The 57671-nt window shown below is 53.8% G+C and carries 49 protein-coding genes (2 of these 49 running past the window's edge); 19 read left to right on the forward strand and 30 right to left on the reverse strand.

Going from position 1 to position 57671, the window contains the following annotated elements; all coding sequences use genetic code 11:
- Both P2W74_RS06390 and P2W74_RS06395 read left to right on the forward strand, forming a co-directional pair.
- Positions 1 to 388, forward strand: partial view of a NapC/NirT family cytochrome c gene (locus tag P2W74_RS06390; protein ID WP_276294359.1) — the 3' portion only. Its footprint begins 707 nt before the window's first position; the window shows 388 of its 1095 coding nt (coding positions 708–1095); the start codon falls outside the window, past its left edge; its stop codon occupies positions 386 to 388.
- 21 nt (positions 389 to 409) lie between these two features.
- Positions 410 to 2854: a trimethylamine-N-oxide reductase 2 gene (locus P2W74_RS06395; protein WP_276294360.1), complete on the forward strand. Its 2445-nt coding sequence runs from the start codon at positions 410 to 412 to the stop codon at positions 2852 to 2854.
- 129 nt (positions 2855 to 2983) lie between these two features.
- Here P2W74_RS06395 and P2W74_RS06400 read toward each other — a convergent pair whose 3' ends face one another.
- Positions 2984 to 3175: a YfgG family protein gene (locus P2W74_RS06400; RefSeq protein WP_192613055.1), complete on the reverse strand. Its 192-nt coding sequence runs from the start codon at positions 3173 to 3175 to the stop codon at positions 2984 to 2986.
- Positions 3176 to 3528: 353 nt separating this feature from the next.
- Between P2W74_RS06400 and P2W74_RS06410 the strand changes: the two genes are divergently transcribed.
- Complete coding sequence (locus tag P2W74_RS06410; protein WP_276294361.1) at positions 3529 to 5769, forward strand: bifunctional diguanylate cyclase/phosphodiesterase; 2241 nt, start codon at positions 3529 to 3531, stop codon at positions 5767 to 5769.
- Positions 5770 to 5776: 7 nt separating this feature from the next.
- Here the strand turns inward: P2W74_RS06410 and ppx are convergent, their stop codons facing one another.
- From ppx to purM, 4 genes are all read right to left on the reverse strand, one after another.
- Positions 5777 to 7321 (reverse strand): exopolyphosphatase, encoded by a 1545-nt coding sequence (gene ppx / locus P2W74_RS06415; protein ID WP_276294362.1) that lies wholly within the window; start codon positions 7319 to 7321, stop codon positions 5777 to 5779.
- A 4-nt stretch (positions 7322 to 7325) separates the two neighbouring features.
- Positions 7326 to 9392, reverse strand: a complete 2067-nt coding sequence (gene ppk1, locus P2W74_RS06420; protein ID WP_276294363.1) for a polyphosphate kinase 1 — start codon at positions 9390 to 9392, stop codon at positions 7326 to 7328.
- 211 nt (positions 9393 to 9603) lie between these two features.
- Positions 9604 to 10242 (reverse strand): phosphoribosylglycinamide formyltransferase, encoded by a 639-nt coding sequence (gene purN, locus P2W74_RS06425; RefSeq protein ID WP_276295135.1) that lies wholly within the window; start codon positions 10240 to 10242, stop codon positions 9604 to 9606.
- Complete coding sequence (gene purM, locus P2W74_RS06430; protein ID WP_276294364.1) at positions 10242 to 11279, reverse strand: phosphoribosylformylglycinamidine cyclo-ligase; 1038 nt, start codon at positions 11277 to 11279, stop codon at positions 10242 to 10244. The genes purN and purM overlap by 1 nt, the downstream gene beginning before the upstream one ends.
- A gap of 286 nt (positions 11280 to 11565) precedes the next feature.
- Here purM and P2W74_RS06435 point away from each other — a divergent pair, with 286 nt between their 5' ends.
- The 4 genes from P2W74_RS06435 to P2W74_RS06450 all read left to right on the forward strand — a co-directional run bounded on the left by P2W74_RS06435 (position 11566) and on the right by P2W74_RS06450 (position 16008).
- On the forward strand, positions 11566 to 12996 hold the full coding sequence (locus P2W74_RS06435; protein WP_276294365.1) for a 6-phospho-beta-glucosidase: 1431 nt from the start codon (positions 11566 to 11568) through the stop codon (positions 12994 to 12996).
- 212 nt (positions 12997 to 13208) lie between these two features.
- Positions 13209 to 13835, forward strand: coding sequence for a uracil phosphoribosyltransferase (upp, locus tag P2W74_RS06440; RefSeq protein WP_162379081.1), 627 nt, complete (start codon positions 13209 to 13211; stop codon positions 13833 to 13835).
- Positions 13836 to 13921: 86 nt separating this feature from the next.
- Positions 13922 to 15211 carry a uracil permease gene (uraA, locus tag P2W74_RS06445; protein WP_276294366.1) on the forward strand — a complete coding sequence of 430 codons (1290 nt, stop codon included), beginning with the start codon at positions 13922 to 13924 and terminating at the stop codon, positions 15209 to 15211.
- Positions 15212 to 15306: 95 nt separating this feature from the next.
- Positions 15307 to 16008, forward strand: coding sequence for a DnaA inactivator Hda (locus P2W74_RS06450; protein ID WP_276295136.1), 702 nt, complete (start codon positions 15307 to 15309; stop codon positions 16006 to 16008).
- A 43-nt stretch (positions 16009 to 16051) separates the two neighbouring features.
- On the opposite strand, the gene P2W74_RS06455 is transcribed toward P2W74_RS06450, so the two are convergent.
- The 3 genes from P2W74_RS06455 to celB are packed head-to-tail and all read right to left on the reverse strand — an operon-like array spanning position 16052 to position 19761.
- Positions 16052 to 17482 carry a leucyl aminopeptidase family protein gene (locus P2W74_RS06455; protein ID WP_276294367.1) on the reverse strand — a complete coding sequence of 477 codons (1431 nt, stop codon included), beginning with the start codon at positions 17480 to 17482 and terminating at the stop codon, positions 16052 to 16054.
- Positions 17482 to 18438: a N(4)-(beta-N-acetylglucosaminyl)-L-asparaginase gene (locus P2W74_RS06460; RefSeq protein ID WP_276294368.1), complete on the reverse strand. Its 957-nt coding sequence runs from the start codon at positions 18436 to 18438 to the stop codon at positions 17482 to 17484. Before P2W74_RS06460 ends, P2W74_RS06455 begins: the two co-directional genes overlap by 1 nt.
- A 3-nt stretch (positions 18439 to 18441) precedes the next feature.
- Positions 18442 to 19761, reverse strand: a complete 1320-nt coding sequence (gene celB, locus P2W74_RS06465; RefSeq protein WP_276294369.1) for a PTS cellobiose transporter subunit IIC — start codon at positions 19759 to 19761, stop codon at positions 18442 to 18444.
- A gap of 155 nt (positions 19762 to 19916) precedes the next feature.
- On the opposite strand from celB, the gene P2W74_RS06470 reads away from it, so the two are divergent.
- Positions 19917 to 20762: an XRE family transcriptional regulator gene (locus P2W74_RS06470; protein WP_276294370.1), complete on the forward strand. Its 846-nt coding sequence runs from the start codon at positions 19917 to 19919 to the stop codon at positions 20760 to 20762.
- Here P2W74_RS06470 and arsC read toward each other — a convergent pair.
- Together arsC and bepA are read right to left on the reverse strand one after the other, a co-directional pair.
- On the reverse strand, positions 20759 to 21118 hold the full coding sequence (gene arsC / locus P2W74_RS06475; RefSeq protein WP_276294371.1) for an arsenate reductase (glutaredoxin): 360 nt from the start codon (positions 21116 to 21118) through the stop codon (positions 20759 to 20761). The two genes, P2W74_RS06470 and arsC, sit on opposite strands and share 4 nt — an antisense overlap.
- An 11-nt stretch (positions 21119 to 21129) precedes the next feature.
- Positions 21130 to 22593: a beta-barrel assembly-enhancing protease gene (bepA, locus tag P2W74_RS06480; RefSeq protein ID WP_276294372.1), complete on the reverse strand. Its 1464-nt coding sequence runs from the start codon at positions 22591 to 22593 to the stop codon at positions 21130 to 21132.
- 224 nt (positions 22594 to 22817) lie between these two features.
- Here bepA and P2W74_RS06485 point away from each other — a divergent pair, with 224 nt between their 5' ends.
- Positions 22818 to 23882: an AI-2E family transporter gene (locus P2W74_RS06485; RefSeq protein WP_276294373.1), complete on the forward strand. Its 1065-nt coding sequence runs from the start codon at positions 22818 to 22820 to the stop codon at positions 23880 to 23882.
- Between the two features lie 71 nt (positions 23883 to 23953).
- Here P2W74_RS06485 and focA read toward each other — a convergent pair whose 3' ends face one another.
- From focA to P2W74_RS06555, 14 genes are all read right to left on the reverse strand, one after another.
- Positions 23954 to 24805 (reverse strand): formate transporter FocA, encoded by an 852-nt coding sequence (gene focA / locus P2W74_RS06490; protein ID WP_276294374.1) that lies wholly within the window; start codon positions 24803 to 24805, stop codon positions 23954 to 23956.
- A 117-nt stretch (positions 24806 to 24922) separates the two neighbouring features.
- Positions 24923 to 26938: a sigma-54-dependent Fis family transcriptional regulator gene (locus tag P2W74_RS06495; protein WP_276294375.1), complete on the reverse strand. Its 2016-nt coding sequence runs from the start codon at positions 26936 to 26938 to the stop codon at positions 24923 to 24925.
- A 109-nt stretch (positions 26939 to 27047) separates the two neighbouring features.
- Positions 27048 to 27461, reverse strand: coding sequence for a formate hydrogenlyase maturation HycH family protein (locus tag P2W74_RS06500; RefSeq protein ID WP_276294376.1), 414 nt, complete (start codon positions 27459 to 27461; stop codon positions 27048 to 27050).
- Positions 27454 to 28221, reverse strand: coding sequence for an NADH-quinone oxidoreductase subunit B family protein (locus tag P2W74_RS06505; protein WP_276294377.1), 768 nt, complete (start codon positions 28219 to 28221; stop codon positions 27454 to 27456). Before P2W74_RS06505 ends, P2W74_RS06500 begins: the two co-directional genes overlap by 8 nt.
- Entirely contained in the window at positions 28218 to 28766 is a 549-nt protein-coding gene (gene hyfH / locus P2W74_RS06510; protein WP_276294378.1) for a hydrogenase 4 subunit H, read from the reverse strand. The genes P2W74_RS06505 and hyfH overlap by 4 nt, the downstream gene beginning before the upstream one ends.
- Before the next feature lie 10 nt (positions 28767 to 28776).
- Positions 28777 to 30504 carry a hydrogenase large subunit gene (locus P2W74_RS06515; RefSeq protein WP_276294379.1) on the reverse strand — a complete coding sequence of 576 codons (1728 nt, stop codon included), beginning with the start codon at positions 30502 to 30504 and terminating at the stop codon, positions 28777 to 28779.
- On the reverse strand, positions 30482 to 32074 hold the full coding sequence (hyfF, locus tag P2W74_RS06520; protein ID WP_276294380.1) for a hydrogenase 4 subunit F: 1593 nt from the start codon (positions 32072 to 32074) through the stop codon (positions 30482 to 30484). The genes P2W74_RS06515 and hyfF overlap by 23 nt, the downstream gene beginning before the upstream one ends.
- A 4-nt stretch (positions 32075 to 32078) precedes the next feature.
- Positions 32079 to 32729 carry a hydrogenase 4 membrane subunit gene (gene hyfE, locus P2W74_RS06525; protein WP_276294381.1) on the reverse strand — a complete coding sequence of 217 codons (651 nt, stop codon included), beginning with the start codon at positions 32727 to 32729 and terminating at the stop codon, positions 32079 to 32081.
- 11 nt (positions 32730 to 32740) lie between these two features.
- The gene (locus tag P2W74_RS06530) at positions 32741 to 34180 is read right to left on the reverse strand and encodes a hydrogenase 4 subunit D (RefSeq protein ID WP_276294382.1); all 1440 of its coding nucleotides are present in this window, start codon (positions 34178 to 34180) and stop codon (positions 32741 to 32743) included.
- 16 nt (positions 34181 to 34196) lie between these two features.
- Positions 34197 to 35144 (reverse strand): respiratory chain complex I subunit 1 family protein, encoded by a 948-nt coding sequence (locus tag P2W74_RS06535; protein ID WP_203360451.1) that lies wholly within the window; start codon positions 35142 to 35144, stop codon positions 34197 to 34199.
- A gap of 10 nt (positions 35145 to 35154) precedes the next feature.
- The gene (hyfB, locus tag P2W74_RS06540) at positions 35155 to 37176 is read right to left on the reverse strand and encodes a hydrogenase 4 subunit B (protein ID WP_276294383.1); all 2022 of its coding nucleotides are present in this window, start codon (positions 37174 to 37176) and stop codon (positions 35155 to 35157) included.
- A complete protein-coding gene (locus tag P2W74_RS06545; RefSeq protein ID WP_203360453.1) occupies positions 37176 to 37793 on the reverse strand; it encodes a 4Fe-4S dicluster domain-containing protein in 618 nt (205 codons plus the stop codon). The genes hyfB and P2W74_RS06545 overlap by 1 nt, the downstream gene beginning before the upstream one ends.
- 261 nt (positions 37794 to 38054) lie before the next feature.
- On the reverse strand, positions 38055 to 38525 hold the full coding sequence (gene bcp / locus P2W74_RS06550) for a thioredoxin-dependent thiol peroxidase (protein WP_192613031.1): 471 nt from the start codon (positions 38523 to 38525) through the stop codon (positions 38055 to 38057).
- The gene (locus P2W74_RS06555; protein ID WP_276294384.1) at positions 38525 to 39097 is read right to left on the reverse strand and encodes a glycine cleavage system transcriptional repressor; all 573 of its coding nucleotides are present in this window, start codon (positions 39095 to 39097) and stop codon (positions 38525 to 38527) included. Before P2W74_RS06555 ends, bcp begins: the two co-directional genes overlap by 1 nt.
- A 145-nt stretch (positions 39098 to 39242) precedes the next feature.
- Here P2W74_RS06555 and dapA point away from each other — a divergent pair, with 145 nt between their 5' ends.
- From dapA to ypfH, 6 genes are all read left to right on the forward strand, one after another.
- Entirely contained in the window at positions 39243 to 40121 is an 879-nt protein-coding gene (dapA, locus tag P2W74_RS06560; protein WP_276294385.1) for a 4-hydroxy-tetrahydrodipicolinate synthase, read from the forward strand.
- 16 nt (positions 40122 to 40137) lie between these two features.
- On the forward strand, positions 40138 to 41172 hold the full coding sequence (gene bamC / locus P2W74_RS06565) for an outer membrane protein assembly factor BamC (RefSeq protein ID WP_276294386.1): 1035 nt from the start codon (positions 40138 to 40140) through the stop codon (positions 41170 to 41172).
- Between the two features lie 110 nt (positions 41173 to 41282).
- The gene (gene purC / locus P2W74_RS06570) at positions 41283 to 41996 is read left to right on the forward strand and encodes a phosphoribosylaminoimidazolesuccinocarboxamide synthase (protein WP_276294387.1); all 714 of its coding nucleotides are present in this window, start codon (positions 41283 to 41285) and stop codon (positions 41994 to 41996) included.
- Between the two features lie 138 nt (positions 41997 to 42134).
- Positions 42135 to 43001 carry a KPN_02809 family neutral zinc metallopeptidase gene (gene ypfJ, locus P2W74_RS06575; RefSeq protein ID WP_276294388.1) on the forward strand — a complete coding sequence of 289 codons (867 nt, stop codon included), beginning with the start codon at positions 42135 to 42137 and terminating at the stop codon, positions 42999 to 43001.
- A gap of 15 nt (positions 43002 to 43016) precedes the next feature.
- Positions 43017 to 45032, forward strand: a complete 2016-nt coding sequence (locus tag P2W74_RS06580) for a tRNA(Met) cytidine acetyltransferase TmcA (protein ID WP_276294389.1) — start codon at positions 43017 to 43019, stop codon at positions 45030 to 45032.
- A 72-nt stretch (positions 45033 to 45104) separates the two neighbouring features.
- Complete coding sequence (gene ypfH / locus P2W74_RS06585) at positions 45105 to 45803, forward strand: esterase (protein ID WP_276294390.1); 699 nt, start codon at positions 45105 to 45107, stop codon at positions 45801 to 45803.
- A 79-nt stretch (positions 45804 to 45882) separates the two neighbouring features.
- Here ypfH and P2W74_RS06590 read toward each other — a convergent pair whose 3' ends face one another.
- From P2W74_RS06590 to P2W74_RS06600, 3 genes are read right to left on the reverse strand one after another with little or no spacing between them, the layout of a single operon-like run.
- On the reverse strand, positions 45883 to 46083 hold the full coding sequence (locus tag P2W74_RS06590; RefSeq protein ID WP_203360460.1) for a YpfN family protein: 201 nt from the start codon (positions 46081 to 46083) through the stop codon (positions 45883 to 45885).
- Between the two features lie 27 nt (positions 46084 to 46110).
- On the reverse strand, positions 46111 to 47238 hold the full coding sequence (gene dapE / locus P2W74_RS06595) for a succinyl-diaminopimelate desuccinylase (protein ID WP_276294391.1): 1128 nt from the start codon (positions 47236 to 47238) through the stop codon (positions 46111 to 46113).
- A gap of 3 nt (positions 47239 to 47241) precedes the next feature.
- Positions 47242 to 47598 (reverse strand): ArsC family reductase, encoded by a 357-nt coding sequence (locus P2W74_RS06600; RefSeq protein ID WP_203360462.1) that lies wholly within the window; start codon positions 47596 to 47598, stop codon positions 47242 to 47244.
- Between the two features lie 413 nt (positions 47599 to 48011).
- Here P2W74_RS06600 and ypfM point away from each other — a divergent pair, with 413 nt between their 5' ends.
- On the forward strand, positions 48012 to 48071 hold the full coding sequence (gene ypfM / locus P2W74_RS06605) for a protein YpfM (RefSeq protein ID WP_001386977.1): 60 nt from the start codon (positions 48012 to 48014) through the stop codon (positions 48069 to 48071).
- A gap of 94 nt (positions 48072 to 48165) precedes the next feature.
- Here the strand turns inward: ypfM and acrD are convergent, their stop codons facing one another.
- On the reverse strand, positions 48166 to 51279 hold the full coding sequence (gene acrD, locus P2W74_RS06610) for a multidrug efflux RND transporter permease AcrD (protein WP_276294392.1): 3114 nt from the start codon (positions 51277 to 51279) through the stop codon (positions 48166 to 48168).
- Positions 51280 to 51463: 184 nt separating this feature from the next.
- On the reverse strand, positions 51464 to 53164 hold the full coding sequence (narQ, locus tag P2W74_RS06615) for a nitrate/nitrite two-component system sensor histidine kinase NarQ (RefSeq protein WP_276294393.1): 1701 nt from the start codon (positions 53162 to 53164) through the stop codon (positions 51464 to 51466).
- A gap of 236 nt (positions 53165 to 53400) precedes the next feature.
- Here narQ and aegA point away from each other — a divergent pair, with 236 nt between their 5' ends.
- From aegA to P2W74_RS06630, 3 genes are all read left to right on the forward strand, one after another.
- On the forward strand, positions 53401 to 55380 hold the full coding sequence (gene aegA / locus P2W74_RS06620; protein ID WP_276294394.1) for a formate-dependent uric acid utilization protein AegA: 1980 nt from the start codon (positions 53401 to 53403) through the stop codon (positions 55378 to 55380).
- A gap of 67 nt (positions 55381 to 55447) precedes the next feature.
- Positions 55448 to 56023, forward strand: coding sequence for a GDP-mannose pyrophosphatase NudK (gene nudK / locus P2W74_RS06625; protein WP_276294395.1), 576 nt, complete (start codon positions 55448 to 55450; stop codon positions 56021 to 56023).
- A gap of 124 nt (positions 56024 to 56147) precedes the next feature.
- The gene (locus P2W74_RS06630; RefSeq protein WP_276294396.1) at positions 56148 to 57191 is read left to right on the forward strand and encodes a DUF1176 domain-containing protein; all 1044 of its coding nucleotides are present in this window, start codon (positions 56148 to 56150) and stop codon (positions 57189 to 57191) included.
- A 43-nt stretch (positions 57192 to 57234) separates the two neighbouring features.
- On the opposite strand, the gene tkt is transcribed toward P2W74_RS06630, so the two are convergent.
- Positions 57235 to 57671 carry the end of a transketolase gene (tkt, locus tag P2W74_RS06635; protein WP_276294397.1) on the reverse strand. 1558 nt of this gene lie beyond the right edge of the window, so 437 of the gene's 1995 nt are visible here — the last part of the coding sequence; the start codon falls outside the window, past its right edge; it ends in the stop codon at positions 57235 to 57237.

A 57671-nucleotide genomic window follows, 5' to 3' on the forward strand; every position in this document is an offset into this window, starting at 1 on the left:
TCAGATGCAGGGCAGTGAACAGGTTATTTATTACGCGGCAGGTCAGCGACTTGTTCTTGCCAGTCTGAGTGAAAAAGGGCAGCAGGCGCTGAACGTGCTCTCTGACTGGAAGAAAGATGAGTATGGCAATGCGTGGCGGGACGTTGCGCTGCAAGGGGACTGGAGTACTTCTGCCCTGGCCAGCCGTGAACCGATGTGGGATTACGCGCGTAAGCTCGACAACGTGTATTGCGCAGGTTGCCATGCGCCGATCCCCGCGAAGCACTTTACCCTGAATGCCTGGCCTTCAGTGGCGAAAGGGATGGGAGCACGAACCAACATCAGTGAAAACGAGCTGGATATTCTGAGCCGTTATTTCCAGTACAACGCAAAAGACATGAATAAATAAGCGACAACACCAGGAGAAATCATGAAACTCACAAGACGTGACTTTATCAAAACGGCCGGGGCGGCAACCGGGACTATGGCGATTTCTTCGATGATCCCGATGCCTGCCTGGGCCGAAGGCCCGGGGGGCGGCGCTGTTCTGACAGCGGCGCGCTGGGGGGCTGTTTATGTCGAAGTCAAAGACGGGAAGGTTGTCTCTTCGAAGGGGGCATTACAAAAAACGATTCCTAACTCATTGCAACAGACCGCCCCTGATCAGGTTCATACCAGCGCGCGTATAAAATACCCGATGGTGCGTAAAAGCTATCTGGAAAATCCAGGAAAGGCAGATGGCAAACGGGGAAGCGATCCTTTTGTCCGTGTGAGTTGGGAACAGGCGCTTAAACTTATCCACGAGCAGCACAGTCGGATCCGTAGCAGCTATGGCCCAGCCTCGGTATTTGCGGGTTCTTATGGCTGGCGTTCCAGCGGTGTGTTGCACAAAGCACAAACCCTGTTGCAGCGTTACATGAGTATGGCGGGCGGTTACGCAGGCCATACCGGTGATTATTCTACCGGTGCGGCGCAAGTGATCCTGCCTTATGTCGTTGGGTCGGTAGAAGTCTACGAACAGCAGACTACATGGCCGATGATTCTTGAACACAGCCAGGTTGTGGTGCTGTGGGGGATGAACCCGCTCAACACATTAAAAATTGCCTGGAGTAGCACTGACGAGCAGGGACTTGAATACATCAACTTGCTCAAAAAATCAGGGAAGAGCGTGATTGCTATCGACCCAATGCGGTCTGAAACCATTGCGTTCTTTGGTGATAATGCCACCTGGATTGCGCCGCACATGGGGACGGATGTTGCGATGATGCTGGGCATTGCACATACGCTGGTGAAAAAGGGTCTGCATGATAAGGCCTTCCTGGAAAAATACACGACCGGTTATCCGCAGTTTGAAGAGTACCTGCTGGGTAAAAGCGATAAAACAGAGAAAACCGCGGAGTGGGCCGCAGGCGTGTGCGGTGTACCTGCAGAGCAGATCGAAAAACTGGCGGAAATCTTCTCCGGCAATAAAACCATGCTCATGGCGGGTTGGGGCATTCAGCGTCAGCAGTATGGCGAGCAAAAACACTGGATGCTGGTCACCCTGGCAGCGATGCTGGGACAAATCGGCACGGAAGGGGGGGGCTTTGGTTTCTCCTACCATTATTCTAATGGCGGTAACCCGACGCGCACGGGCGGGGTGTTGCCCGCAATTTCCTCGAAGATTGAAGGTGGCTCCTCTGCAGGCAATGACTGGGCTGTCTCCGACGCTGTGACGAGCCTTCCTGTCGCGCGAATTGTCGAAGCGCTCGAAAACCCGGGTGGAAAATATCAGCATAATGGTAAAGAACAAACCTTCCCGGATATCAAAATGATCTGGTGGGCAGGTGGTGGGAACTTTACGCACCACCAGGATACGAACCGCTTAATTAAAGCGTGGCAGAAACCGGAGCTGGTCGTCATTTCTGAGTGCTACTGGACGGCGGCAGCCAAACATGCCGATATTGTTCTGCCGATTACCACATCGTTTGAACGTAACGATCTCACCATGACCGGGGATTACAGTAACCAACATCTGGTGCCGATGAAGCAGGTTATTGCGCCGCAGTTTGAGGCGCGCAATGACTTTGATGTATTTGCCGATTTGGCGGAGATGCTCAAAGTGGGCGGCAAAGCTGTCTATACAGAAGGCAAAGATGAAATGGCGTGGCTGAAGCAATTCTACGACGCCGCGCAAAAGGCCGCGCGTACGCAGCGTGTGGCGATGCCTCAGTTCAATACCTTCTGGCAACAGAATAAATTGATCGAGATGCGTGAGAACGAGAAGAATAACAAGTATGTTCGCTACGCTGATTTCCGCAGCGATCCGGTGATGAATGCACTTGGCACGCCAAGCGGGAAGATTGAACTCTACTCGAAAACGATTGAAGGATATCACTACAAAGATTGCCCGCCGCATGCTTCATGGCTAGAACCGGATGAGTGGAAAGGTTCCGCGGATAAAGATCAGCTGCAGTTGCTGACCGCACACCCTGCGCATCGTCTGCACAGTCAGCTGAATTACGCTTCGCTGCGCAAAGAGTACGCCATAGCCAATCGTGAGCCAGTGACCATTCACCCGGAGGATGCAAAGGCTCGCGGTATTTCCGATGGTGATTTGGTTCGGGTATGGAACGCTCGCGGACAAGTGCTGGTGGGGGCGCATGTCAGTGATGGAATTAAACCCGGGATTATCTGCATTCACGAAGGTGCCTGGCCGGATCTGGAGAATGGGATCTGTAAAAATGGCGGCGCTAACGTACTGACCGCGGATATTCCGACATCCCGACTGGCGAACGGCTGTGCAGGTAATACGTCACTGGTCTACGCAGAAAAATTCACTGGCGAAGCGCCAAAACTGACAGCGTTTGACGAGCCCGCGATTGTCACCCTGTAGAACGGTGCGCAGACTGTTTGTCTGAACAAAACGGGAGTCTGTGTACTCCCGTTTTTACTGCCCAATGCCAGGGTTGAATAAAAAATATATTATATTACAACGATGTGGGGTTTTTTAGTCGCAAACAGATTATGACTGTGATGGCGTTTCAGTCGTCAGGGTTGATTGTTGTGATTCTTTTTTATCCTGATGATGATGCCAGGCGCCAATGGAAGAGTAGACGAAGCGTCCAAAAAAGAAGAGAAAACTGATAAGCAATACGATACGGGTCATGCGAGTGTTAAATCGATGTCGTTTTCGCATACTGGTAGCCTGACTCACAAAAGGTTCCTTAGGGTGGGCCCAACGCGTGGGCGATAATGACATTAAGGCACACTGTGAGGAGATGGTCAATTCTTCATTATGTAAAATTACGTCAGTCAATTCATCCTTTAATGTTATGAGAAATAAATTTAATATTTAAATAAATAATAACTTAATGATAAAACAGCAGAAATAAAGTAATAATTAATTAATGATAAGTGAGTTATTTGACATAAGTCAAATGTTACGCGCCGACGATAACTAAAATCTATGCTCCACAATTGTGATGAGTTTTTCATCATTGTTCTGACGTCAGGTGGGATGCCTGTCTGAATAAAGCCTTCAGGAAACGGAGGTTCTGCTGAGCATCTATGAGCCTTAAGAAATTATATATTCGTATCAGAGATAAATGGTGGGCACTGCCTCTCATCTTACCCTCTTTGTTATTACCCTTATTGAGCAACACCAATACCTTCGCAAGTACTGCTACAGGTAATGTCGTGCTGTTTTATCTGCCTCTGGCATTAATGTTAAGCCTGATGCTATTTTTCGGCTGGGCGGCGTTACCAGGAATTGTCATTGCCATCTTCTGGCATAAATTTTCGCAGGTAGGATGGTACGAGACGTTTCCTGTTATCGTTCACTTTGTGGTGACGATTGTGCTCAGTTGGGGGGGGTATCATGTGTTTGCCCCACGGCGTGGGCATGTCTATCATGGCGATGTGCGATTAATATTTCAGCGCATGTTCTGGCAGGTATTTTTCCCTGCCACACTGTTTTTAGTCATATTTCAATTTGCAGCCTTTATTGGAATGTATGACAGCAAATCCCATCTGATGGGGGTCATGCCTTTCAATATCAATACATTGATTGATTACCAGGCGTTACTGGTCGGAAATCTTGTGGGTGTTCCGCTGTGCTATTTGATCATTCGTATTATCCGTAATCCTTGTTATTTGAAGGGTTATTTTTCGCAACTTAAACTACAAATTGATGCGAAAGTAACGAAAAAAGAAATAGCTATCTGGCTGATAGTATTGGGTATGCTGATGGTTTTGTTATGCATGCCTTTAAATGAAGATAGCTCAATATTTAGCACAAACTATACGTTGTCACTCCTGCTACCCGTCATGTTATGGGGGGGAATGCGCTACGGCTATAAATTTATTTCGCCGTTATGGGCGATAATACTCGTAGTATCAATAAATTATTATCACCGTTATACGCCGTGGTATTCCGGATACGATACCCAACTGGCCATTACCTCTTCGAGCTATCTGGTTTTTTCATTTATTGTGAATTATATGGCGGTACTGGCGACGCGGCAGAGGATTGTCAGTAGCCGCGCTCGCCGTCTCGCTTACTTTGATCCTGTCGTGCATCTTCCCAACTTACGCGCTCTGAATCGGGCTCTCAAAAGCGCCCCCTGGTCGGCCCTCTGTTATTTGCGTGTGCCAGGAATGGAATTACTCATTAAAAATTATGGGATTATGTTACGCATTCAGTACAAGCAAAAGCTGTCTCACTGGATCTCTCCCTTGTTGGCGCAAAATGAGGAAGTGTTTCAGTTATCCGGCAACGATTTGGTGCTGCGTCTGAATACGGAATCCCACCAACAGCGAATAGAAGCACTGGATAACCATATAAAACAATTTCGATTTACATGGGATGGGATGCCAATGCAGCCGCAGGTTGGGGTCAGCTATTGCTATGTCCGTTCTCCGGTTAGCCATATCTACCTGCTATTAGGTGAATTAAGTACCGTTGCCGAACTTTCGATTTTGACAAACACGCCAGAGAATCTACAGCGTCGCGGTGCCATGAATTTGCAGCGTGGGCTGAAAGACAAAGTGGCGATGATGAATCATCTGCAACGGGCGCTTGAGTACGATCGCTTTTGCCTGATGGCTCAACCCATTCAGGGCGTTCGCGGCGATATCTATCATGAAATTTTGCTGCGGCTGAAGGATCAGAATGGCGGGATGATTAATCCCGATATTTTTCTGCCTGTCGCCCATGAGTTTGGGTTGTCTTCCAGCATCGATCTCTGGGTTATCGAACATACATTGCAATTTATGGCGGCGAATCGGGAAAAAATGCCTGCCCAACGTTTTGCCATCAATCTGTCGCCGACATCAGTGTGCCGTGCCCGATTACCTATCGAGGTGAGTAAGCTGTTGAGCCACTATCAGGTCGAAGCCTGGCAACTGATATTTGAGGTTACGGAGAGTAACGCACTCGCAGATGCCGAGCATGCGCAAACGACCTTATTGCAATTGCAGCAACTGGGCTGTCAGGTTGCCATTGATGATTTTGGCACCGGGTATGCCAGCTATGCACGCCTGAAAAACGTGAACGCAAATATTCTCAAAATCGACGGCAGTTTTATTCGCAATATCGTCTCGAACAGCCTCGACTATCAGATTGTGGCTTCCATTTGCCATCTGGCGCGCATGAAAAAGATGTTGGTAGTGGCAGAGCACGTGGAAAGTGAAGAGATACGTAACGCGGTGATCTCGCTGGGTATCGATTACCTGCAGGGGTATCTGATCGGGGAGCCGCAGCGACTGGAAGATACGTTTGGGAAACAGGCGCCAGAGTCCGGCGCCTGAATGAGGATCACGCCGCAATATCGGGTGAGCTTTCTTCTTCTTCAATGGTCAGACGCCAGCCGGTTACGGCTTCCCAGTATTGCTGCTCTCTTTCCAGATCGAGCAAAACCAGCGCGTTCTGGCTGAACCAGTCGTGCGGGAAACGTAAAATCCAGTGACTGTCGTGGGTTATCAGCGTTAGCGTTGGCGGCGTGGTCGTTGCCTGACGCTGATTGTTCAGCAGGACGCCGAGGCGCAGCAGCTGGATGAGCGGCAGAAACTGTTTCTTCTTAAACAGTGTAAACCGGGGCAAATCATCCAGTTTTACGGCCTTACGATGGTAACGAACCAATGTCGCCATCATCATTTGCTGTTCCTGGTTGAAACCAGGCAGATCGCTGTGTTGAAGAATATAGGCGGAATGACGGTGCAGACCGCTATGGTTGATGTTCAGCCCGACTTCATGCAGCATCGCCGCCCATTTCAGTAAAGCTTCCAGTTGTGGGTGCGCCAGTTTAGGTTGCTGCGACTGCCACTGTTCATACATCTGCATCGTGGTGTCCAGCACCCGTCTTGCCTGTTCGCTGTCGATATTGTACTGGTTCGCCAGGCTGCTGGCGGTACGGCTGCGCACATCCTGATGACGGAATCGGCCTTCCATTTCATACAAGACACCTTCACGCAGCGCGCCATCGGACAGCCGCAGTTCACGGATGGCCAGCGCGTCAAAAACACCGCACAGGATCGCCAGACCCGGTACGAAGACGGCTTTACGTTCTTCAGAAAGACCCGGCAGGCTGAGTGCGTCGAATGAGCGATGTTTGAGAACTTCGGTTTTCAGCTTATCCAGACGCTCAGGCGTGATAAAACCATCTTTCTCGCCCATTTCCAGCAGCACTTCGTGTGCCGCTTTAATGGTGCCGGAAGCGCCCAGCGCAACGTTCCAGCCCTGGATACGGAACTGCCAGGTTAACGTTTCCAGTTTTTGTGCTGCGGCCATCCGCGCACGCTGGAAGTTCTCCTGGTTAATCACGCCGCCGCGGAAATAGATCTGCGCAAAGCTGACGCAACCCATACGACGGCTTTCAACCAGCTTCGGTTCGAAGTTCTCGCCAATGACCAGTTCTGTTGAACCGCCACCAATATCGATCACCAGCTTGCGGCCTTTTTCCGGCTGCGTATGTTCCACCCCCATGAAAATCAGACGGGCTTCTTCGTTGCCGGAAATGATTTCAATCGGGTAGGGGATGACCTTTTCCGCACGTTTTAGAAAATCAGTGGCATTCAGCGCCTGACGTAACGTATGGGTACCGACAATACAGACGCTCGACGGCGCGAAACCCTGCAGGCGTTCAGCAAACAAGGATAAGCAGCTTAAGCCGCGTTCCATCGCTTCTTCACTCAGCCTGCCGTCTTCACCGAGACCATCAGCCAGGTGTACACGTTGTTTCAGCCGACCGATAATTTGCATCGCGCCATCCACAACGCGCGCAATGACCATATGGAAACTGTTTGAACCGAGGTCGACCGCAGCAAACTCCTGCGGCCGGGGTGTCCTGTCATGTATTGGCATAGCGTTAGTCTGGTTGCTCGAGTGATTTGATGTAGTCATAGATCGCCAATTGTGACTGCACTTTGCGGCGATTTCCGCGCGGTACATAGCGATTACTCAGTTCTTTATCGATATAACGGGCTTTAACCGTGTCGCTGAACAGAATGTCTATAATATCAAGAACCTGCTGTTTGAGGCGAGGGTCAAGCAACGGTGTGGCAACCTCAATACGATAATCGATATTGCGCGTCATCCAGTCGGCGGAGGAGAGATATACCCGCTTATCGCCGCCATTCTCGAAAACATAGACCCGGTCATGCTCAAGGTAGCGATCCACGATGCTGATCACCCGAATATTGTCGCTGATGCCTTCCAGATTGGGGATCAGCGAACACATACCGCGGATCAGCAGATTAATCTGCACGCCTGAACCGGATGCGGCGTACAGTCGGTCAACCAGCCCTTTATCGACCAGGTTATTGAGTTTCAGCGTGATGCCCGACGGTAAGCCCTGTTGCGCATTCGCAATTTCCCGGTCGATCATCTCATACAGCAGACGACGGGAGTTTTGCGGCGAAACCAGCAGGTAATCGAATGTCACCGGACGATAGGGGTTCTCGATAAAATTGAACACCCGGCGCACTTCGTTGGTGATCCGCGCATCCGCGGTCAGCAATGAATAGTCGGTATACAGACGTGCTGTTTTTTCATTGAAGTTCCCGGTGCCGATGTGCGCGTAACGCACCACCTCGTCGCCTTCTTTACGCGAGATAAGGAACAGTTTGGCGTGGATTTTCAGCCCCGGCGCAGAGAAGATCACATGGACGCCAGCCTCGGTCAGACGTTTAGCCCAGTGAATATTGGCTTCCTCATCGAAACGGGCCTGTAATTCCACAACCACGGTCACTTTTTTGCTGTTATGGGCGGCGTGAATCATCGCGTCAATAATGCGCGAGTCTTTCGCCACGCGATAAATATTAATTTTTATCGCCAGAACACTCGGATCAAACGAGGCCTGGCGCAGCAGTTCCAGCACATGCTCAAAGGTATGATATGGATAATAGAGCAGTACATCGCGCTCACGAATGGCGTCAAAACCGTTGCGGAACTTTTCTTTATCGAACCAGATATGGCGCTGCCGCGGCAACGGTTTATTCACCAGATTGGCTTTGCCCACATTGGGGAAATTAATAAAGTCTTTGAAGTTATGGTAACGCCCGCCGGGAACAATCGAGTCATAGCGGGAAATGGTCAGTTTTTCGCGCAGAACTTCCACCAGCGCATTGGGCATGTCACGTTGGTAGACAAAGCGAACCGGCTCCGCTGTCAGACGTTGCTTCAGGCTGGAGGACATCAACTCCATCAGACTGGATTCCATTTCGTGCACCAAATCGTATTCGGCGTCACGGGTCATCTTCATGGAATACGCATTGAGGGCATCGTAATCAAAGAACCCTTTGAAGATATCGTCGAGGCAGTAGCGCAGAATGTTGTCCAACAAAATCATTGGTTTGCGACGACGCGGCGCTTCCGGCGGCAGATTCACAAAACGAGGAACCTTGTCGGAGGGAATTTCCAGTAGCGCGTAGCGGATGGAATCTCCGCGAATAATCTCCACCGCCAGATAGGTATAATCGTCCTTCAGAAACTGAACTAAATCGGTCTCCCGGTTGATTAAAATCGGCGTAATGTGTTGGCGAAGATAGTGTTTAAAGTAGTGACGCAACCAGTCTTGCTGGTTTACCGACAGTTGGCGTTCGTTAATCAGGAAAATTTGATTACGCGCCATCTCCAGCAGTAATTCGTTGTACAGGCCGTCAAATTCTTGATCGGCTTTCAATACGCGGGACTGGATTTTGCCTAACAGGTGACGAGAATGAGAATTTGAACCCTGTTCTTCACTAATAATGATGCGACGCTTTAATTCGGCAAAGCGGACTTTGTAGAATTCGTCAAGGTTATTGGAATAGATGCCTAAAAAACGCATCCGTTCAATCAGCGGGTTTGATTTATCCGCTGCTTCCTGGAGTACGCGTTCATTGAACGCTAACCAGCTCAGTTCTTTCTCGATGTATAGCTTTTCCTGACCCATTACAACTTTTACTCCGTTTCAATCACGGGACACTGCCGGGTTATTATGGCGAGCATTGCTGTCAGATGTCCAACTGCGCCAGAAGAGTATGACAATAAACCGTCTGTGGCATGTGAGCAACTGACGCATTTTTGCGAAAAGGATAGGGAGACGAACAAGATAGACAGGAGTTGTTCCCCGTCAGTGGTTGCTAACGGGGAACGAAGAGACGTTACTCGTCTGATGCGTATCCCTGAGGAGAGAGTTTGATGCCGTCAAGCCATGCTGCGTTTTCGCGCATTTCAAGACGCCCATCTACAAACCAGCTAACCACTAACGGGTAAATGGCGTGCTCCTGCACCTGAACGCGTGCGGTGATGTCCTCTTCGCTATCGCCCTCAAAAACCGGGATCTTAGCCTGAAGAATCACCGGGCCGCCATCCAGTTCGTCAGTGACGAAATGAACAGAAGTGCCGTGCTCCTCATCGCCGTTTTCCAGCGCCTGACGATGCGTATGCAGGCCTGGGTACTTCGGCAACAGGGAAGGGTGGATATTGAGCAAACGACCTTCGTAGTGCGCGACAAACGCAGGACTAAGGATTCGCATATAGCCTGCCAGTACCACCACATCGGGGGCATAAGCATCAATTTCCCGCATCAGTTCGCGATCGAACGCTTCACGGTTGGCAAATTGACTGGCGGCCAGCGCATGTGCCGGAATTCCTGCTTCCCGGGCACGTTCAAGGCCGAACGCGTCGGCCTTGTTGCTGAATACTGCCCGGAGGGTGCCTTTAATTTTCTGCTCTTTGCAGGCGTCGATAATTGCCTGCAAATTGCTTCCGTTGCCGGAAATAAGCACCACAATGTTCATCATTCAATAACCACACGCTGTTCGGAATCAGAGGCTTTGATGATACCGATTTTCCACGCCTTTTCACCTTTGGCCTTCAACAGCGCGAGCGCGTTATCGACTTCCGCTTCCGGCAGGGCAATCACCATCCCGGCGCCGCAGTTGAAGGTGCGATACATTTCATGTTGACTGACGTTGCCTGCGGTTTTCAGCCACTCAAAGACGGCCGGCCACTGCCAGGAAGATTCGTCAATCACTGCCTGTGTATTGTCGGGCAGAACGCGCGGGATGTTCTCCCAGAAACCGCCGCCCGTCAGGTGCGCGATGGCGTGTACATCAACCTGTTCAATCAGCTCCAGGATTGACTTCACATAGATACGCGTTGGCGCCAGCAGATGGTCGGCTAACGGTTTGCCTTCGAGTTCTGTCGTTTCAGGGTTGCAACCGCTGACTTCAATGATTTTACGCACCAGAGAGTAACCGTTGGAGTGCGGGCCGCTGGAGCCCAGCGCTACCAGCACATCGCCATCGGTTACTTTCGAGCCGTCGATAATTTCTGATTTTTCGACCACGCCAACGCAGAACCCGGCCACGTCGTAATCTTCGCCGTGATACATCCCCGGCATTTCAGCGGTTTCTCCGCCGACCAACGCGCAGCCAGACTGCAGACAACCCTCGGCAATACCGCTGATCACACTGGCGGCGGTGTCGACATCCAGTTTGCCGGTGGCATAGTAATCCAGGAAAAACAGCGGCTCTGCGCCCTGAACCACCAGATCGTTAACGCACATCGCCACGAGATCGATACCAATGGTGTCGTGACGTTTCAAATCCATTGCCAGACGCAGTTTTGTCCCTACGCCATCAGTGCCGGAAACCAGTACAGGCTCACGATATTTTTGCGGCAATGCGCACAGCGCGCCGAAGCCACCCAGACCGCCCATCACTTCGGGACGACGGGTTTTCTTCACTACGCCTTTGATTCGATCAACCAGAGCATTACCCGCGTCAATATCAACACCGGCATCTTTATAGCTAAGAGAGGTTTTATCGGTCACTGCTTGGGTCCCCACGCGTTTACTTGCGGTGAAAATTAAATTCGGCGCAATTCTAACAGGGAAAGCAAACGTTTGCGAGCCTGCTTTGCATCGGCATATATCTGCTGATTTTTTCAGCATTTCACCCTCGAAATTCTGGTTATTTGAACTGTGCCACGAAAATGAACCCGGTTTCATTCTCGTGCTTGAAACCCGCCTGATAAATGCACAGTATCGTAATGAAACCGGTTTCTGTAAGTGTGTGCAGAGACTGCGGCCAGCAAATTGCAATTAATGAGGGAATTGTATGTCTGGATTTAACGCGAATTTCATGTGGGGAGGCGCGGTGGCGGCTCACCAGTTAGAAGGCGGCTGGCAGGAAGGGGGAAAGGGCGTCAGCGTGGCGGATGTTATGACCGCCGGAGCGCATGGTATTCCCAGAGAGATCACCCCCGGCGTGATCCCTGGTAAGAATTACCCCAATCACGAAGCCATCGATTTCTATCACCGCTACAAAGACGACATCGCGCTCTTTGCTGAAATGGGATTTAAATGTTTCCGCACCTCCATCGCCTGGACGCGAATTTTTCCGTTGGGCGACGAATCCCTGCCGAATGAAGCGGGCCTGCAATTTTATGACTGCCTCTTTGATGAATGTCTGAAACACGGCATTGAACCCGTCATTACGCTGTCGCATTTCGAGATGCCATATCACCTGGTGACGGAATACGGTGGCTGGCGCAACCGTAAACTTATCGACTTCTTCGTTCGCTTTGCGAAGGTGGTCTTCAAACGCTACCAGCACAAAGTGAAGTACTGGATGACGTTCAATGAGATCAACAACCAGGCCAACTTCCACGAAGACTTTGCGCCATTCACCAACTCCGGACTGAAATACTCGCCGGGTGAAGATCGCGAGCCAGTGATGTTTCAGGCGGCGCACTACGAGCTGGTGGCCAGCGCGCTGGCGGTGAAAGCGGGGCGCGAAATTAACCCGTCACTGAAAATCGGCTGCATGATCGCCATGTGCCCAATCTATCCGCTGACCTGCGCGCCGAACGACATGATGATGGCGATGAACGCCATGCATCGCCGCTACTGGTTCACCGATGTACATGTGCGCGGGAAATATCCGCAGCATCTGCTGAACTACTTCGCGCGTCGTGGTTTTACGCTGGATATCACCGAAGAAGATAAACAGGCGCTGACGCAGGGCTGCGTCGACTATATCGGTTTCAGCTACTATATGTCGTTCACCACCAAAGCGACGGCGGATAACCCGCAGCTGGACTATGACGAAAGCACTAGCCTGGTCTCTAACCCGTATGTGCAGAAGTCCGACTGGGGTTGGCAGATTGACCCGGTGGGGCTGCGCTATTCGCTGAACTGGTTCTGGGATCACTACCAGCTGCCGCTGTTTATCGTCGAAAACGGCTTTGGCGCGATTGATGTCCAGCAGGCCGACGGCTCTGTAGACGATCAATACCGCATTGATTACATGGCCGCGCACATCCGTGAAATGAAAAAAGCGGTGGTAGAAGATGGCGTAGAGCTGATGGGTTACACCCCGTGGGGCTGCATTGATTTAGTTTCTGCGGGGACGGGCGAAATGAAAAAACGCTACGGCTTTATCTATGTCGACAAAAATAATGACGGTAGCGGGACGTTAGCACGTCATCCAAAGAAATCATTTGCCTGGTATCAGCAGGTGATTGCGTCTAATGGTGAAAAACTGTAATCCCCGCAAATAGCGGTCAGCATGGGTTGGCCGCTCTTCCTTTTCGTTTCCATGCCCAGCGCTGAGATATTCGTCTGTCGAATATTTGCTCTATTCGCGCTAACCCCTCCTATGCTTGATCAACATCAAGTAAATAAATGTTGCCCACTAAAAGAATGGCGGTATAATCCGTCGATTTTTTTTGTGGCTGCCCTATTCAAAGGAGAAAGAGAATGAAGATTGTGGAAGTGAAACACCCACTCGTCAAACACAAGCTGGGCCTGATGCGCGAGCACGACATCAGCACTAAACGCTTCCGTGAACTCGCCTCCGAAGTTGGCAGCCTGCTGACTTATGAAGCCACTGCGGGTCTGGAAACAGAAAAAGTGACTATCGAAGGCTGGAACGGCCCGGTAGAAATTGACCAGATCAAAGGCAAGAAAATTACCGTTGTGCCGATCCTGCGCGCAGGCCTGGGCATGATGGACGGCGTACTGGAAAACGTCCCGAGCGCGCGTATCAGCGTCGTGGGCATGTACCGTGACGAAGAGACGCTGGAGCCGGTACCGTACTTCCAGAAGCTGGTATCCAACATCGACGAGCGTATGGCGCTGATCGTTGACCCGATGCTGGCAACCGGCGGTTCCGTTATCGCCACCATCGACCTGCTGAAGAAAGCAGGCTGCTCCAGCATCAAGGTGCTGGTACTGGTTGCGGCACCGGAAGGTATCGCGGCGCTGGAAAAAGCGCACCCGGATATCGAGCTGTACACGGCGTCGATTGACCAGGGACTCAACGAGCACGGATACATTATTCCGGGCCTCGGCGATGCCGGCGATAAGATCTTTGGTACGAAGTAAACGAAAAAATAAAAAGAGCCGACTTTTAGAGTCGGCTTTTTTTTGAATAAAACATCAATAACATACAACACTCAGAGGAAAACACTATGACGCGCCGTGCTATCGGGGTGAGTGAAAGACCGCCGCTTTTACAGACTATCCCGCTTAGTTTGCAGCATTTGTTTGCCATGTTTGGCGCAACCGTGCTGGTGCCAGTCCTGTTTCATATCAACCCGGCCACTGTCTTACTGTTTAACGGCATTGGCACATTGCTGTACCTCTTTATTTGTAAAGGTAAAATTCCTGCATATCTAGGTTCAAGCTTTGCCTTTATCTCCCCGGTTCTGCTGTTGCTGCCTCTGGGATATGAAGTCGCGTTAGGCGGCTTTATTATGTGCGGCGTCCTGTTCTGCCTGGTTTCAGTGATTGTGAAGAAGGCGGGGACCGGCTGGCTGGATGTGATGTTCCCGCCTGCGGCGATGGGCGCAATCGTTGCCGTCATCGGTCTGGAGCTGGCGGGTGTCGCTGCGGGGATGGCGGGATTACTGCCTGCCGAAGGCCAAACGCCGGACTCGAAAACCATCATCATTTCTATGGTCACCCTGGCGGTAACGGTATTCGGCTCCGTGCTGTTCCGTGGCTTCATGGCGATCATCCCGATTCTGATCGGCGTGCTGGCGGGCTATGCGCTGTCGTTTGCGATGGGCGTTGTGGATACCACGCCGATTGCACAGGCACACTGGTTTGCGCTGCCGACCTTTTATACTCCGCGTTTTGAGTGGTTTGCCATTCTGACGATTCTGCCTGCGGCGCTGGTGGTTATTGCGGAACACGTGGGTCACCTGGTGGTCACGGCGAATATCGTGAAGAAAGACCTGATCCGCGATCCGGGTTTGCACCGCTCAATGTTTGCTAACGGCCTGTCGACCGTCATCTCCGGGTTCTTTGGCTCCACGCCAAACACCACCTACGGTGAGAACATCGGTGTGATGGCGATTACGCGCGTGTACAGTACCTGGGTTATCGGCGGCGCGGCCATTATTGCGATTCTGCTTTCCTGTGTAGGTAAACTGGCCGCCGCCATTCAGATAATCCCACTGCCGGTGATGGGCGGCGTGTCGCTGCTGCTGTACGGGGTGATCGGCGCATCGGGTATCCGCGTATTGATCGAATCAAAAGTGGATTACAACAAAGCGCAAAACCTGATCCTGACATCGGTCATTCTGATCATCGGTGTCAGCGGCGCGAAGGTGCACATTGGCGCGGCAGAACTGAAAGGTATGGCGCTGGCGACCATTGTCGGGATTGGCCTGAGCCTGATTTTCAAAGTGATCTCGCTGTTGCGTCCGGAAGAAGTCGTCCTGGATGCGCAGGATGTGGATGGTCCTCAGCACTAACTCTCTGTCCGGGCAGCGACGCTGCCCGGTTCTATCGCGACGGAATTCTGTGGTAAACTCACTGCGATTTTGTGAAATCCTGGGTTGAGGTATCTCTGAACACACCGGCACAGCTCTCTCTGCCACTTTATCTTCCTGACGATGAAACGTTTGCAAGTTTCTGGCCGGGGGATAACGCCTCTTTACTGGCCGCGCTGCAAAACGTGCTACGTCAGGAACATAGCGGATATATTTATCTCTGGTCGCGCGAAGGTGCGGGCAGAAGCCATCTGCTGCATGCCGCGTGCGCCGAGTTGTCGCAGCGTGGCGATGCGGTCGGTTATGTCCCGCTGGATAAACGTACCTGGTTTGTGCCCGAAGTTCTCGACGGAATGGAACATTTGTCGCTGGTGTGCATTGATAATATTGAATGTGTTGCGGGGGACGAATTGTGGGAGATGGCGATCTTTGATCTCTACAATCGTATCCTGGAGTCGGGGAAAACCCGTTTACTGATCACCGGCGATCGCCCACCGCGCCAGTTAAATCTTGGGCTGCCCGATCTGGCCTCTCGCCTGGACTGGGGACAAATTTATAAACTTCAGCCGCTCTCCGATGAAGATAAACTCCAGGCTTTACAGCTGCGGGCAAGATTGCGTGGTTTCGAACTGCCGGAAGATGTGGGGCGTTTCCTGCTGAAACGACTGGACAGAGAAATGCGTACGCTCTTTGATACGCTGGATCAGCTCGATCATGCCTCCATTAGCGCGCAACGTAAGCTCACGATCCCCTTCGTAAAAGAGATCCTCAAGTTGTAATCTTGCCGGGCGGCGGTGGTGCCTTACCCGGCGACTCATAGACTCACGCCTGACGTATATCTTCCAGGAGATGTTCTACCAGCAGGGGAATCGGCCTGCCTGAGGCAACACTCTTCCCGTTTTCCCGCCATAGCGCCGTACCGCTAATATCCAGATGCGCCCATGGAATTGTCGGCGGGCAAAAGTGGTGTAGCAACCAGGCGGCGGAAGCGCTGATCGCCGCGTTATTACCGGGCGTATTGCACAGATCGGCAATGGTGCTTTCGGTCTGTTTTTTTAACCGCGCATCAAGCGGTAGCGACCAGACTTCATCCCCGCACTGTTTTCCGGCTACATTTAACGCCTGACGTAAGGGTTCATCCTGAGTCATGAGTCCGTTCAGTTCATAGCCCAGCGCTTTCACTACCGCACCGGTTAAGGTCGCCATATCAATAAGATACCGGGCCTGTGGATGCCGCTGGCTGGCCCAGGCAATCGCGTCTGCCAGCACCAGTCTTCCTTCTGCATCTGTATTATTGATTTCCACCGTCAGACCGTTGCAGGCGCGCGCCACGCTACCCGGCTGCATGGCGTCAGGGCCGATGGCGTTTTCAGCCAACGCCAGCACGCCCATAATGCGAAGCGGTAAATTTAACTCCGCAACCGTCAGCAGCAATCCCAGCACATTGGCTGCGCCGCACATGTCGTACTTCATGGTGTACATACCCGCGCCTTCTTTCAGCCACAGGCCGCCGGTATCAAACGTAATACCTTTACCCACATAGCAGCGTACCGGACCCTCGGCGATACCATCGTAGTGAATAGCAAGCAAACGAGGCGGGCAGGTCGCGCCTTTACCCACGGCATACAGCAGACCCAAACGTTGCTCAATAATCTGTTTTTCATCAAGTATTTCGCAACGAAGGGCAGGGAAAGCGGAGCACAGCCTTTGCGCTTCTGTAACCACAAATTGCGGCGTACAGCGGTCTGACGGAATATCTGCCAGGCGGCGTGCAGCAACCATGCCATTGGCAATCGCCTGCTGTTGGCGAAATAGCGTCTCTAACCTTTTTTGCTGCGCGGGCAGACAGAGCGCGTCTATGTGAAAAACGCGCACTGACGCATGGTCTGCCTTTTTGAGCTGTAAATCGCTGAGCCGGTGCGCCTGATTGAACAAAAAACGCAATAACTGCATCAGTACTGTGTCATTGATGTCCGTCACATCAATGACCACACGGGAACTGACAGGTGCTGCCAGCAACGGACGTAACGCGCCCAGCAAACTTTCGGTCAGCGGATCGTGCCAGAAGGCTTCGGGGAGTAACGTAATACGTGCAAACGGCGCGCAACCGAAACACGTATCGGCGGTTTTATCCTGCTGGCGCATCTCGTTGATAAGCGGGGTATCGGGTAGCAGCGGGCAGGATGCGCGTGCAATAAGATGGCTTTCCGGTTGCGTCTCTGTGAGTGAATGAATGAACTGGTAGGTAATCATTATTCTTCCTCTATCGGGGCACGAATTCGCGCAGCGTAGGCCTGCATCCATTCTTCATCGACAGGCTGATAATGCGTCTTTTCGCGTTGGCGTTCGGCGCGATAAACGGTAAGCGGATGGTGGGCAGAGGCCACCGTGAATGAAAAGGTTTTGATATTGGTGGCGGCGCCAAACTCACCTTTGTTGTTCATACAGACAACAGAGAGATCGCCCGCGCGGCCAAAGCGCGACATCAGTTTGTCTTCCAGTTCGAACACCACGGAATCTGCGGCTTGTTGCGGCGTCATACCCTGCGCCATGCGGCGCACGATTTCATAACTGGCACAGCCTTTCATCAGATCTTCGCCGACGCCCGTTGCGGTCGCCGCGCCTGTCTCGCTGTCGCAATAGAAACCGGAACCCATGATTGGCGAGTCTCCAATACGTCCGCGTTTTTTCATAAACAGGCCGCTGGTGGAGGTCGCGACGCTCATTGAGCCGTGCTTATCAAGCCCGATAATTCCGACCGTATCGTGGCCGTCATAGGGACTCAGACCTTTATCCAGCGTTTCGCGACAGCGCTTTCGATAATGTTGCATGGCGCGGTCAGTGAGCATGGTTTTGCTCGCAAACCCCTGATTAAGCGCCCACTCGCGAGCTCCCTGACCGACCAGCAAATTGTTATAGCGCTGGCGGCTTAATGCGTGAGCCACCCGCACCGGGTTGGCGATATCCACCAGATTGCCCACGGCGCCAAACGCCAGGGTGTCGCCATCCATAAAGGCAGCGTCCAGTTCGACATCGCCATTTTCAGTGGGCAAACCACCGTAGCCGACGGATTTGTAAAACGGGAAGTCTTCAACGGCGGCAACGGCGTCGACGACGGCGGATGCCGCGCGTGTCCCCGCCGCCAGTGCAGACGCAGACTCCGTGACGCCTTCAAGCGCCATTCGCCAGGTGGCGATAATTCCCCACATGGTTTACTCCTGTTTAGCCAGCGCGGCTTCGGTTTGCGTAAGAGAATCGATTTCTGCAGCGCGGTATTGTTTGTCCAGAATACGCAGGAAAGGCAGATACAGCATGGCGCCAATCAGCAGGTTGATAAGCTGCATGATGCTACCGCTGATATGCCCGGTAACGATAAAGCCGCTGATGACCGGTGGCAGCGTCCAGGGAATAAACACTCCGGTTGTCACCGCCACCATGCCGATTTTCATGGCCGCGTACTGGATAGTCACCAGCACCAGCGGTACCAGATTGAATGGAATCAGCATGATCGGGTTCATGATCACCGGCAGGCCAAACAGAATCGGTTCATTGATATTGAACAGTGATGCGCCCGCGCCCAGTCGGGCCACTTCCCGCATGTTTTTGCTACGGGCGAAAATCAACATGGCGATAACCAGCGACAGCGTCGCGCCCGCACCGCCCATCCAGATCATGTCAAAAAACTGTTCGGTGATAATGTGCGGCGGCGTGATGCCCGCCTGAATCGCGGCGATGTTATCAGTCTGATTTTCCATCCATGACGGGCGAATGATGCCGTTGACCATCGAACCGGAGTTAATCCCCACCGACCACAAAATGGTAATGCTAAATACCGTCAGCAGTGCGCCAATGTAAGAGGTGCCGAAGTGGCGTACCGGGGTGGCGACGACTTCGTAAATAACCTGATGAATTGTCTGGTAATGGGTGTTCTGGAAGAGAATACGAATGGCGAGTACCAGAATCATCACCAGTAACGCCGGAATCAGCGCGGCGAAGGATTCCTGCACGGCTGGCGGCACGCCATCGGGCATTTTGATCACCAGCTTTTTACGCTTCAGCCAGCAGAATAGCTCTGTCCAGAGCAGCGAGCCAATCATGGCCACGAACAGCCCTTTGCTGCCGATCCACTCAACCGGCATCACCGTAATACCGCCGTTTTCAGCGACTTTGATAAACGGGGTGAGGATAAGAAAACTGACCAGCGACAGAATCCCGCAGGAGAGGCGGTCATCACCATAATATTCTGCCAGTCGGAAGCCGACCAGAAAGCAGATAAACAGCGACATGGTAGAGAAAACGGCATTAAACGGGATCTCAACGATGTTGCCCCAGTTTTCGCCAAAGGTGCTGGACATGAAGTGCTGATAGCCCTCATTGGGAAACGACGAGATCACCAGCAGGATAGAACCGACGATAATAAATGGCATGAACGAAACGTATGCGCCGCGAATTGCACCTAAATGACGCTGCTGCGCCGTTTTTGCTGCAATGGGCATCAGTTTCGCTTCAAGAAATCCCAGAACATTGTTCATTGTGAACTCCGTACAAGATTAAGTGACGTGATGTGTGTTATGTCTGCGGATTATCAGTGAAGCATGGCGGCTGAAAGGTGAATCAGGTCACAATGTAATCGCTGTATTACTATAAATCTCACTTGATTAGTTACGGAAATGCGGAAATTCTTACGATGGAAATCAAATTACACGCCAATGCCACCACCACGCCACGCATTCGCCGTTATCTCCAGAACTCGGATAAAAGTGACAGAGAACTCGCCGCTGAGCTTGGTATATCGGTGACTACCGTGAGGCGCTGGCGTTGCCGCGAAGAGGTTTTAGATAAGAAAACGACGCCAGGTGTAATACACAAAGCGATGAGACAAGAGCAAATATCTTTGGTCAATGCGCTGCGCGATGTGTCGGGTGCGCCGCTGGATGAACTGTTGTTGCTGGTGAATGACGTTTTGGGGATACCGGTCTCCCGTGCGACGCTGAACCGGTATTTAAAACCGGTTGCGCCTAAACACCGGGATGCGCCGTTACAGGGGAACAAAGCGTTAAAAGCTGGGCTGTTACCCCATCACCTGGAGGTGCATCACCTTCTGCTTTCATTACCTATGGACGATGGCGGCGAGCATCATTTGCTGTGGGCGCGTGAACCGTTAAGCGGGTGGTGCTTTGCCAGACTGTATGCCGGGATCTCGCCGCAGCGCGTGGTGAACTGGCTGGAAGAATTACTGCGTGAATGTCCTGCTGATATACAATCTATTGAGACTTTTCTTTTTGAGGCTGACTGCGTCAGCGTGAGAAGCGCCCTGGAGCAGCGTGGAATCTGCCACAACATCAACCCAAGTTCACCGGTCAGGGCGCAGGTGGTTGTTCCTTTGATGACGATTATTCCGCGATTGCAAACCGAATCAGCCAGTCAGTTACTGATTCAGATATGCGAATTTTATAACGCAGGCAGGGCGCAAAAAAAATTGGGCGATAAGACGCCGCAGGCTTTTCTTGAAGCGCTGCGGCAGGAGGATTAGCTGACGATCTCCAACACCTGTTCTGGTGGGCGACCGATACGCGCCTGGCCGTTGGCGACCACAATCGGGCGCTCCATCAGTTTCGGGTTCTCTACCATCGCCTGAATCAGCGCCTCTTCACTCAGCTGGCTGTCTGCCAGGTTGAGTGAAGCATAAAGATCTTCTTTCTGGCGCATGAGCTCACGCGCGCTGGACATCCCCAGCTTTTGTAGCAGTTCACGCAGGGTGGCGGCATCTGCGGGGCTTTCCAGATAGAGCACCACTTCCGGCTCCACGCCGTTGGATTTCAGCAGGCTAAGCGTCTCGCGGCTCTTCGAGCAGCGAGGATTATGGTAGATTTTTACCGTGTCAGACATGAGTTCTCCTTTTACATCTTTTCATACGGCTTGAAGCGCTGCTGTAGCTGGCGCAACTGGTCGATGCGGGCATCGTAACGCGCCTGCTGCTGACTTCCCAGTTTGACCTGAGAGCTTGCGCTGCTGAGCATAGAGATCGCCTGATCCAGACGTCCCGACAGTGCATACACTTCAGCACGCGCCGCCAGTTCCTGATCGCGGTTATTTATCGCCGCTTCTACCTGAGCCAGCAGGTCCCAGCCGTTGCTGTCATCTTTATTATTGAAGGTATAGCGATTGAGAATGGTTGCAGCCTCTTTCGCTTGTCCTCCCTGCAACAAGGCATTGGCCAGGTTGAGCTGCAGGACGGGGTTAACGCGCAGATCGCGGGCGCTTTTCAGCCGGTTAATGGCGTCGTTGGGTTTCTTCTGACCCAGATCGATATCGGTCGCCAGGTCGAGATACCACGCATTGTTCGGCTCTGCGCTCAGCAATGGCTGCAGCGTCTTACGCGCCTCGTCATATTTATTGGCTTCCATCGCCTGTAACGCTTTGCCGTATTGCGCAGCGCGTTGCTGACGAACGTTGCCTTTGCTCCATTCATCCAACAGGTCGCTGGTTAACTGATTGCGCCCTGAATTGTACATCCCCAGCGTACGCGCTTTCGCCAGATAAAAGTCTTCTGAAGATTGCACCACGGCTGGTCGCATCTGGTTCGCACGGTTACGGGCGTCCGCGAGACGGCTTTCCGGCAAGGGGTGGGTGAGCAAAATTTCAGGCGGTCGGGTGGAGTAACGTGCCTGATCGAGCAGTTTTTCCAGGAACGTCGGCATCGCCTGGGGATCGAAGCCCGAACGTTGCAGAACTTGAATACCGATACGATCGGCTTCCTGCTCGTTTTGCTGCGTGAAGCTGATCATCCCCTGGCGCGTACCTGCCAGAGTTCCGGTGAGCGCCGCCATGCCCGCCTGCGGGCTGGCCATCGCCAGTAATATCGAGCCTAATGCGCCGACCCAGGTCAGCGGGGCGCTACGCTGTTGATCTTCCATCGCACGCGCCAGGTGACGCTGGGTCACGTGGGAGATTTCGTGCGCCATCACGGAAGCCAGCTGGCTTTCGTTGTCGGAATAGCGAAAAAGCGCGGAATGCAGAACGACGTTGCCGCCGAAGAAGGCAAAGGCGTTAATTTCGTCGTTATTAATCAAAAAGAAATGGAAGGGGGTTTTCACCGAATCGGCATGAGAGACCAGGCGCATCCCGAGGGTATTGATGTACTGTACCAGCAGCGGATCGTTAATCAGCGGTGCGCGGCCTCGCAGCTGGCGAACATAATAATCGCCCATCTGCATTTCCTGACCGATGGAAAGCGTACTTGCTGCCGAGGTCCCCATATCGGGCAGTGTGTCCGTTGGATCTGCAAACGCGGGCGCTATCTGACCGAGGGTCAGCGCAGCGATGAGGGTAGCAACCAGGTTTTTTTTAAACTGCCTGAACATGACCTCTGTCCTGTATTCTTTGAGATAGCCATTTGACCGATGCTGCGAAATATCGTTCCCGCGTCGGTGACATTGGGAGTGTAACTGCGAAACCCGCCAATGAACACCCGGACCAGGACGCATCTCAGTTTCCTGAATCAGCCATAAAAAGCGAAGTCTTTTTTGTGACATTTCGATACAATTCGGGATCACAATCCCGCTATTGAGTTCAGGGAAGGGTTTTTATGCTCGAAATGTTGATGCAATGGTATCGCCGTCGCTTTAGCGACCCGGAGGCGATTGCTTTGCTGGTTATTCTGGTGGCTGGTTTTAGCATCCTGTTCTTTTTTAGTGGGCTTTTAGCGCCGCTGCTGGTGGCGCTTGTCCTGGCTTATCTGCTCGAGTGGCCGACAGTGCGTCTGGAAGCGATTGGTTGTTCCCGGCGGTGGGCGACCTCGATTGTCCTTGTGGTCTTCGTCGGCATATTGCTACTGATGGCATTTGTGGTGATGCCGGTGGCGTGGCAGCAGGGGATCTATTTAATCCGCGACATGCCAGGCATGCTGAATAAGCTCTCCGATTTTGCGGCGACATTGCCGCGTCGCTATCCGGCGCTGATGGATGCCGGGATCATTGATGCAATGGCGGAAAATTTGCGCACCCGAATGCTCTCAATGGGCGATTCGGTGGTGAAATACTCGCTGGCGTCACTGGTGGGACTGCTGACGCTGGCGGTCTATCTGGTGCTGGTGCCGCTGATGGTTTTCTTCCTGATCAAAGATAAAGATCAGATGCTGAATGCCGTGCGTCGGGTTCTGCCGCGAAATCGGGGCCTCGCAGGCCAGGTCTGGAAAGAGATGAACCAGCAGATTACCAACTATATTCGCGGCAAAGTGCTGGAAATGGTGGTCGTTGGCGTGGCGACATGGCTTGGCTTTTTACTGTTTGGCCTGAACTACTCATTACTGCTGGCGGTCCTGGTCGGATTCTCGGTGCTGATCCCCTACATCGGCGCATTTGTGGTGACGATTCCGGTCGTGGGAGTGGCGCTGTTCCAGTTTGGTTTAGGGACGGAGTTCTGGAGCTGTTTTGCCGTGTACCTGATTATTCAGGCGCTGGACGGAAATCTGCTGGTGCCGGTGCTGTTCTCTGAAGCCGTCAACCTGCACCCCTTAGTGATTATCCTGTCAGTGGTCATTTTTGGCGGTTTGTGGGGATTCTGGGGCGTCTTCTTCGCCATTCCGCTGGCAACGTTAATCAAAGCGGTGGTCCACGCCTGGCCTGACGGACAGACCACTCTGGAAGAGTAATCTTCAGTCCATAAAATAGCCCGGCGCACATATGACCGCCGGGCTACCTTCATCTGTTCATATTTCCGGTATTATTGTTTTGTTTTTCGTAAATAAATGATCCAGTACGTCACGCTGACCAGCAAACCGCCGCCAATAATATTGCCGATGGTCACGGGAATCAGATTATCGGTAATGAAATTGCTCATTGTTAATGCCGGGAAATTATCCGCAGTGGTCTGCGTGAGATTCCAGAATGCGTCCGGTGAAAAATAACGAATCATGATGGCCAGAGGGATCAGAAACATATTGGCGATGCTGTGCTCGAAACCGCTGGCGACAAACATGCTGATCGGTAATAACATGGCGGCGATTTTATCGGTGAGCGAATGACCAGAATAACTTATCCATACCGCGAGGCAGACCATTAAATTACACAATATGCCCAGACAAACCGCTTCGATAAAGGTGTGGTGCATTTTGTGATCGGCGGTTTGCAGAACGTTTAATCCCCATAAACCGTTGCTGTTCATCGCCTGCCCGGAAAACCAAATCAGGCACACAAAAAAGAGCGCTCCGACCAGATTACCGCAATAGACGATAAACCAGTTGATCATTAATTGCCGCCAGCTGATCAGCCCACTCGCTTTTGCCATGACCGTCATTACTGTCGACGTAAACAGATCGGCACCACAAACGACGACAAAAATAAGACCGAGGGAAAAACAGAGACCGCCAACCAGTTTTGTTAATGCTGTCACCGGCCCTGCGCCAGTGGTCACGGTAATATAAAAAACAAAGGCAATAGAAATGAACACACCGGCAGTAATTGCCAGAAAAAATGCCAATTCCTTTTTCTTTGTCACCTTATAGACGCCTGCCTGTTCGGCGACTTTTGCCATTTCGGCAGGCATTCTCAAGTCTAAAGAAACGCTGTTCTTCATAAGATGCTCCTGAATAGCACTGAGATATCAAAGACTGCATACCTTCATGCACAGTGCGTACCAGAGTGAGAGCCTCTTACGAGAATGAAATGTGAATCCCTTCACAGAGTTGCAGCGTTATAAGACCTCACGCGCGGTAATGCCCAGCCGTTGCATACGCGATAATAAGGTTGTGCGTTTCATACCCAGTCGCGTAGCGGCGCCACGAGGTCCGGCGACAATGCCGTTTGTTTCCCGTAGAACCTGAATAATACGCTGGCGTTCCTCTTCATCATTTTCCGGCGTGGCGGGGTTCAGCATTTGCGACATCGGCCCGGAAACGGGGGCATCGCTTCCCAGCGGCGGCAGTAGCCGGGTCTGGCGGGTATTCAGGTGCAAATTCAGGCTATTGCCCCGGGTGAGCAGTACCGCACGCTCGATCACGTTTTCCAGTTCGCGCACGTTCCCCGGCCAGTCCCATGTCATCAGTTGACGTAACGCTTCGGTTGGGATCACGTCAATGTTCCGGTTCATCCGCTTCGCCATTTTTTGCGTAAAGTGTTTTGCCAGAAGCGGAATATCTTCCGGTCGTTCGCGCAGCGGCGGGATCTCAAGGGGAAAAACGTTCAGCCGATAAAACAGATCGCTACGGAATTGCCGGTCTTCGACCATTTGCCAGAGATCGCGGTTGGTGGCGGCAATCATTCGCACGTTGACCGGTATTGTTTTGTTTCCGCCCAGACGTTCTATCTCCCTTTCCTGCAGTACACGCAGCAATTTGGGCTGTAACTCGAGGGGAAGATCGCCTATTTCATCGAGAAATAAGGTTCCGCCGTCGGCAATTTCAAAGCGGCCGCGATGGGTGTTGATCGCGCCGGTAAAGGCCCCCTTATCGTGTCCGAATAGTTCGCTTTCCAGCAGGCTGGCGGGGATCGCGGCGCAGTTAATCTTTACCAGCGGTTTATCCCGGCGCAGACTTAACTGATGGATCGCGCGGGCAATCACCTCTTTCCCCGTCCCCGTTTCACCGCAGATCAACACGGTGCTGTCGCTCTGCGCCACAATGTTGATCTGCGAAAGCAGGTCATCCATTGCCTGGCTTTGATAGATAATATTACCGGCGCCCTGGCTGGCGAACAGTTGTTCACTTAGCTGAAAATTTTCCTGTTTCAGGCTCTCTTTCAGGTCCGTCATACTGCGCCAGGCGTCGGCATTATCTACGGCGATAGCCACGCGGTCGGCAATATGTTGGAGAAGTTCGCAATTCTCTTCGCTGAACAGCGAGCGCGAAGGGTGCGCGAGAAGTAAGACACCCGGCGTATGACTGCCAAAGGTCAGTGGCAGAAAGAAGGCGCTTCCGACGTTGTTGTTTTTCAGATCCAGCAGCAGCGGGTCGTGCTCCCACAGCACGGGATCGTCTTCCAGATGCAGCAAACAGGTGTGCTTGTCGCGCAGCGTTTGCATCAGCATGATGCTCTGTTCCTGCAGGATAAACTGCAGGCGTTCCGGCGGTTCTTCCTGAGAGAAATCGGTGCTCCATGCGCAGTACTTGTCTGCCCGTCGCGTATCCCGCAGTACCATGCTGACGAAGGTGATACCGAAGAAGTGGTTAATCTCTCTGGCAACATCGTCGATCAGCTCTTCCAGATTTAAATGAGAGAGCACCGAGTTGGTAATATCGACCAGCACACGGTGATGATCGCGTTCTTTCGAAACGGACTGAAGGGATTCCTGCTGGCTGGACTGGGTCAGCATAGACTCCAGCGCAGGCGTCATAATGCGAACTAACCAGTTGAATAAGCTGGTGTCCTGGCGGGTAAACGTTCCTTTATCCGTGCGAATGAAACGCAACTCCGCCATCAGCGTATTGCCGAGCAGCGTGGCATGTCGCGAAGAGTCGCTTACGTCGCGCAGGTAAGGCTCTTTGACAATCTCGTCGGTTCCGTCGTCGAAGCAGCGATAATAGAAGCTGCTTTCCGGGAAGTGGAGTTCAATGAGTTGTATTGGGCTGAAGGGCGGGGGGAGCGGAACGAAGGCGTGCAGTATAGAGGCCTTATCATTCTGCCGAGTCAGAGAGTGCATAAGTGTACTGACTACATCATCCAACAACTTACCTACAGGCGGGGCAAAAATTGCCTCGTCAAACTTTGTCATCAACGGTCCTTTTTACTGAAGAGACATTTTGTGTAGCGAGTGCGTTTCGGTAGCGATCATGGCAACGCGACACTTTACCTTATCCCTTCACTTCGTAATGTTATCCGTCTCACGAGATCTTCCGCGCCATCAGATAAATAGCCGGCTCACGAACAATATCATCCAGCAGATGAATCAATTGGATACTCAGACTACGCCACGGTTCCGCGGCGTCATCGGCGAGGGGGGAAAAGGCGCGGCTGAGCATGTTAACGTGACTGGCATCGATAACAATTTCGTCAAAGCGGAGTACGCCCGACATTTTGCGGCGCGCTTCTTCATCTTCCACTTGCGCTATCCATTGGTTGTAGTCTGCCAGCGGGCAGGTTAATGCCACGTTCAGGCAGTCGATGACGCCAACGTGATGGCCTATCGCCAGTGAGTAATACATGACCTGGCGACTTTTTTCCGGCATGGCGACCGTACTGTCGAGAAACTTCTGTCGCAGCGTCCAGAAGACGATTTCGCCGCGCTGATTAGCCATGTTGCCCCCTGAGAGTCAGTAATAACTGGTGTACGATGTCGGTCAGGCGCGGATCGTCCGCTTCTTGTAACCAGCTCGCCACCTGTTGACCGGAAGGATCCTGAGTCAGCACCCGTAAGAGCTGGTCGCAGATCTCCCGTCCCTGGCGATAACCCGCCAGGCGGCGCGCCTCTCTCTCCACGGCAATACGCTGAGCGGGAGGGATCTGCGGCCACAGCGGTTGAGACGGCTCGGCTGCGGCATCGACATAATCCACACCATGAATTTTCTGCTGCAGCAATCCCAGCGCCACGGCAAAACCGTGGATCGTAGCGGCTGGCGTGGGTGGACATCCCGGTATCCACACGTCGATAGGCACAATCGTGTCACTGCCTCCCCACACGCAGTAAAGATCGTGGAAAATCCCGCCACCGACGCCGCAGGCGCCATAGGAGACACAGATCTTATGGTCCGGCGCGGAGTGGTACGCGCGCAGCGCAGGCATGCGCATTGCCCGGGTGACGGCGCCGGTAAATAACAAAATATCGGCATGCCGGGGGGACGCCACCACCTTAATACCAAATCGTTCAGCGTCGAACACTGGGGTGATCGCAGAGAAGATCTCGATTTCGCAGCCGTTGCACCCGCCACAGTCAACGCGATAAACATACGCTGATCGGCGAATATCCTTCAGGAGGCGCTGCTTCATTTGTTGCGCCTGGTCGTCCAGCGTAATGGGCTGACTGACGTGGTGGCGATGTGTTGCCGTCAACGAAGTCATTGCTTCTCCTTAATGGCAAAAGATATATTTTCGCAGCCGCCATGAAACAGCGCGGCGCGTTGCTTACACTCCGGGCAGATGCCTGCCTGCTGACGCAGCAAGTCCAGGTTTTGCGGCGCATTTTGCTGTTGCACCAGTAACGCGATGGCCATTTCGATCGATTTTTCTGGCGCAAACGGCCGCTGACACTGAGTGCAGTGTTGCAGGCGGAACGTTGCGCGGGTGAACAGGTCCGCTTTACACGTGACCGCCAGCTCGAAGTTTTCAGACAGCCGTATCGCCCGGGTTGGACACACCTCTTCGCAACGACCGCAATAAATACAGCGCCCCAAATAGAGCTGCCAGGTGCGGGTGTTATCCTGCGCGGAGGTTTCCATGGTCAGTGCGTTGGCCGGGCACGCCGACGTACAGGCTCCGCACGCGATGCACTGACGTGGGTCCAGTTCCGGCTTGCCGCGAAAGCCAGGGCTGACCTCCAGCGGCGCAAAAGGGTATTTCACCGTGGGCTCTCCAGCCCGCATGATGGTTTTGAGTAATTTCAGCATCTTTCTGTCCTTACTTCAGCGGTGAACGGCTGCGGTCAATGCTGTAGCGCTCGATCTCTTTATACGGCACGGTTTTCGACTTGCGTTTACGCACATCAATCAGCGTCACGCGGTCAGTGCAGGAATAGCAAGGATCGAGGCTGCCGATAATCAGCGGCGCATCAGAAATGGTGTTGCCACGCAGCATGTAGCGCAGGACCGGCCAGTTCGCATAGGTCGCGGCACGGCAGCGCCAGCGGAACAGCTTCTGGTTGTCGCCGAGCATGCTCCAGTGCACGTCTTCGCCGCGTGGTGCTTCTACAAAGCCGAGTGCAAAAGCATGGGGGCGATAGGTGAAGCCTTCGGTGAGCAGCGGCGTATTCGGCATCATGTCGAGGGCGTATTCGATCATCGCCAGCGAGTCGAAGGTCTCTTTCACGCGTACCATCACGCGGGAGAACACATCGCCCCCAGGGAAGCTGAACAGCGTTTTCGGAATGTTGGCGTAGTCAGAATACGGGTGGTCAAAACGCAGGTCGCGGGCAAAACCGCTGCCGCGAATCAACGGTCCTACCGGACTAAAGTCGCGGGCAATTTGTCGGTCGAGAATACCGACACCCTGGGTGCGTTGTTCCATATTGGGGGTCGCGAGTAGCATTTCGACGAGATCCGAAACTTCTGCGCGCATCTCCTGAACCAGCTTCAGCGTTTGCAGACGCTGCTCTTTGAGAATGTCGCGGCGAACGCCGCCGATCAGGTTGAGGCCATAGGTTTTACGCGAACCCGTCAGCAGTTCCGCCATCGTCATCGATTTTTCGCGCACGCGGAAAAACTGCATAAAGCCGGTATCGAAACCGACAAAGTGGCAGGAAAGGCCCAGATTAAGCAGATGGCTGTGCAGGCGTTCGACTTCCAGCAATATCGAACGGATGGTATGCGCACGCTGCGGGACGTGGATCCCAAGCGCATTTTCGACGGACGTGGCGTAGGCCACGCTGTGGGCAAATCCACAAATGCCGCAGACCCTGTCCGACAAAAATGTCACTTCGTTGTAGCCCATCCGCGTTTCCGCCAGTTTTTCCATGCCGCGGTGCACGTAAAACAGGCGATAATCGGCGTCGACGATCCGCTCACCATCAACAAAAAGGCGGAAATGGCCGGGTTCGTCGGAGGTAATATGCAGCGGACCGATGGGGATCACGCGCGCGTCATCGCCACCGTCGTTAATAAACGGATAGGTTTCGCTATCGGTCGTCGGTCCTGGGCGCAGACGATAATCCATGGCATCTTTACGCAGCGGATGCATATCATCAGGCCAGTCGTCGGGCAGCACCAGTCGGCGCTGATCGGGCAAACCGACCGGAATAAGGCCATACATATCGCGAATTTCCCGCTCGCCCCAGACCGCCGCAGGGACGCGTGGCGTGACCGATGGGAACTCACGACTGTTGGCATCGACCAACGCCTTCACCACGATCCAGCATTTTTCCGCGCCTTCAATCGAGAGCGCATAGTAAACCGCATAGTGTCCGTTCAGGCTTCGTTCGTCGTTACCAAACAGCACCGGCAGCCAGCCTTCATGCTGGTAGTAAAGATAATGCACGATGTCGGGCAGCAGATTCGTTTTTACCGTAATCGTCACCTGCGTCGGTGTTTGTCGCTCTTCGTCCAGCACCGCGCCAGGAAACTGATTTCTTACTGCGGCCAGACAGGCTTCGCCGCAGTTTGACTGGTGATTAACGCTGTCTGAATAATTCACTTTTACTCTCCGGTACCGATGCAGTAGTGGGGTTAACAAAATCACGCCAGCCGTTGAGCTGAATCGGGCGTTCAGAGGAGCCTGAAAGCACGATCGCGGAGGCATTTTCCAGAATTCGGCTTACCGGTTGCGGTATGTGGGTGCCCATGACCAGCATCATGACCAGCAGAACCACCATGGGTAGCGTCGTCAGCCAGCCCAGTTCGCCGCGACTCACCGCCTCTGGCGGGCGAGCAAACAGAACCCGGGCGACCATGCGGACCAGACCCGCCAGCACCACCGTCAGCAGCAGCAAGAGCACAATGGTGAGCACGATATGATCGCGGGCAAGACCCGCCGTGACGGTCATAAATTCACTGAGGAAGATATTGAACGGAGGCATCCCTGCGAGCGCCAATGCACCACCCGCAAACAGGACGGCGGTAAACGGCATGATTTTTAGCATGCCGCAGACCACATCAATATTTCGCGTGCCGTATTTCAGCAGTACGTTGCCGGAACCGCAGAACAGCAGGGTTTTCGCCAGACTGTGGTTTAACGTATGCAGCAACGCCGCCAGAATACCCAGCGGCCCGCCGATACCCAGCGCGACGGCGACCAGCCCCATGTTTTCCACGCTGGAATAGGCCAGCAGACGTTTCATGTCCTGCTGCACGAGAATAAAGAAGGCGGCAACTCCGACGGACAACAGACCGAAGATCAACAGCAGCGTATTGGGGAAATCGCTGCCGATGGCGTTGCAGATAATGATGTAATAACGGATCAACACCAGCAGCGCACAGTTAAGCAATACCGCAGAAAGCAGGGCGCTCACCGGGCTGGGTGCCTCACTATGCGCATCCGGCAGCCAGGCGTGCATCGGGAACAGACCGGTTTTGGTACCGAAGCCAATCAGGACAAACACAAACGCCAGCAGCATCAGCGTCGGATCAAGCAGCGTCGCCTGCTTCAACACGTCGGTCCAGAAAATCGCCAGATTAGGATCGGACATGATGCTCGCGGCGTTGGCATAAACCAGTACGGTGCCAAACAGACCGAAAGCGACACCAACGGTACAGATGATGATGTACTTCCAGGCGGCTTCCAGTGAAGAGCGCTGGCCGTAGATACCCACCAAAAACGCGGAACTGAGGGTGGTGGCTTCAATCGCCGCCCACATCACGATCAGGTTATTGCTGGTCACCACCAGCAGCATCGTGAACAAAAATAAATGGAAGAAACCGTAATAGTTGCAGAGCGTGGGCTCGGTAATTTCTCCGTGTTTCACCTCATGATTCATATAACCGATTGAATAGAGGCCCGTGAGAAAACCAATGACGCCCAGAATGGCTAAAAACAGTCCACTCAGGCTATCAATATGCAGCCAGCGATGCCCGGCGAAAATTTCGCCTTCGCTCAGCGCTTCTTTTACCGTCCATAGCGTCAGAATCAGCAGTAATGTGATCCCCACGGTATGAATCAGGGTGACCGCGTTGCGTGCCGACCCGCCTGTCATGCGACAGGCGAAACAGAGCAATGAGATGACCAGCGGCGTCAGCAACAGTAAGGTGAACATGACAGAATGACTCATTTCATTATCCCTTCAACGCAGTCAGGTTGTTCACGTCCAGCGTGCCATGGGTCCGCCAAATCTTTCTGGCCAGCAGCACCATCACGATAACGGCGAAAATGGCATCGGTCGCAATACCTATTTCGACCAGCTCCGGCGCACGCCAGGCGATCAGCGCCAGCACCAGATGGGAGCCGTTCTCCATCAGGCAGTAACCGAAAATCTGCCGCAAAATATTGCGTTGGCTGATAATGCACAGCAGTCCGAGGAGGAAATGCCCCAGCGCCACCGCCAGTGCAGGCTTCAGGTCCGCCGCCATCGGTAATTTCACCGGCTGTACGACGAAAGCGCAGAGCAGCACAATAAGCGCGGCCAGCAACGCCATGGTTGCCGGGCCGAACAAGGTCTTCTCGGTGCTGACCGGGGCGATTTTGCGTACGGCAAAACTCATAATCAGCGGCACCATCACCACTTTGGTGACGAAGGCGCTGACCGACCACATCATCAATTGTTCTGCCGCAAACACCCGCGAGAGCGTCACGAAAATGGACACCAGAACCAGCGACTGGACGGCATAAAAAATACATGAAAGGCGATAGCCTTTGACGCAGATCACCAGAAGTGACGTCAGCATCATCAGTCCCGCCAGATTATTTACGAGCGTTGTTCCCGTCATCCTTCACCTCCTTACTGAAGCCAGGTTGCGGCGATGACGCTGGACACAAGCGACATCACAATCAGTACCATCAACACCAGACGCATTGAGAGCGGCAGCGGCACTGCCTGCGCAACGTCGTCACTCGGTTTGCCCGGCACGACGCGACCAAACCAATAAATAAACCAACCGAAGCTGGCGACCGATTCAATCAGCACCAGAACCATGACGGGTATCAGCAACCAGTACTGACTGGAGAGCATGAAACCGGCGGCGAAAAGCGGGTACTTGCTGAAGAAACCGTTGAATGGCGGGACGCCGGTGATGGCCAGCGCCGCCACGCAGAAACCAATTCCCACCAGCGGCAAGGTGCGCAATATGCCGCGCAGGCGCGGCAGCAGACGTGTTCCGCAGCTATAGCTCAGAGAACCCGCGACCAGGAAGAACAAGCTTTTGGCAAACGCGTGGTTGACGATGTAAGCAATACCGCCCTCGAAAGCGAGATGAGAACCGAAGGTGGCAAGCGACAGCGCGAGAAAGATATAGGCCAGTTGGGTAATGGTCGACCAGGCCAGCAGGCGCTTCATATCGTGTTGCGGCAGATACATCATGAAACCGTAGATCAGCGTCACCAGCGCCATCACCACGCCCGTCCAGCCAATGGCAGGCGGGATCTGACCGCCGTCGAGGATCGCGCGGGCAAAAATGTAGACCCCCACTTTGACCATCGAGGCCGCATGCAGATACGCACTGACCGGCGTTGGGGCTTCCATCGCATCCGGCAACCAGGCCTGGAGCGGCAACTGTGCCGATTTTCCCCATGCGGCGAACAGAATGCCGCCGTAGACCAGATAGCGGGCGTCACCTTGCACTTCACTCAGCGCGCTGAGCGCAAAGGTGCCGGTCTGTAAAAACAGCGTTGCGGCGGCGAGGTACAACCCCAGTGAGGCGATGTGCGTAATCAACAGCGCCTTTAATGCAGAACGCTGCGATTTTGCTGTCTGGTAGTAGCTGATCAGCGCCCAGGAACAGCCGCCGGTGATTTCAAAAAACAGCAGTTGCCCCAGAATGGTGGAAGAGAGCACCAGCCCGGACATTGCACCGATAAAAATCAGCAGAAAGGCGTAATAGCGGTTGCTGCCGTTATGCGGGTGTTCGCGGTTTTTTTCGGTCAAATAGCCGGTGGAAAAAAGTGAAACCAGCAGGCCGAGAAAAACAACCACAAACAGGATTAACGTACTGACGCGATCGATAACCAACCCAAACAGCGCGATGTCATTGACGCTTGCCAGCGGCAGAACAACGGTCACTTTCCCGGCCTGGTAAAACATGACCTCCAGCGCCAGCATACTGAGCGTCGCCAGTCCGGCAAAGAGCGTCCCCAATGTGGCGGCCTGGCGCTGTGGGGCAAGCGAAACGACCAGCGCGCCGATAAACGGTAGCAGCAGCGTCGTTAGAGCAAGAGATTCCATGGTATGTCGATGCTCCTTACAGACCGGTTAACCAGAAAACATACGACAGCGCGGCGAGACTAAAACCGAGCCAGGTAACGTGGTGCGTCAGCAGGAATCTGCCGCGCGCCAAAGTATTTTCGACGAAAGATGCCAGCACGAAGAGCAGCAGAACTTTGCCCAGTGTCACGACCAGTGAGATCAGTAAGCTGCTGAAAGTCAGGGTTGTTGCGTTACCAAACGGCAGGAACAGCGAGATGAACAACGCGGCCATCACCACCTGTTTCAGCCCAAGCCCCCACTTCACCAGCGCCAGTCCGGCACCGGAATACTCCGTCAACGGCCCTTCCTGAAGTTCCTGCTCGGCTTCTGCAACATCAAAAGGAATTTTTCCCATTTCAATGAAGCAGGCGAAACCGCAGGCGAGCAATGCCAGCAATGTGGCGACCGGTGATGCCCAACCTGCTGCCAGTACGTTGCTAATGACGGCGATATGCGTAGAGCCGGCCATTAATGCGATGACGAGCAGAGAGAGGATCAGAATGGGTTCCACCAGAATACCCATCGTCATTTCCCGGCTGGCCCCGATCCCTGAGAACGGACTTCCGGTATCCAACCCGGAAAGGGCAAAAAAGAAGCGGAATAAGGCAAAGAGATAGATAAGAGTGATCAAATCGCCGCCGCCCGCGAGGGGCGACGTACGGATGAAGAGTGGCAACGCCATTGCCACCACCAACATGCTGCTCAGCAATACCCATGGCATCACGCGAAACATCAGACCCGATGAAGAGGGCGCGACTTCCTGACGCTTTAACAGTTTGTTGATGTCGCGGTAGTCCTGCCAGATCCCCGGTCCCGTACGTGAGTGCATACGGGCGCGGATCTGCCGGGAGATCCCGGTGAACAACGGCGTCAGTGCCAATAAAATGACGGCCTGCAACAACGCAAAACCCGCCAGATATCCGTCGAAGAGTGTGGGTGTCATGGTCGTTTCCTCAGACGGCGATAATCAGTAACAGAATGACCAGCGCTGCCACGACATACAGGCAATACAGGCGGAAGTCGCCGCTTTGCAGATACTGTATTTTGTGCGCCAGACGCTGTGTCATACGAACGATGGGGGCGATGATGTACTCATCCCAGAACGGTTCCGTGTTCCGCGCAACGGTCGTGGCGTGGAGTAAGCCACTGGCGAGCGGTGGTGACGGATCGAGCTGTTTGCGTAACCGATAGAGTGTGGCGAACATCACCCGCAACGGCTGAGTGAAGCTGCCAGCAGAAGGCGCCATCGCACTTTCCCAGCCGTAGCCACAGGCCCAGGCATCCCCGGCGCGGCGAAACGTGCCGCGTCTGGAGCGATAGACCCACCAGTAGAGACCCGGCAGGAGAGGCAAGGCGAGCAGCAACAGGAAAACGGTTGATGGGGTCATCAGGGTTTCATGCATTTCGCCCGGGATCAGCGAAATTCCCTCTGCCACAGGCGCGGTGCTGGCCGCCGTGAACGAGAGCACAATCTGCATGATTTGCGGCGCGACCCAGCTGGCGCCAATGCCGGTAAAGACGCACAGCGCGGCGAGCACGATCATCGCCACCACCATCTGCCAGGGCGCTTCCTGCGCCTGCTCCGCTTTTTCGCTGCGCGGTGCGCCGCAGAAACTGATTCCGTAGACTTTAACGAAACACATGGCGGCCAGCGCCCCCGTAATGGCGAGCATCACGATGGCTATGGGACCCGCCAGGCGCAATGCCACATCGTCAAAGCGGGTCATGGCGAATAATGACTGGTAGGTGTACCACTCACTGATAAAACCGTTCAGCGGCGGCATCGCCGAAATGGCCAGACAGCCAATCAGGAACGCGCCTGCGGTCCAGGGCATCCGTTTCGCCAGCGCGCCCATTTTTTCCATATCGCGGGTGTGTAAACGCCAGATAATGGCCCCGGCGCCAAGAAACAGCAGACCTTTAAACAAGGCGTGATTGAGCAGGTGAAAGAGGGCACCCAGCAGGCCGACCGCCGCCAGGATTGGCTGGTGTATCGACAGGCCAATCATGCCGACCCCGACCCCGAGCAAAATAATGCCAATGTTCTCAACGGTGTGCCAGGCCAGCAGGCGCTTAATGTCATGCTCCGCCAGGGCATAAAGTACGCCGAGCACGGCAGACACGGCACCAAACGCCAGCACGACGATGCCCCACCACAGCGGAATGCCGCTATGCGCGAGGAGATCGATACCGACTTTGAGAATGCCGAAAATGCCGATCTTCACCATCACACCCGACATCAGCGCTGAAGCATGTGACGGTGCGGCAGGGTGGGCGCGGGGTAACCAACTGTGCAGCGGCAACATCCCCGCTTTTGCGCCAAAGCCAAAAAATGCCAGCAGGAAGACGGCAGAAGCCAGACCGGGCGAGAGTGACAATTCCCGGAAGCTGGCGAAGTCGAGGCTGCCGCTTTGTCGCCACATCAGGAAGAAGGCGATCATGATCAGAACTGAACCGGCGTGGGCAATGAAGAAGTAGAGCATGCCAGCGCTGACGGACTCGTCATCCTGTTCGGCAATCACCAGGAACCATGAGGCCAGCGACATGATTTCGAACAGTACAATAAACCAGAAGGCATTGTCCATCACCAGCAAGCCGACCATCGAAGCGATAAAGAGATTCATAAAGAACCCCATCGCGGCTGCGCCCTTGCCGACATATTCGCGCATGTAGGCCAAAGAGTAGAGCGCACAGACGGTGACCAGCAGTGAAATCACCAGCACCATAAAGGCGGACAGGCTGTCCATTCGAACCGTCAGCGCGGCAAATGAGAAGGGGGTCTGAATAGCCCAGGTGAGCGTCGCGCCGGTTTTCAGCTGCGTAATCGCACTGCCGATGCCGGTAAGTCCCCCTAAAACCCCCGATAAACCGGCGATATTAATGGCAGCCCGATCGCGTCCTGAGAATAACAATGACATCACGCCGCCGGCGACATAGAGCGCCAGCGACCACATCAATAATTGCAGGGCATCCATCAACGTTGCTCCTGAGTCAATGAAAGAGGATCCAATGCGAGGTCCGGCATCGCGTCGACAGCCAGTTGTTGTTTCAGTCTGGTCTGCTGGCGCAGGACATCGTCGGTGACCAGGTGCAACGCCTGAGTGACGCAGGTGGCGACGCACGCCGGACCTTCGGGGAGGAAATAGCAGAGGTCGCACTTAACGGCGATGGCTTGTACCCCCGCATCCCAGCGTAGGAAGGGGCTGAGCGCCGGCGCGCTTTCCGGCACGTCATTGAGTTGTCCTTCCGCCTGATGGGCAAACTGCGTGGGAACGTCAACAGGACGACTGCCGGAAGGGACAATCGCGCCAAACGGGCAGACAAGGCCGCAAAGTTTACAGCCAATGCAAAGGCTTTCATTGAGCTGAATGGCGTCATCATGGCGCGTGATCGCATTGACAGGACACACCTGCTTGCAGGGGGCGTCTTCGCAGTGACGACAAAGCACAGGCGCGGTGTGTGTGGGGGTTCGCACCAGAGCAAGTCGTGGATGTTGCTGCAAGCCTTGCTTTTTATGTACGTCTGAACATGCAGCAAGACAGGTATTGCATCCAATACACCACTGAGGATCGGCTATCACAAAGCGGTTCATGTGGCTCCTTGAGACAAAACAAAACGTTGCGCCTGTTATGCACAAAGGATGCCATCTTTTAAATTATATTGAAATCAATTGGTTACGTGGTTTTCGTTGCGAATACAGAACAAAAGTGATGGTCAATACCGTCCGCGATTTCGTGTGTCGGCATTAGTGTCGGCAGGGAAAATAACACTGTGATATTAGTCACATTGGAGGGCATTGCGCAGAGAAAAACGGCGCTGGCGACACGATTGCCGCCAGCGCCGGGAAGAGGAGTTACGCGTTTTCTTTTAACCAGTTCAGCACTACATCGTGGTGATTGCTGGTTTTAAAGTCATCGAACACATGTTCAATTTTCCCGTCGGGATCGACCAGAAAACTGATGCGATGGATGCCATCGTAGGTTTTGCCCATAAAGGATTTTTCACCCCAGATGCCGAATTGTTCGCAAACCTTATGATCTTCATCTGACAGCAGCGTGAAGTTAAGGACTTCCTTCTCAGCAAATCGGGAGAGCTTCTCAGGTTTATCTGTGCTTACCCCCAGCACTTCAACACCTGCTTTTTTTAACTCGTCCATGTTATCGCGTAAGCCACAGGCTTGAACGGTACAGCCGGGCGTCATGGCTTTGGGGTAGAAATAAACCAAAACTCGCTGTCCCTGGAAGTCGGTTAAATTTACTTGTTCTCCGTCTTGATCCGGCAAGCTAAATTTCGGTGCGGTATCACCGGCTTTCAGTGGGTTCATTACTTAACTCCATCCTGTTCATCATGATGTGAATAATTGACAACGTTTATACTGCCTTGCGCATTGAGTTCTGTACATAATGATTTAAACGCGTGTTCAATATTTACCGAAACCTGCGATGCCGGGCTGTGTGCGGTAATTTGAATAAAAAGTTGTGCAGCCTTTTCGTTTTCAGCGGGTTGAGTGCGAGAAACCAGTTCGGCGATGTTCATTTGGTGGTTGTCGAACAGGGCGGTAAAACGCTCAATCAAATGCGGAGAGTCTGGCACGTCGACCTGCACCCACACCGTGGCGGGCATGGCCGGGCGAGGACGGGCGGTCGTGCGCTTCATCACAATCAATAAATCCAGCTCTGCGCCTTTCAACGGCAAGGTCGATTCAATCAGGGTGATGGCGTTCCAGGAACCCGATAACAACATAATAAACGTAAACTCATCCCCCAGCATCGCCAGTCGGCTGTCTTCGATATTACAGCCACAGCTGCTGACATGGCGGGTGATAGTGTTCACAATTCCCGGGCGATCGGCACCCAGCGCAGTGATGACCAGATAATGTTGCGATGACGATGTCAATCCTGTTCTTCCTTTGAGAGGTGAGGTAATCATAAGGAAAGCATAAAAAAAACCTGCATACAACAATCAGAACGGCTCTGGTCACTTGCTTTTATTGTCGTACCAAACGTACCATTGAGGCACTTGTTTGCACAGAGGATGGCCCATGTTCACGGGAAGTATTGTCGCGCTTGTTACACCGATGGATGAAAAAGGTAATGTCTGCCGGTCAAGCCTTAAAAAACTGATTGATTATCATGTCGCTAGCGGCACTTCGGCGATTGTTTCTGTTGGCACCACCGGCGAGTCCGCCACGCTGAGTCATGATGAGCATGCCGACGTGGTGATGATGACGGTGGAGCTGGCTGATGGACGTATTCCGGTGATCGCCGGAACAGGCGCCAATGCGACTGCGGAAGCCATTAGCCTGACTCAGCGTTTCAACGACAGTGGAATTGTCGGTTGCCTGACGGTGACGCCGTACTACAACCGTCCGACGCAGGAAGGGCTGTTCCAGCATTTCAAAGCCATCGCTGAGCATACTGACCTGCCGCAAATTCTGTATAATGTGCCATCCCGTACTGGCTGCGATATGCTGCCGGAAACCGTTGGTCGCCTGGCGAAGGTGAAAAATATTGTCGCAATTAAAGAGGCGACAGGGAACTTAAGTCGTGTTCACCAGATCAAAGAGCTGGTTTCAGATGAGTTCGCTCTGCTTAGCGGTGATGACGCGACCGCGATGGACTTTATGCAGCTCGGTGGTCATGGCGTGATTTCTGTAACGACTAACGTTGCGGCGCGCGATATGGCTGAAATGTGCAAACTGGCGGCAGAAGGGCGTTTTGCCGAGGCGCGCGTGATCAACCAGCGCCTGATGCCGTTACACAACAAACTATTTGTCGAACCCAATCCTATCCCGGTGAAATGGGCATGTAAGGAGTTGGGTCTTGTAGCGACCGATACGCTGCGCCTGCCAATGACGCCGATCACGGATAATGGTCGTGAGATTGTCAAAGCGGCGCTTAAGCATGCCGGTTTGCTGTAAAGTTTAGGGAGATTTGATGGCTTACTCAGTACAAAAGTCGCGCCTGGCCAAGGTTGCGGGTGTTTCGCTTGTTATGCTGCTCGCTGCCTGTAGTTCTGACTCGCGCTACAAGCGCCAGGTGAGCGGTGATGAATCCTATCTGGATGCCGCACCGCTTGCTGAACTTCATGCCCCTGCAGGGATGATTCTGCCGGTGCAAACAGGCGACTACAACATTCCGGTGACCAACGGCAGCGGTGCTGTGGGCAAAGCGCTGGACATTCGTCCGCCAGCTCAGCCGTTAGCGCTGGTCAGCGGTGCGCGTACCCAGTTTACTGGCGATACCGCAACCCTGCTGGTGGAAAACGGGCGTGGCAACACGCTGTGGCCACAGGTTGTTAGTCTGATTCAGTCTAAAAACTACTCGATTGAGAAACGTGATGATGCCACTCAGACGCTGACGACCGGTTGGGTTGACTGGAACCGTCTGGACGAAGACGAGCAGTATCGCGGACGCTATCAAATCTCTGTTAAACCGCAGGGTTATCAGCAGGCTGTCTCAGTGAAACTGGTTAACCTGGAACAGGCGGGTAAACCGGTTGCCGATGCGGCGTCGTTGCAGCGTTACAGCGCTGAGATGATGAACGTCATTTCTGCGGGCCTCGATAAGACGGCCACTGACGCGGCGAATGCGGCGCAGAATCGTTCTGCTGCGACCATGGACGTACAGAGTGCGGCCGACGACACCGGTCTGCCAATGCTGGTGGTACGTGGTCCGTTTAACGTCGTCTGGCAGCGTCTGCCGGCAGCGCTTGAAAAAGTGGGCATGAAAGTGACCGACAGCACGCGCTCGAAGGGCAGTCTTGCCGTGACTTACAAACCGCTTTCTGACAGTGACTGGCAGGAACTGGGCGCAAGCGATCCGGGACTGGTTTCCGGCGATTATAAATTGCAGGTCGGTGATTTAGATAACCGCAGCAGCTTGCAGTTTATCGATCCGAAGGGGCATACCCTGACGCAATCGCAAAACGATGCCCTGGTTGCTGTATTCCAGGCTGCATTCAGTAAGTAATAAAACAGGGCTGGAGATATCCGGCCCTTTTTTCTGATATGATACGCAAACGTGTGCGTCGGCAGAAAAACGCAATTTTTATCGTTAATTCACACCCAGGAGTGTTAAAGATGCAAAAGCAAGCTGAGTTGTATCGTGGTAAAGCGAAGACCGTATACAGCACGGAAAACCCGGACCTGTTGGTGCTCGAATTCCGCAATGATACGTCAGCAGGGGATGGCGCGCGCATTGAACAATTTGATCGCAAAGGGATGGTGAACAACAAATTCAACCATTTCATTATGACCAAACTGGCAGAAGCGGGTATCCCGACCCAGATGGAGCGACTGCTTTCCGACACCGAGTGTCTGGTGAAAAAGCTGGATATGGTGCCGGTAGAGTGTGTGGTACGTAATCGCGCGGCAGGCTCTCTGGTGAAACGCTTAGGCGTAGAGGAAGGCATTGAACTGAACCCGCCGTTGTTCGATCTGTTCCTGAAAAACGACGCCATGCATGATCCGATGATCAACGATTCTTACTGCGAAACCTTTGGTTGGGTGAGCAAAGAGAATCTGGCACGGATGAAAGAGTTAACTTACAAAGCCAACGATGTGCTGAAAAAGCTGTTTGATGATGCGGGTCTGATTCTGGTCGACTTCAAACTGGAATTCGGTCTGTACAAAGGCGAAGTGGTACTGGGTGATGAGTTCTCTCCGGACGGCAGCCGTCTGTGGGATAAAGAGACGCTGGATAAAATGGACAAAGACCGTTTCCGTCAGAGTCTTGGCGGCCTGATCGAAGCCTATGAAGCTGTCGCACACCGCCTGGGTGTAAAGTTAGACTAACATCTTCTCTGAAACCGGAGGGTTAAAAACTCTCCGGTTCATCCCGAACAGCCGATTCTGGTAGCTGTTTCCTATGGTAATCCTCTCCCTGAGCGCCTACGATCATCACTATAACGAATATATTGATGAGGTATGATTATGCGCTGGCAAGGGCGTCGTGAAAGTGACAATGTGGAAGACCGGCGCAACAGCACCGGTGGTGGCCCCTCCATGGGCGGTCCTGGCTTTCGTTTGCCGAGTGGCAAAGGCGGCATCATTCTACTGATTGTGGTGCTGGTGGCGGGTTATTACGGTGTGGATTTAAGCGGGTTAATGACCGGTGAACCAGTCTCGCAACAACAATCGACACGTTCCATCAGCCCAAATGATGATGAAGCGGCAAAATTTACCTCGGTGATCCTGGCAACAACAGAAGACACCTGGGGGCAACAGTTTGAAAAGATGGGGCGTACCTACCAGCAACCGAAGTTGGTGATGTACCGTGGCGCGACCCGTACGGGCTGCGGCGCGGGCCAGTCGGTGATGGGGCCGTTTTACTGCCCGGCGGACGGTACCGTCTACATCGATCTCTCGTTCTATGATGACATGAAGAACAAACTGGGCGCTGATGGCGATTTCGCTCAGGGCTATGTGATTGCCCATGAAGTGGGACATCATGTGCAAAAACTGCTGGGCATTGAGCCGAAAGTGCGTCAGTTGCAGCAGAACGCGTCGCAGACAGAAGCAAACCAGCTTTCCGTGCGTATGGAACTACAGGCGGATTGTTTTGCCGGGGTCTGGGGCAACAGCATGAAACATCAGGGCGTGCTGGAATCGGGCGATCTGGAAGAAGCGCTGAATGCCGCTCAGGCGATTGGCGACGATCGCCTGCAACAGCAGGGTCAGGGGCGGATTGTCCCGGACAGCTTTACGCACGGAACATCTGAGCAGCGTTACAGCTGGTTTAAACGCGGATTTGATAGCGGCGACCCTGCACAATGTAATACCTTTGGCAAAGGCTTTTAAACGACCGGGGCAGGGATGTCGGAAAACAATGTGCTGAGTACCTTAACTGCGCAAATGGCGCAGGAGGGAATACGTCGTCTGCTGGTGCTCAGTGGCGATGAACGCTGGTGCGGCGAACAGGCGCTCATGCTTCGCGACGCGTTAGCGGGCGACTGGCTGTGGGTCGCGTCTGAAGCACCCGTTGAGCCGCACTGTCGGCCCCAGGCGCTGCAGACATTACTGGGGCGAGAGTTTCGTCATGCGGTATTTGATGCGCGACAGGGGTTTGACGCCGCCGCGTTTGCCGCGTTGAGCGGTACGCTCCAGGCGGGAAGCTGGCTGGTATTACTGACGCCTGCCTACGCCGTTTGGGAAAATCACCCTGACGAAGATTCGCTACGCTGGAGCGACTGCCCACAACCGATTCCCACCCCCCATTTTGTACAACATTTTAAGCGATGCATCGCCCGCGATGAGCAGGTGTTGCACTGGCAACAACATCAGCCCTTCTCGTGGCCGCACTTTCCAGCCCGTGACGACTGGCAGCCCGCATCGGGTGAGCCGCAGCCTGAACAAGCCGAAATTTTGCAGCAGTTGTTGCAGATGCCTTCCGGCGTGGCCACTGTCACCGCCGCGCGTGGTCGGGGAAAATCGGCGTTGGCAGGGCAGTTGATCCGGCGAATCGGCGGTACGGCGATTGTGACGGCACCGGCAAAAGCGGCAACGGACGTGCTGGCGCAGTTCGCGGGTGACAAATTTCGTTTTATTGCACCGGATGCGTTGCTGGCGGGCGCTGAATCTGCAGACTGGCTGATTGTTGATGAAGCCGCCGCACTGCCCGCTCCGCTGCTTCATCGCCTGGTTGCGCGGTTTCCCCGCACGCTGTTGACCACCACCGTTCAGGGTTACGAAGGCACTGGCCGCGGCTTTTTACTGAAGTTTTGCGCTCACTTTGCGCATCTGCAGCGTTTTGAGTTGCGCCAGCCGATCCGCTGGGCGCAAGGATGCCCGTTGGAAAAAACAGTCAGCGACGCACTGGTTTTTGATGACGAAACATTCGCGCAGACCCCGCTGGGCAATATTCGTATCTCGGCGTTTGAACAGGATGTCTGGCGCACAAATCCGGAACTGCCGCTGGCGGTATATCGACTGCTCTCCGGCGCGCACTATCGTACATCGCCACTGGATTTGCGCCGCATGATGGATGCTCCCGGCCAGCATTTTCTTCAGGCCTCGGGGACTGACCGTGTGGCTGGCGCCGTCTGGCTGGTGGATGAAGGCGGATTATCCGCCAGTCTGAGTCAGGCGGTCTGGGCGGGCTACCGCCGACCCCGAGGCAATCTGGTTGCGCAATCACTGGCGGCGCATGGGGGCTGCCCGCTGGCGGCAACGCTGACGGGGCGACGCGTGAGCCGCATTGCCGTACATCCCACACGGCAACGTGAAGGCCTTGGTCAACAGTTGATCGCGCAGGCCAGTGCCGACGCGTCTCGACTGGATTATCTCTCCGTCAGCTTTGGCTTCACCGCAACATTGTGGCGCTTCTGGCAACGCTGTGGATTCATCCTCGTCCGGATGGGGAACCATCGGGAAGCGAGTAGCGGGTGTTTTACGGCGATGGCTATTTTGCCTGTTAGCGAGGCGGGGAAACAACTGGCAGAGCGTGAGCATCACCGGCTGCGACGAGATGCGATGGCGTTGTCTCACTGGAACGGTGAAGCGGTTCCGGTTATCCCGCTGAAAGAGGCTACGCTTAATGATGATGACTGGCAGGCGCTGGCAGGTTTTGCTTTTGCCCATCGTCCGCTGCTGACGTCAGTGGGAAGTCTTAGTCGTCTGCTGGAGACCTGCTGTCTCCCGCTTCCTGCATTACGTGGACGTCTGCAGGACAAAGACAGTGAAGCGCAATTGTGCGCCAGACTGGATCTGTCAGGGCGTAAAGCGCTGCTGGCCATGCAGAGAGCGGAAGTAGCGCAGGCGCTGGCAACGCTGGATGCCGGACGCGCGCAGCGGTTACACGATCGTATTTTGCAATGGCAATTTTTTCACTAACTCCTTCAATTTCCTGGCATGGTCATTGTGATTAAGCGGCGTAGAATCGACCCATCAGTTAAGGAGATTGCCATGAAACATGACCATTTTGTTGTTCAACGTCCTGCCCAACCCGCACAACAGTTGTTGCTGCTGTTTCATGGCGTGGGTGACAACCCGGTTGCGATGGGGGAATTGGGGCGCTGGTTTATTCCCCTGTTCCCGGAGGCGCTGATTGTCAGCATTGGGGGCGCAGAACCCTGTGGCCCGGCACCGGGACGCCAGTGGTTTTCCGTGCAGGGCGTGACGGAAGAAAATCGTCAGGCGCGGGTAGACGCTATCATGCCGGTCTTCGTTGATACCATTCGCTACTGGCAACAGCAAAGTGGGGTGAGCGCGAAAGCCACGGCGCTGATTGGCTTTTCGCAAGGCGCAATTATGTCGCTCGAAAGCGTGAAAGCGCATTCAGGGCTGGCCTCCAGAGTGATTGCGTTTAATGGTCGCTACGCCAGTCTGCCGGAAACCGCGACAACGGCGACGACCGTGCATCTGATTCACGGCGGTGAGGATCGGGTGATTGAGTTATCGCATGCGGTGGCGGCCCAGACCGCATTGTTGCGGGCGGGGGGCGATGTCACGCTGGATATCGTGGAAGATTTAGGTCACGCCATTGATGACCGCAGTATGCAGTTTGCACTCGATCATCTGCGCTATACCGTACCGAAGCATTACTTCGATGAAGCGCTGAGCGGCGGTACGCCCCATGATGATGATGTGATTGAGATGATCTGATCCTGTAGGCCTGAAAAGCGTAGCGCCATCAGGCGCGAGGGCCGGATGGCAACGCTACGCGTTTTATCCGGCCTGCGGGTTACTTCTTCGGTTGATCTTTCTTTGGCCAATCGTCGTCATCGTCCCACTTGTCGTTAAAGTCACGATGTGGGGGAAGATCCGGCTTATTGGCGAGGAATTTTTTATGGTCGACGCGCTTGAGATCTTTGATCACGTTCAGCAGTACGCCTACCAAAAATACCAGTATCAGAACCCACCAATATTGTGCCAGCCAGTCCATGCTTATTTCCTCTTTCGGGAACACTCATCAGGCGACGAGTTGCTCCATGATACGTTGATACATACGGGCAAGGAGTTGCAGATCGGCCGCATTCACACATTCATTAATTTTATGAATGGTGGCGTTGACCGGCCCAAGTTCCACCACTTGTGCTCCCATACGTGCAATAAACCGCCCGTCGGATGTTCCACCCGTCGTGAGCAGTTGGGGTTTGATCTCATTATAGTGCGCAATGGCGTTCACCACCGCATCCACCAGTTTACCGCGCGCCGTCAGGAAAGGCTGGCCGGAAAGCCACCAATCGACGGTGTAGCGCAACTGATGTTTGTCGAGCAGCGCCTGTACGCGGGACTTGATCATCTCGTCGTTCAGTTCCGTGCTAAAACGGAAATTGAACTGGACAAACAGTTCGCCCGGGATCACGTTATTACTGCCGGTACCCGCCTGGATGTTGGCTATCTGCATGCTGGTGGCAGGGAAGAATTCGTTACCCTGATCCCACTCAATGCCCACCAGTTCGTTCAGCATAGGCGCTGCGCGGTGAACGGGGTTATCCGCCAGATGCGGGTAAGCCACATGTCCCTGGACGCCGTGAATCGTGAGATTACAGGTCAGTGAGCCACGACGACCGTTTTTCACCACGTCGCCGACGATTTCAGTGCTGGAAGGTTCGCCCACCAGACAATAATCGAGCCTTTCGCGGCGCGCCATCAGCGCTTCAACCACTTTAACGGTACCGTTTTGCGCGCTGGCTTCTTCATCTGAGGTGATCAGAAACGCCAGACGCCCACGGTGATGGGGATGCTGAGCCACGAAGCGCTCTGCCGCCACTACCATCGCTGCCAGTGAGCCTTTCATGTCTGCCGCGCCGCGCCCGAACAGCATACCGTCACGGATCGTTGGCTCGAAAGGCGGGTTAATCCACCGATCGACATCCCCGACGGGCACCACATCGGTGTGGCCGGCAAAGGCCAGGGTTTCACCTTGTCCGCGCCATGCCCAGAAATTCTGTGTGTCACCAAAATCCATGCGCTCGACGGTAAAACCGATAGCGCGCAGGCGTTCAATCATTAACGCCTGACATCCCGCATCATCCGGGCTCAGGGAAGGGCGGCGAATAAGCTGCTGTGTCAGCTCAATGACCGGGCACGACATAGACTACACCTCATTAAAAAACTGCTGATAACTGGATTCGCTAAAGCCAAGCAGCATAGGCTTACCGGGCGTCCAGAGCAATGGTCGTTTTATTATTGCGGGCGTTTCTGTCATCAATGCGGCAGCGGCATTAGCATCGGTAATGCTATTACGCGTCGCTTCATCAAGTTTGCGCCAGGTGGTGCCGCGCGTATTCAGTAACGCTTCCCAACCTAACTCAGCAATAAAGGTATTCAATAATTCACTCTCTAATCCGTCTGCACGGTAATCGTGGAAACGGTAGTCGATGCCGTGCGCCTCCAGCCAGCGCCGCGCTTTCTTGATGGTGTCACAGTTTTTGATGCCGAAGACGGTAACCATTTTTGAATCCTTTTACGCGAATTTCGAATAATTAAGCAATATTATCGCAGTGCATGACCACGCGGAATAGTCATCATTGCTGTTATTTCTCAGGTAATGATGATCGTAAAATATAACATTGTTGAATGTATTGTGAATAATGATACATGAATGTTCTTGAATATTCCGCAGATGTGATAATTCAGATTATGACCTGTTGCAATTGACTGTTTTTACATCAAAATTGAGAAAGTAGTAGTTGATGTATGATTGTTGCGAAATATTGCAGTTGGTCACATAAAGTTTATGAGTATAGAACCATAGTGATGACATAGTCTTGTTCTCCGGAGAATGTAATTGCACCAATCGGTTAAATTATCTTCTCCTGAAGATAATGTTTTTGTAGAATACCCATAATAATAAGAGAGGTTGTTATGATTGAACGTGAACTGGGGAACTGGAAAGACTTTATCGAAGTGATGCTTCGTAAATAGTTTTCAGGAAGAAATAAGCAGTGAAATAATCATAGTGTGAAGGTTTCACACAGAAAAGGCGACCCGTTGGCAGGTCGCCTTTTTTATGGCGCGATTATTCTGGTCGCGGTTTTAGCGGAAAGCGTCGACGTACCAGCACGAAGAACAAGGGGACGAAGTAGATCGCCAGAATCGTTGCGGAGATCATTCCGCCCATCACGCCGGTTCCCACGGCGTGCTGACCGCCGGAACCTGCGCCATTGCTGATCGCCATCGGCAACACCCCGAAGATAAACGCCAGCGAGGTCATCAGAATCGGTCGTAAGCGCTGACGACAGGCGTGCAAAGTGGCTTCCAGCAGATCGTGCCCTTTCTCATTCATCTCGTTGGCGAACTCGACAATCAGAATGGCGTTTTTCGCCGAGAGACCAATGACCGTGAGTAACCCCACCTGGAAATAGACGTCGTTTTCCAGACCGCGCATCCACGTGGCGAGCAGGGCGCCGATAACGCCCAGCGGCACTACCAGCATCACCGAAAACGGCACCGACCAGCTTTCATACAACGCCGCCAGACACAGGAATACCACCAGTAGCGAGATGGCGTACAGCGCTGGCGCTTGTGCGCCAGAGAGGCGTTCCTGATATGACATTGCGGTCCACTCCAGACCAAAGCCCGTCGGCAATTCGCGTACCAGCGACTCCATAATATCCATCGCGGTGCCGGTGCTGACACCGGGGGCGGCTTCCCCCACAATCTCTACCGCAGAGTAGCCGTTGTAGCGCTCCAGACGCGGTGAACCGGTCTCCCAGTGTGAGGTTGCAAAGGCGGAGAAAGGCACCATCCCGCCCTCTTTATTACGCACGTACCAGAGATTGATGTCGCCTGGCAGCATGCGGTATTTTGCCGCCGCCTGTACGTACACTTTCTTCACACGACCTCTGTCCATAAAGTCGTTGACGTAGCTCGACCCCCAGGCCGTTTGCAACGTATCGTTGATATCGTCGATAGAGACGCCAAGCGCCTGCGCTTTACGTTGGTCAATTTCAATTTGCAACTGCGGACTGTCGTCCAGACCATTGTGGCGGACACGGGTCAACAGACTGTCTTTCCCGGCGAGTTCAATCAGTTGGTCGCGGGCGGCCATCAGCGCGTCATGACCGGCGCCAGCGTGATCCTGAAGCTCCATATCAAACCCGGCGGAACTGCCAAGGCCGCTGATCGCGGGGGGACTGCTGGCGAAAACCCGGGCTTCTTTAATCTTGCTAAAGGCTTTTGTTGAACGCTCGATAATGGCAAACGACGTTCCGGTTGTGGCGTCACGTTCGTCCCAGTCTTTTAAACGGACAAACATGCGGGCCACGTTCTGCCCGTTTCCGCCCGGTCCTGAGCCGACGGTAGAGAAGACGGACATGATGTTGTCTTTCTCATGGGTAAAGAAATATTTCTCGACCTCCTCCACCACTTTCAGCGTCTGTTGCTGCGTTGAACCGCTGGGCAACTGGACTGAGGTCGTGAACATGCCGCGATCTTCCAGCGGCAAAAATGAGGTTGGCAAGCGCAAAAACAGGAACACCATACCGCCAAGCAGCAGCACGTAGATCAGTATCCAGCGCAGACTGCGATGCAGAATTCTCGCGACCCCTTTTTCGTAACGTTCAGCATTGCGGTTAAAGCTTCGGTTAAACCAGCCGAAGAATCCTTTTTGCCCGTGGTGTTCGCCTTTATGCAACGGCTTTAACAATGTGGCGCACAGGGCAGGGGTCAGGATCATCGCCACCAGCACGGAGAGCACCATCGCGGCCACAATGGTGATCGAGAACTGTCGGTAAATTGCTCCGGTTGTTCCGCCGAAGAAGGCCATCGGCACAAATACCGCAGAAAGCACCATCGCGATACCGACCAGCGCCCCCTGAATTTGCCCCATCGATTTGCGTGTTGCTTCGCGCGGAGAAAGCCCTTCCTCGCTCATTATTCGCTCGACGTTCTCCACGACCACGATGGCGTCATCGACCAGCAGGCCGATCGCCAGCACCATCGCGAACATCGTCAGCGTATTGACACTGTAACCAAACGCGTAGAGGACGGAAAAGGTGCCCATCAATACCACGGGCACCGCAATGGTCGGGATCAGCGTCGCACGGAAGTTTTGCAGGAACAGGTACATGACCAGGAACACCAGCAAGATAGCTTCCAGCAGCGTTTTTACCACGTCTTCAATAGAGGCTTTTACGAAGGAGGTGGTTTCATAGGCCACCTTGTATTCCAGCCCATGCGGGAAGTACTGTGCCAGCTCATCCAGACGGTGAAGCACCAGACTGGCGGTGGCCATTTCATTGGCGCCAGAGGCCAGTTTCACCCCGAGACCAGAGGCTGGATTGCCGTTAAAGCGGCTGATGTAATCGTATTTTTCCGCCCCCATTTCGACGGTGGCAACATCCGCCAGTTTAACTTCGGAACCGTCCTGATTGACGCGTAGCGTAATGGCGCGGAATTGATCGGGCGTTTGCAGCAGCGATTGCGCATTAATGGTGGCGTTCAGCGCCTGTTTGTCCACCGAAGGCGTACCGCCAAGTTGCCCGACGGCGATTTGCGCATTCTGCGACTCAATGGCGTCGGTCACGTCTTTGGCGGTCATCTGAACGCTGTTCAGTTTGGCGGGGTCCAGCCAGATTCGCATTGAGTACTGTGAACCGTAGGCATCAATGTCCCCGACGCCATTCACGCGGCTCAGCGGATCCTGAATATTACTGGCGACATAGTCGGCGATATCCTGCTTATCCATCGAGCCATCGGTAGACACAAACGCGATGGTCAGGATGTTGGTATCCCCGGTTTTTCGCACGGTGACGCCTTGATCCTGCACCGCCTGCGGCAATTTACGCATCGCGGATTGCAGCTGGTTTTGTACCTGCTGAACAGCTTCATCCGGATCGGTTCCGGCGATAAAGCTGAGCGTGATAGACGCTTGCCCTGTTCCGCTGCTCTGCGAGGACATGTACATCAGATTATCGAGACCTGTCATATTCTGTTCGATAACCTGAGTGACGGTATTTTCCAGCGTTTGTGCGGACGCGCCCGGATAGTTTGCGGTGATTCGCACGTTAGGAGGTGCCAGGTCGGGGTATTGTTCAACGGGCAAAGATAAGATGGCCAGGGTTCCTGTCAGGCACAACAGTATTGCCAGCACCCAGGCAAAAATGGGGCGATCGATGAAAAAATTCGCCATTAAAAGAGGACCTCGTGTTTCTACGTATCGTTATGGGTATGACTTGCATCACTGTAGCGGCAAGGCGTCAGGCAAACGTGGAGAAAAAAAGGAGATAATGTAAATTATCATGCCCATTTACAGCGTACGTTTTGTGCCTGTCGCGTCTGGCCTGTATTCAGGTTTTCTGACGCGTTGCCATTCTTTAGGTCTGTTGAGTCTCTTGTGTTTCTGATGACCGGAAACTGATGCTCACCAACGTCCCACCCCCGGAAGGCTGAGAAAAAAGTAAGGTACCGCTGAGTCTTTCAGCCCGTTCACGCATAATGTTCAGACCATAGTGCCCCGGTGGTTCGTTCGGTTCGCCGATCCCCACGCCATTATCCCGAATGTAGACGGTATGATTTCCGTCCGGCGCGGTGACGCAACTGACGGCAATCTCGGTGGCGTTGGCATGTTTAATGGCGTTTAACACCGCCTCCCGGATAATCTGCAACAAATGCACCTGCATTTGCGCATCCAGCGCCAGCGTGGGCAAGCGACAGTCCAGAGACAGTTTAGCGGAGGTTTGATTTTGCAGGGTATCGAGCATTTCGCGCAATGCCGAGGGCAAATCGGCCTGCTGCAGCGTCAGGCGGAAGGTGGTGAGTAGCTCACGCAATTGACGCCAGGCATCATTTAACGCGACGGAAAAATCGGCGAGGATCGATTGTGCTACCGCGTTCTCTTCCGCCACGGAGCGTTTTAGCAGGGTGAGCTGGATGCGTAAATAGGAGAGCATCTGCGCCAGCGAATCGTGCAGTTCGCGGGCGATAGTCGCGCGTTCCTCCATCAGCAGCAACTGCTGGAAGTGTTTCTGTGCCTGGTTAAAGTACAACCCGCGCCCTAGCATACTTGAAACGCTGTTCAGCAGCGGAGCGGAGGCATTAACGTTGGGGCTTTGCCAGTGCAACTCACCGTAGACCGTCTCCTGCATGGTGACGGGCAAGATTTGCAGCGGGAGATCGGCGCTCAGCGTCCCTTCGCTGATGCGCCAGTTGTCGCCGACGGTCAACTCCAGATAATACGCGGCGTCATTTTCCCGCACGATCTTCAGAATATGGCGGAAACAGTGCACATCGATCTGGCTGGTATTCAGCGCCTGAGAGCACTGATATAACACCTCCAGTCGACGATTGGCTTCATGCAGATCGTGGGTTTTCTCTTCGACAGAGGCCTCGAGCGAGCGATAAAGTTTATACAGTTCGCTCGACATCTGATTAAAGGTTTTTGCCAGCAATCCCAGTTCGTTGGGTAACCCGGTATCCAGCGGCGGAGTATCAAACTGTCCGTGCTCAATTCGCTGGCTCGCCATCACCAGATGATTGAGCGGCCGCACGACCTGTTGGCGAATCCGCCGCAGCGTAAAGAAGACCAGCGTAAAAATCCCAATCCCGCCTGCCAGCGAGATGCCGACGACCAGCATCATTTTCCGCTCGGCATAGCGCTGGAGCGCCAGCACGTACAGATCGATTTGATCGACATACGCGTTGATGTTTTTTTGATACCACGGCAAATCGCCGTCAACCAACCGTGCGTCCATTTCCAGCCAGTTAGCATGCAGTCGCGCGTAGCCGCTTTTTACCGCGTCCGGAACGTACCAGGTATTCAGTTTTTGCAGCACTGGCGAGTTCAGGGTCTGCTGGAACAGCTGGCGGTGCGCATTCAACTGGGGGCTGCGGCTTTGCAGGTCGTAGCCCAGCCGATAGCTTTGCATACGCAACGAGCCAGAAATATTGATGGCTTCGGCATCCTGCAAACTGCTGGCAAGCGTCAGCAACGCGACACCGGTAGAAAGTATCGACAGCAAAACAATGTAAAAAAATGCCCGGGCCAGGCTGGCCGAGACGGGGCGTTTGACCGTCACACGCGTAATCCTCTGTACAAAGGCAATGGGTAAAGCGCAGGTGATGAAATGATAGAGAAAGTCCTTAATTAACTAAAACGCAATTTCACCTGCCATGAAATAAATTGATCTGCCACAGGTTCTGGAGAAATAGTTGCCCATCCTGGGCAAATGGACATTGCCGACCTTTGTCGGGTCGGTTAATAACATTGTTCCTATAAAGAATAAGGTTTTTACAACCAAAACAGAAGGTCGCCATGAATCGTTTTATTATGGCTAACAGCCAGCAGTGCCTGGGATGCCATGCCTGTGAGGTCGCCTGCGTGATGGCCCACAATGCAGAGCAACATGTACTGAGCCAACAACATTATCAACCCAGGATTACGGTTATTAAACATCAGCATCAGCGCAGCGCGGTGACCTGCCACCACTGCGAAGATGCACCCTGCGCCCGAAGCTGTCCTAACGGCGCGATAAGCCATGTCAACAGCAGCGTCCAGGTGAACCAGCAGAAATGTATCGGCTGCAAATCCTGCGTGGTCGCCTGTCCGTTTGGCACCATGCAAATTGTGCTAACGCCGGTCGCCCGCGATCAGGTCAAAGCCACGGCGCACAAATGCGATTTGTGTCAGGATCGTGAAGGCGGTCCGGCCTGCGTCGAAAACTGCCCGGCCAATGCGTTGCAACTGGTGACGGAATCGTCCCTCGCCAGCTTGTCTAAAGCGCGCCGTTTGCGTACGGCACGTCAGGAAAGTCAACCCTGGCATGCTGACGCCACCGGGATGACGCCTTACGTCATGAGCAAAGTGGAGCAGATGCACGCGACGCCGCCGCGCGGCGAGCCGGACAAGCTGGTGATTGAGGCGCGAAAAACCACCTTTGAAGAAATTTATCTGCCCTTTCGCACGCTCCAGGCCCAGCGTGAGGCGTCGCGTTGCCTGAAGTGCGGCGAGCACAGTATCTGCGAATGGACCTGCCCATTGCACAACCATATTCCGCAGTGGATTGAACTCGTCAAAGCCGGAGACATCGACGCGGCGGTGGAGCTCTCCCACCAGACGAACTGCCTGCCGGAAATTACCGGGCGCGTGTGCCCCCAGGACAGGCTGTGTGAAGGCGCGTGTACCGTTCGTGACGAGCACGGCGCGATCACTATCGGCAACATTGAGCGCTACATTTCCGACCGGGCGTTGAGTAAAGGCTGGCACCCCGACCTGAGCGATGTCCAGAAGGTCGACAAACGTGTTGCTATCATCGGCGCGGGGCCGGCAGGTTTGGCCTGTGCCGATGTGCTGGCGCGTCATGGCGTGAGTGCGACGGTGTACGATCGCCATCCGGAGATTGGCGGCTTACTGACATTTGGCATCCCGGCCTTCAAGCTGGATAAATCTCTGCTGGCGCGCCGCCGGGAAATCTTCAGCGCAATGGGGATCCATTTTGAGCTGAATTGTGAAGTGGGCAAAGAGGTAACCCTTGAATCGCTGCTGGGCGATTTCGATGCCGTATTCGTGGGCGTGGGAACCTACCGCTCCATGAAAGCCGATCTACCGAACGAAGACGCGCCGGGGGTTTACGACGCGCTGCCGTTCCTGATCGCCAATACGAAAAACGTAATGGGAATTGATGAATCGCCGGATGAACCTTTTATTGATACCGCAGGGCTGAATGTCGTGGTGTTGGGCGGCGGCGACACGGCAATGGATTGTGTGCGTACGGCGCTGCGCCACGGAGCCAGTCAGGTCACCTGTGCTTATCGCCGTGATGAAGCTAACATGCCGGGTTCGAAGAAAGAGGTGAAAAACGCCAGGGAAGAAGGGGCACACTTCGAGTTCAACGTGCAGCCGGTTGATCTGGTGCTCAACGATGAAGGACGCGTGAGCGGCGTACGCTTCCTGCGTACTCAACTGGGCGAACCCGATGCGCAAGGGCGACGCCGTCCGGTGCCTGTCGAAGGCAGCGAGTTTGTCATGCCAGCGGACGCGGTCATTATGGCGTTTGGCTTTCATCCTCACGGCATGCCGTGGCTGGAAGCGCACGGCGTGAAGGTAGACGACTGGGGGCGGATTGCGGCTAACGTCGAAAGCGCTTTCCGTTATCAGACCACCAATCCGAAAATCTTCGCCGGAGGCGATGCGGTACGCGGCGCCGATCTGGTGGTCACGGCGATGGCGGAAGGGCGGCATGCCGCGCAGGGGATGATCGACTGGTTGGGGATAAAATCAGTCAAATCTCACTAGGTCAGGCTGACGACAAATCCGGTTTCACGGCGTAGTATGGTGATTCACTTCTCGCTGTGGAGCCGGTATGTCGCAAAAAATTACCCTCATCAAAGATAAAGTCCTCTCTGATAACTATTTCATCCTGCGCAATATCACCTACGATCTGACTCGCCAAAATGGTGACGTCATCCGCCACAAACGCGAGGTTTACGATCGCGGAAACGGCGCGACGATTCTGCTGTACAACGCGGAGAAAAAAACGGTCGTTCTGATCCGTCAGTTTCGTGTTGCCACCTGGGTTAATGGCAATGAAACGGGTCAATTGATTGAAACCTGTGCCGGATTGCTGGATAACGACGAGCCGGAAATCTGCATCCGTAAAGAAGCCATCGAAGAGACCGGGTACGAAGTCGGGGAAGTGAGGAAATTGTTTGAGCTGTATATGTCGCCGGGCGGGGTGACGGAACTGATCCACTTCTTTATTGCTGAATACAGCGATAGCCAGCGCGCCAATGCCGGTGGTGGCGTTGAAGATGAAGATATCGACGTACTGGAGTTGCCCTTTACCCAGGCGCTGGCGATGATCAAATCTGGCGAAATACGGGACGGTAAGACTGTGTTATTGCTCAATTATTTGCAGTCATCGCATTTAATGGACTGATAAATAAGTGTTATATTTATTTACATTTCTTAACGTAATCCGATAAATCTGATTGAGACTGATGGGAACCCCAACGAAGATACAATCTGTGTAGGTTGTTTGACTTCTGGGGTTTGTACCGTCCATGCGCTATCGCGTTATTTTCATTTTCCTGCTCAGCGTCATCGCGGCCCGACTTACGTGGGCGGCGCCAGCACAACAGACGTTTTCCGACTGGCAGGTGACCTGTAATAATCAAAATTTCTGCGTGGCGCGAAACAGCGGTGAGCATCATGGCCTGGTCATGACCCTGAGTCGCAGCGCCGGGGCGCGTACGGATGCCGTTTTACGCATCGATCTGGGCGGATTGACGCTCCCCGACGCGAAAGAAGCGGATATTGCACCGCGTCTCCTGCTGGAAGGAAAACCGCTGACGCTGGACGCTCAGAACTGGCAGATCTCACCGTGGCATCTGATGACGGGCGATGCGGCGACCATCACATCATTTTTACAGACCATTCAACAAGCCCGGGCGATAACTCTGAGCGGAGGGCCGCAGGTCCTTTCACTGGAGGGATTAAAGTCCGCCTTACTGTTTATTGATTCTCAACAAAAACGGGTTGGCAGTGAAACAGCATGGATTGAAAAAGGCGACGATCCGCCGCTCAGCGTGCCGCCTGCGCCTGCGCTAAAAGGGGTGGCAGTGATTAACCCAACGCCGACCCCTCTGTCTGATGAAGAACGCAACGATCTGCTGGAGTACGCCAACTGGCGAATGAATGGTTTTCGCTGTTCGCTGGACCCGATGCGTCGCGAGGTTCGGGTCACCGCCCTGACTGATGACAAAGCGCTGATGATGATAGGCTGTGAGGCTGGCGCTTATAACACCATAGATCTCGCGTGGATTGTTTCGCGCAAAAAACCGCTGACGTCCCGATCGCTGCGCCTACGCTTACCGTTTAATTCCGGTGCGGAAAGTAACGACATGGAACTGATGAACGCCACGTTTGACGAAAAATCGCGTGAGCTGGTGACGCTGGCAAAAGGGCGGGGGTTAACCGACTGTGGGATTCAGACACGCTGGCGTTTTGACGGCCAGCGTTTCCGTCTGGTTCGGTATGCCCAGGAGCCGAGCTGTGACAACTGGCATGGGCCAGACGCGTGGCCCACTCTGTGGATCACGCGTTGACCGCTATGGTAAGAAGACGCGAAGCGTCGGTTTCTGGTATCGCTTACTGACCCAACACGCGATGCGCCTTCGCCACGATGTTGTCGACCGTGAAACCAAAGTGGGGGAACAGTTTTTCTGCAGGCGCGGATTCCCCGTAACTCGTCATCCCGACAATGGCCCCTTTCAGTCCGACATATTTGTACCAGTAGTCGGCAATTCCCGCCTCGATGGCCACCCGGGCGCTGACTTTCGAGGGCAAAACTGACTCCCGGTACGCTTCATCCTGGGCGTCGAAAATATCCGTTGAAGGGAGGGAAACGACGCGTACATTGCGGCCTTCTCCGGTCAGCTTTTCTGCAGCCTGTAGCGTTATCTCCATTTCGGAGCCGGTCGCTATCAGGATCACATCCGGTTTTCCTCCGCTGTCTTTCAACACATACCCGCCGCGGGCGATGGCTTTTACCTGCTCGGGTGTGCGCTCAATCTGAGCCAGGTTTT

The organism is Citrobacter enshiensis, from assembly GCF_029338175.1.
Taxonomy (GTDB): domain Bacteria; phylum Pseudomonadota; class Gammaproteobacteria; order Enterobacterales; family Enterobacteriaceae; genus Citrobacter_D; species Citrobacter_D enshiensis.

What these genes read in the sequence shown, in the direction of transcription:
- hyfH (WP_276294378.1), bottom strand. Translation starts at nt 28,766, where the DNA reads ATGCTGAAATTACTCAAAACCATCATGCGGGCTGGAGAGCCCACGGTG.
- P2W74_RS06470 (WP_276294370.1), top strand. Translation starts at nt 19,917, where the DNA reads ATGGAAATCAAATTACACGCCAATGCCACCACCACGCCACGCATTCGC.
- P2W74_RS06530 (WP_276294382.1), bottom strand. Translation starts at nt 34,180, where the DNA reads ATGGAATCTCTTGCTCTAACGACGCTGCTGCTACCGTTTATCGGCGCG.
- P2W74_RS06495 (WP_276294375.1), bottom strand. Translation starts at nt 26,938, where the DNA reads ATGACAAAGTTTGACGAGGCAATTTTTGCCCCGCCTGTAGGTAAGTTG.
- bepA (WP_276294372.1), bottom strand. Translation starts at nt 22,593, where the DNA reads ATGTTCAGGCAGTTTAAAAAAAACCTGGTTGCTACCCTCATCGCTGCG.
- dapE (WP_276294391.1), bottom strand. Translation starts at nt 47,238, where the DNA reads ATGTCGTGCCCGGTCATTGAGCTGACACAGCAGCTTATTCGCCGCCCT.
- P2W74_RS06630 (WP_276294396.1), top strand. Translation starts at nt 56,148, where the DNA reads ATGCGCTATCGCGTTATTTTCATTTTCCTGCTCAGCGTCATCGCGGCC.
- hyfE (WP_276294381.1), bottom strand. Translation starts at nt 32,729, where the DNA reads ATGACGGGAACAACGCTCGTAAATAATCTGGCGGGACTGATGATGCTG.
- bamC (WP_276294386.1), top strand. Translation starts at nt 40,138, where the DNA reads ATGGCTTACTCAGTACAAAAGTCGCGCCTGGCCAAGGTTGCGGGTGTT.
- P2W74_RS06435 (WP_276294365.1), top strand. Translation starts at nt 11,566, where the DNA reads ATGTCTGGATTTAACGCGAATTTCATGTGGGGAGGCGCGGTGGCGGCT.
- P2W74_RS06535 (WP_203360451.1), bottom strand. Translation starts at nt 35,144, where the DNA reads ATGACACCCACACTCTTCGACGGATATCTGGCGGGTTTTGCGTTGTTG.
- P2W74_RS06410 (WP_276294361.1), top strand. Translation starts at nt 3,529, where the DNA reads ATGAGCCTTAAGAAATTATATATTCGTATCAGAGATAAATGGTGGGCA.
- ypfH (WP_276294390.1), top strand. Translation starts at nt 45,105, where the DNA reads ATGAAACATGACCATTTTGTTGTTCAACGTCCTGCCCAACCCGCACAA.
- ypfJ (WP_276294388.1), top strand. Translation starts at nt 42,135, where the DNA reads ATGCGCTGGCAAGGGCGTCGTGAAAGTGACAATGTGGAAGACCGGCGC.
- uraA (WP_276294366.1), top strand. Translation starts at nt 13,922, where the DNA reads ATGACGCGCCGTGCTATCGGGGTGAGTGAAAGACCGCCGCTTTTACAG.
- ppk1 (WP_276294363.1), bottom strand. Translation starts at nt 9,392, where the DNA reads ATGGGTCAGGAAAAGCTATACATCGAGAAAGAACTGAGCTGGTTAGCG.
- hyfB (WP_276294383.1), bottom strand. Translation starts at nt 37,176, where the DNA reads ATGGATGCCCTGCAATTATTGATGTGGTCGCTGGCGCTCTATGTCGCC.
- celB (WP_276294369.1), bottom strand. Translation starts at nt 19,761, where the DNA reads ATGAACAATGTTCTGGGATTTCTTGAAGCGAAACTGATGCCCATTGCA.
- P2W74_RS06460 (WP_276294368.1), bottom strand. Translation starts at nt 18,438, where the DNA reads ATGTGGGGAATTATCGCCACCTGGCGAATGGCGCTTGAAGGCGTCACG.
- P2W74_RS06455 (WP_276294367.1), bottom strand. Translation starts at nt 17,482, where the DNA reads ATGATTACCTACCAGTTCATTCATTCACTCACAGAGACGCAACCGGAA.
- acrD (WP_276294392.1), bottom strand. Translation starts at nt 51,279, where the DNA reads ATGGCGAATTTTTTCATCGATCGCCCCATTTTTGCCTGGGTGCTGGCA.
- P2W74_RS06600 (WP_203360462.1), bottom strand. Translation starts at nt 47,598, where the DNA reads ATGGTTACCGTCTTCGGCATCAAAAACTGTGACACCATCAAGAAAGCG.
- upp (WP_162379081.1), top strand. Translation starts at nt 13,209, where the DNA reads ATGAAGATTGTGGAAGTGAAACACCCACTCGTCAAACACAAGCTGGGC.
- hyfF (WP_276294380.1), bottom strand. Translation starts at nt 32,074, where the DNA reads ATGAGTCATTCTGTCATGTTCACCTTACTGTTGCTGACGCCGCTGGTC.
- P2W74_RS06545 (WP_203360453.1), bottom strand. Translation starts at nt 37,793, where the DNA reads ATGAACCGCTTTGTGATAGCCGATCCTCAGTGGTGTATTGGATGCAAT.
- focA (WP_276294374.1), bottom strand. Translation starts at nt 24,805, where the DNA reads ATGAAGAACAGCGTTTCTTTAGACTTGAGAATGCCTGCCGAAATGGCA.
- arsC (WP_276294371.1), bottom strand. Translation starts at nt 21,118, where the DNA reads ATGTCTGACACGGTAAAAATCTACCATAATCCTCGCTGCTCGAAGAGC.
- aegA (WP_276294394.1), top strand. Translation starts at nt 53,401, where the DNA reads ATGAATCGTTTTATTATGGCTAACAGCCAGCAGTGCCTGGGATGCCAT.
- purN (WP_276295135.1), bottom strand. Translation starts at nt 10,242, where the DNA reads ATGAACATTGTGGTGCTTATTTCCGGCAACGGAAGCAATTTGCAGGCA.
- P2W74_RS06505 (WP_276294377.1), bottom strand. Translation starts at nt 28,221, where the DNA reads ATGACTTCGTTGACGGCAACACATCGCCACCACGTCAGTCAGCCCATT.
- P2W74_RS06590 (WP_203360460.1), bottom strand. Translation starts at nt 46,083, where the DNA reads ATGGACTGGCTGGCACAATATTGGTGGGTTCTGATACTGGTATTTTTG.
- dapA (WP_276294385.1), top strand. Translation starts at nt 39,243, where the DNA reads ATGTTCACGGGAAGTATTGTCGCGCTTGTTACACCGATGGATGAAAAA.
- bcp (WP_192613031.1), bottom strand. Translation starts at nt 38,525, where the DNA reads ATGAACCCACTGAAAGCCGGTGATACCGCACCGAAATTTAGCTTGCCG.
- P2W74_RS06395 (WP_276294360.1), top strand. Translation starts at nt 410, where the DNA reads ATGAAACTCACAAGACGTGACTTTATCAAAACGGCCGGGGCGGCAACC.
- P2W74_RS06485 (WP_276294373.1), top strand. Translation starts at nt 22,818, where the DNA reads ATGCTCGAAATGTTGATGCAATGGTATCGCCGTCGCTTTAGCGACCCG.
- P2W74_RS06500 (WP_276294376.1), bottom strand. Translation starts at nt 27,461, where the DNA reads ATGGCTAATCAGCGCGGCGAAATCGTCTTCTGGACGCTGCGACAGAAG.
- P2W74_RS06580 (WP_276294389.1), top strand. Translation starts at nt 43,017, where the DNA reads ATGTCGGAAAACAATGTGCTGAGTACCTTAACTGCGCAAATGGCGCAG.
- purC (WP_276294387.1), top strand. Translation starts at nt 41,283, where the DNA reads ATGCAAAAGCAAGCTGAGTTGTATCGTGGTAAAGCGAAGACCGTATAC.
- nudK (WP_276294395.1), top strand. Translation starts at nt 55,448, where the DNA reads ATGTCGCAAAAAATTACCCTCATCAAAGATAAAGTCCTCTCTGATAAC.
- ppx (WP_276294362.1), bottom strand. Translation starts at nt 7,321, where the DNA reads ATGCCAATACATGACAGGACACCCCGGCCGCAGGAGTTTGCTGCGGTC.